Genomic DNA, 53,665 nt, shown 5'->3' with positions numbered 1-53,665 from the left:
AGGTCGCCAGCTCGCCCGTCTCCAGGATCACCTTCAGGTGCGCGGCGCCGCAGGCGGCCTTGACCGCGACGATCTCGTCGTGGACCTTCATGTAGTCGCCGGACAGGAACGCGCCGCGGTCGATCACCATGTCGATCTCGTCGGCGCCCGCGGCCACGGCCAGCGCCGTGTCGCTCACCTTGACCTCCAGCGAGGAGCGCCCGCTGGGGAAGGCGGTGGCGACCGAGGCCACCTTGACGCCCGACCCGGCCACCGCCCGGACGGCCACCTCCACCATGTCGGGATAGACGCAGACCGCCGCCACCTTGGGAGCGCCGCCGCCCGGGTGCACGGCCTTGGTGCACATGGCCCGCACCTTGCCCGCCGTGTCGGCGCCTTCGAGCGTCGTCAGGTCGACCATGGAGATGGCCAGGTCGATGGCCTGGGCCTTGGCCGTGGTCTTGATGGAACGGGTGCCGAGCATGGCCGCCCGCTGGTCGGCGCCCACCCGGTCGACTCCGGGAAGGCCGTGCAGGAAGGCGCGCAGCGTCGCGTGGGACGAGGCGACGTCCGCGAGCGAGGTAGTCACAGTTGACACCTTCACAGCATCGCCGACCAGGGCCACTACCTCCAAACCGGACGGACGGGAACGCCGCCTAAGGCGGGCCGGGCCCGGTCCTAGGTATGTCCGGCCCCGCCTGCGCCCGCAGATAGGTCATCCACCCGATGTGGCGGGCCGGGCCTTAGGCCGAACATTGAAGATGTCAGGAAAAAGCAGCAAATGTTCAGGAGAACACGTTGAACCCCGAACTCGAGTACGAGCTCATGAAGTCCTACGCCAGCGAGCTTCGGCGGGCCGCCGCCGAGCACCGTCGAGTACGCGAGGCCATGAAGGGAAACAAGGCCGAGCGGCGCTCGGTCTTCGGCAAGCTTCGTTCGTCATGACCGCCCCCAGAGAGCCCGGCCGCGTCATCAGTTGTGGCGGCCGGGCCTCTGCACCCCCCTGAAACCCCCTGAAACCCCGTCGAAACTGATTGATAGGGCATGGCATGCTGAACGACATGCTGGGACGTTCGGTGAGTCCCGTCTTCGTCGGGCGGGCGGAGGAGCTCGCCGCTCTCGCAGAGAGCTTCGACGAGGCACGTAAGGGCACGGTGACGGCCGTGCTCATGGGCGGGGAGGCTGGGGTCGGCAAGAGCCGGCTCGTGCAGCGCTTCGCCGAGTCCTGCATGGCCGACGGCGCGCAGGTGCTGGTCGGCGGCTGTGTCGAGCTGTCGGCCGAGGGCCTTGCCTACGCGCCCTTCACCGCCGCGCTCAGACAGCTCGTCAGGGAGCAGGGCCCCGCCGCGGTGGCCGCGCTGCTGCCCGAAGGCGCCCAGCGAGACCTGGCCAGGCTGCTGCCGGAGTTCGGCGAGCCCAGCGGCGACGGAGAGACGGAAACGGGCCGCGCCCGGCTCTTCGAGCAGTTCCTCACCCTTCTCGAACGCCTCGCGGACAGCCGCCCCACGGTCCTCGTCATCGAGGACATCCACTGGGCCGACCGCTCCAGCCGCGACCTGATCGCGTTCCTCAGCCGTAACCTGCACGCCCCGCAGGTGCTCATCGTCATGACCTACCGCTCCGACGACCTGCACCGGCAACATCCGCTCCGCCCCGTGCTGGCCGAGCTCGGCCGGGTGAACGGCGTCCACCGCCTCGACCTGCCCCGCCTGTCGCGCGACGAGGTGGCCGCGCAGATGGCCGGCATCCTCGGCTCCGCGCCCGAATATGTGAAGGTCCAGAAAGTCTACGAACGCAGCGAGGGCATTCCGCTGTTCGTGGAGGCGCTGCTCGACGGCGGCGAGGACTGCACGTTCCCCGAGTCCATGCAGGACCTCATCCTCAGCGCCGTCGAACGGCTGCCCGAGGACACCCAGCGCGTCCTGCGCATGGCCGCGGCGGGCGGCAACCGGGTCGGCCACGCGCTGCTGGCCGCCGTCAGCGGGCTGTCGGAGATCGAGCTGGAGGCGGCCCTGCGCCCGGCCATCGCCGGGAACGTGCTGCAGATCGCCGACAACCGCGCCTACGTCTTCCGGCACGCGCTGATCCAGGAGGCCGTGCACGAGGAGCTGCTGCCGGGTGAGCACCAGCGCCTGCACTCCCGGTACGCCGAGGAGATCTCCAAGGACCGCTCGCTCGTCCCGCCCGGCCGCGCCCCCGTCGAGCTGGCCCACCATTGGTACGGCGCCCGCAACGACCTCTGGGCCCTGGTGTCGGCCTGGGAGGCCGCGCAGAAGTCGTTCAAGGCGTACGCCTACACCGAGGCCGTGCCGTTGCTGGAACGCGTGCTCATGCTCTGGGACCGGGTCCCCGACGCCGCCCGGCGCATCGGCGTCGACCACACCGCCGTGCTCGAACGCGCCTCCGAGGCCGCGAACGCCGGCGGCGAGGTGGACAAGGGCGTGAAGTTCGTCAAGGCCGCCCTCGCCGAGCTGGACGAGACCAAGGAGCCGGGCCGGGTGGCCCAGCTCATCGTGCGGCAGGCGTCGTTCAAGGCGTCGAAGGGCCAGATGGGCGTCATCGAGCTGCTCCGGCACGCCCTGCGGCTGGCGCCCGAGCCGGGCCCGGTGCGCGCGGAGGTCGTCATGCCGCTGAGCAGGCAGCTCATGCTCCGCGGCCAGATCACCGAGGGCGAGGAGCTGATCCACGAGGGCCTCGACCTGGTCAGGCGGTCCGGCGACAAGTGCCTCGAAGGCGACCTGCTGATGAACCTGGCGCTCGGCCACTCGCTCAGAGGCGAGCTGGAGCGGGTCATCGCCGTCAACGAGCAGGCGATGGCAGTCGGCAAGACCGAGAGCTCGGGCCGCATCATCGTCAGGGCGATCGGCAACAACATCGACTCCCTCATCGACATGGGCCGCGCCGAGGAGGCCCTGCGCCTGTCGCAGGAGGGCTGGGAGTACGCCAAGAAGTACGGCAGGCTGCGCGGCAGCGGGCTGTTCATCCTCAACAACTGGGCCGAGGCGCTGGAGTCGCTCGGCCGCTGGGACGAGGCGCTCGACCTCGTGGACAGCGCGCTCAACTACGGGCCCGTCCTGCGCACCCAGTACGCGCTGCTGCGCGTCCGGGCCGACATCGGGCTGGCCAGGGGCGACCTGCAGCGCGTCGAGGGCATCCTGTCGGAGATCGGCGTGCTGAAGGACCGTCCCGAGGACTTCGTCCAGGACGTGATCAGCAACGCGCGGCTGCACATCGGCTGGCACCTGCTCAAGGGTGAGCCGTGGGCGGCGCTGGCCGTGGCCGAGCGGGCGCTGTCGCATCCGCGGCTGCCGAGCAAGGCCATGCTGGGCTGGCGGCTGCTCTCCCTGCTGCGCACGGTCTGCGACGCGGCGGAGGACCTCGAACCCGGCCGGACCGCCGCGGTACGGGCGCACGCCGCAGAAGTGGCGGCCGAGCTGACGATCAGCGGGCCGGTGGCGGAGGCGTACCGGCTGTCCTACAGCGGCGACTTCGACGCCTCGGCGGCGGCGTGGGAGCGGCTGATGCGTCCGCACAACCAGGCCAAGGCGCTGCTGCGGGCGGCCGGCGTCGCGGCCAGGAGCGGTGACAGGGAGGGCGCGGCGTCCAGGCTCCGGCAGGCGCGTCCGCTCGCCGCGGCGCTGCGCGCGACCCCGCTCGCCGAGGAGATCGAGGCGCTGTCGCGGCGCGTGGGCGGTGGCCCGCAGGCCCAGGAGACGCCGTCGGAGCTGCTGACGCCGCGTGAGCTGGAGGTGCTGCGCCTGGTGACCCAGGGACGCACCAACCGCGACATCGCCGCCGAACTGTTCATCTCGGCGAAAACCGTCAGTGTGCACGTCTCGAACATCCTGGCCAAGCTGGGTGTCACCACGCGCGGAGAGGCCGCCGCGGCGGCGCACCGCCTGTCACTCCTGTCCTAGGAGCTCCGGGCCCCTCTGAGCACTCGGACCGACCGTCTACGCTGGCAAGGTGATGTCCCTATACCTCACCCTGGCGTGACGGCGATGTTCGACTACGCACCCGCGCCAGAGTCGCGCGACATTGTCGATCTCAAGCCGTCGTACGGGTTGTTCATCAACGGTGAGTTCGTGGACGGCTCCGGCTCCCCCTTCAAGACGGTCAACCCGGCGACGGAGGAGAAGCTGGCGGAAGTCGCCTCGGCCTCCTCCGACGACGTCGACCGGGCCGTGCAGGCGGCGCGCAAGGCGTTCGGCGTGTGGAGCGCCCTGCCGGGCGCCGAGCGGGCCAAGTACCTGTTCCGCATCGCGCGCCTGATCCAGGAGCGGGCCCGCGAGCTGGCCGTCCTGGAGTCCCTCGACAACGGCAAGCCCATCCGCGAGTCGCGCGACGTCGACCTGCCGCTGGTCGCGGCCCACTTCTTCTACTACGCGGGCTGGGCCGACAAGCTGGCCTACGCCGGGTTCGGGAGCAAGCCGCTCGGGGTGGCCGGGCAGGTCATCCCGTGGAACTTCCCGCTGCTCATGCTGGCCTGGAAGATCGCGCCCGCGCTGGCCTGCGGCAACACGGTGGTGCTCAAGCCCGCCGAGACGACCCCGCTGACCGCGCTGCTGTTCGCGGAGATCTGTCAGCAGGCCGAGCTGCCGCCCGGCGTGGTCAACATCGTGACCGGCGCGGGCGACACCGGCGCCGCCCTGGTGGCCCACCCCGACGTCAACAAGGTGGCCTTCACCGGCTCGACCGAGGTTGGCCGGATCATCGCCCGCACGGTCGCGGGCACCGACAAGAAGCTCACGCTGGAGCTCGGCGGCAAGGCCGCGAACATCGTGTTCGAGGACGCCGCCGTCGACCAGGCGGTCGAGGGCATCGTCAACGGCATCTTCTTCAACCAGGGCCACGTCTGCTGCGCCGGCTCGCGGCTGCTGGTGCAGGAGTCGGTGCACGACGAGCTGCTGGAGTCGCTGAAGCGGCGGCTCGGCACGCTGCGGCTCGGCGACCCGCTGGACAAGAACACCGACATCGGCGCGATCAACTCGGCCGAGCAGCTGGCCAAGATCCGCGAGCTGTCCGAGGCCGGGGCCGACGAGGGCGCCGAGCGCTGGTCGCCCGCGTGCGAGCTGCCCGAGCGCGGCTACTGGTTCCCGCCCACCCTGTTCACCGGGGTCGCCCAGTCCCACCGGATCGCCCGGGAGGAGATCTTCGGGCCGGTGCTGTCCGTGCTGACCTTCCGCACCCCGGCCGAGGCCGTGGAGAAGGCCAACAACACCCCGTACGGGCTGTCGGCCGGGGTCTGGACCGAGAAGGGCTCGCGCATCCTGTGGATGGCCGACCGGCTGCGGGCCGGGGTCGTCTGGGCCAACACGTTCAACAAGTTCGACCCCACCTCGCCGTTCGGCGGCTACAAGGAGTCGGGGTACGGCCGTGAGGGCGGGCTCGCCGGGCTGGAGGCCTACCTTGACGTGTGATCATCGCCGTGCCGGGCGGTCCGGGCGGCGTGCCCAGGCCACCCGCGGGCACGCCTTCGCCCGCGCCGGCCGGCCCGTACGCGTCGGCTGGTACGCCCACCGCTGCGGCGTCAGCAGGTGCGGCCAGGTGTTCGCCCCGGTCCAGACGTCGCAGGAGTCCACGTGGAGAGGTCGGGGCGATGAGTAGGTTGTCCGTCAGAAAGACCTACAAGCTGTACATCGGCGGGGCCTTCCCGCGCTCGGAGAGTGGGAGGTCCTATCCCGTGACCTCGCCCAAGGGCGACTTCCTCGCCAACGCCTCGCGCGCCTCGCGCAAGGACGCGCGCGACGCCGTGGTGGCCGCGCGCAAGGCGTTCCCCGGCTGGTCCGGCGCGACCCCCTACAACCGGGGGCAGATCCTCTACCGTGTCGCCGAGATGCTGGAGGGGCGGCGCGGGCAGTTCGCCGAGGAGCTGGGCCTGGGCAAGAAGGCCGCCCTTGAGTCGGTGGACGCGGCGGTCGACCGGCTGGTCTGGTACGCGGGCTGGTCCGACAAGATCACGGCGGTGCGGGGGTCGGCGAACCCGGTGGCGGGGCCGTACCTCAACCTGTCCTCGCCGGAGCCGACCGGGGTCGTGGCCGTGGTCGCGCCCGCCGATCCGCTGCTCGGGCTGGTGTCCGTGGTCGCTCCGGTGATCGTCACCGGCAACACGTGCGTCGTGGTCGCCTCCGAGCCCTCGCCGCTCGCCTCGATCACGCTGGCCGAGGTGCTGGCCACGTCCGACCTGCCGGGCGGGGTGGTCAACATCCTGACGGGTCAGCAGGCCGAGCTGGCGCCCTGGCTGGCTGCGCACATGGACGTCAACGCGCTCGACCTCACCGGGGTCGAGGACGCCGACCTGGCGCTGCGCTGCGAGCAGGAGGCGGCCGAGAACCTCAAGCGCGTGCTGCGTCCCGTGCGCGAGGACTGGACGGCCGATCCGGGGCTCGGGCGGATGACGCGGTTCCTGGAGACCAAGACCGTCTGGCACCCAGCGGGCGTCTAAGAGAGACAGGCGGCTAGGAGAAGCCGGGCGGGCGCAGCGGCGGGTGGGCCGCCTGGAGCTGGGCGGCCAGGGCCAGCAGGTGCGGCTCGCCGCCCGGCGGCGCCACCAGCTGCACGCCGATCGGCAGCGCGCTGGAGTGCGTGGCGACCGGCACGGCCATCGCGGGCCAGCCGCACAGGTTCCACGCGCCCGTGGTGGGCGCGTACCTGACGTTGGCCAGCAGGTTGGGCAGGAGGCCGCGCCCGCCCCAGCGGTCGGCGCGCGGCGGCAGGGCGGCGAGCGCCGGCGTGATCATCACGTCGGCGTCGCCGAACCAGGTGTCGGCGCCGTAGCCGCTCCAGCGCTCGCGGCCGCGCCGGCCGTCCAGGCCGATCCTGGTGAGCACGCGGCCGGCGCGGGCCAGCGCGCGGGTACGGCGTTCCAGGCCGTGCGGATCGAGACCGTCCGCGGCGGCGGCGGCCCGGCCGAGCCAGGTGGCCACCGCGGCGGGGCCGAGCCAGGCGGGCAGGCGGTGCGGGTGCTCGACCACGGTGTGCCCGGCGTGCCGCAACGTCTCGGCCGCCGCGCGCACCGCCGCCTGGAACTCCCGGTCGACGGGCAGGCCCGGCGGCAGCGGCTGAGGGGCGTAGGCCACCCGCAGGTCGAACGGCTCCGGGCTGTCCTGCGGCGGTTGCGGCTCCCACACCTCGTCGTCGTCGGCCCAGACCGAGCGCAGCATGCGCGGCTTCGGCTCGACCCGGCGGCCGGTACGCCACGCCTCCGCCAGCGCCGGGTCGGCGGCCAGCACGGACAGCGCGAGCGACAGGTCGGCCGCGGTCGTGGCGAGGGGGCCGTTCTCGGTGAGCCCGTCCCAGTCGTCGGCGGGCGGCGGGACCAGGCCGGTTCCCGGTTTGACGGCCAGCACGCCGCAGCAGGCGCCCGGGATGCGCAGCGACCCCATGCCGTCGTTGCCGAGCGCGATGGGGACCATCCCGGCCGCCACCGCCGCCGCGCTGCCCGAGGACGAGCCGCCGGCGGTGCGGGCGAGGTTCCAGGGGTTGCGCACGACGCCGTACGGGCTGTCGCCGAAGCCGACCAGCCCCAGCTCCGGCAGGTTGGTCAGCCCGACGATCACCGCGCCCGCCGCGCGCAGACGGGCCACGGCCGGATGATCCTCCCGGGCGGGCGCGCCGGACGTGGCCGCCGAGCCGGCGCGGGTGGGCTCGCCGGCCACCTCCAGGTTGTCCTTGACCGCCACCGGGACCCCGGCGAGCGGCAGGTCGGCCAGGTCGCGGCGGTCGCCCACGGCCCGCGCCTCGTCCATCGCCTGCTTCCTGACCAGCCGGAAGGCGCCCACCCGGGAATCCCGCTCGGAGATGCGGTGAAGGTGCTGCTCCACGACGGTCGTGGCCGTGACGTCGCCGCGCCGGACGGCCGCCGCGATCTCGATGGCGGTCCTGCCTGCCCACAACATGTCTAGAGTGTGCAGGTTTTCACTCTTCCTTGCGAGAGCCCCTGCCGGGCTCCCGCCCGGCCTCCTTCAGCGCCAGCCGCAGCGCGAACTCGATCTGCGCGTTGATGCTGCGCAGGTCGTCGGCCGCCCACTTGGCGATGGCGTCGTAGACGGCCGGGTCGAGGCGGAGCAGGAGCTTCTTCCGCTCAGGCATACAGACTGCCGGCGTTCACCACCGGCTGGGTCGCCCGGTCGCCGCACAGGACGACCAGGAGGTTGGAGACCATCTGGGCCTTGCGCTCCTCGTCGAGCTCCACGACCCCCTCGGCGGCCAGCCGGTCGAGCGCGAGCTGGACCATGCCGACCGCGCCCTCGACGATCCTGGTGCGGGCGGCCACCACCTGGCTGGCCTGCTGGCGCACCAGCATGGCCTGGGCGATCTCCGGCGCGTAGGCCAGGTGGGTGATCCGGGCCTCCAGGATCTCGATGCCGGCCAGCTCGGTGCGCTCGCGCAGCTCGGCGGTCAGCTCGCCGGCGACCTCGGCGCCGTCGCGCAGGCTGGTGCGCTCGGGCTCGTGCGAGTCGTACGGGTGGGTGGTCGCGAGGTGGCGCACGGCGGCCTCGGACTGGATCGCGATGTACTGCTCGTAGTCGTCGACGGAGAAGGCGGCCTTGGCCGTGTCGGTGACCTTGTAGACCACCACCGCGGCGATCTCGACCGGGTTGCCGTCGGCGTCGTTGACCTTGAGCTTGGCGGTCTCGAAGTTGCGCACCCGGAGGCTGATGCGGCGCTTGGTGGTGAACGGCGCCACCCACTGAAGGCCCGCCACGTTGACCGTGCCGACGTAGCGGCCGAGGAACTGCACGACCTTGGCCTCGTTGGGGTTGACCACGGTGAAGCCGGAGGCCACGAGCGCGAAGAGCACGATCCAGGCTATGCCGAGCGTCTTGATCGAGACCAGCGCCGCGCCGCCCAGCAGGAGGAGGACAAGCAGGACGAGGAATCCGTTGACCCGGAAAGCACGACGTTCCATCGCGACTCCTTGCTATCGAAGTGATATCACCATGATAGCCATATAAACTCCATGCGCGTGAACGGATCTTCACTTGCCATCCGCCAGCGCTCGCTGGGTGACCCTTCGATCGAGTTCCCGCTGTCCCCGCCGCTGACGAGGGGCTGCCCGCGCACCAGCACCGCTGAGCTCGCCTATCCGGTCGAGGTCGTCTACGACTACGCGCGCCTCGACAAGGGGCTGTTCGACCAGGAGCCGGGGCCGGACATCGCGCGGTGGTCGCCGCTGCTGCCGTCCCTGGAGGCGCCGACGCTGGGCGAGGGCGGGACGCCGCTGCTGGAGTTCGACGGGATCCACGTCAAGGACGAGTCCCAGAACCCGACCTGGTCGCACAAGGACCGGCTGAACCGGGTGGCGGTCAGCGCGGCCCTGGCGGAGGGGGCGGCGGGGGTGGTGGTGGCCTCGTCCGGCAACCACGGCGCCTCGGCCGCCGCGTACGCCGCCCGCGCCGGGTTGCCCGCCATCGTGCTGGCCTCGGCGGACTCGCCGGCCGGCGTGCAGGAGTTCGTGCGGGCGTACGGGGCCAAGGTGTTCTCCGTGCCGGCGGAGGAGCGGTGGCCGCTGCTGCGGGAGGTCGTGGACCGGCTGGGCTACCACCCGGTCAGCAACCAGACCGTGACCCACACCGGCCACCCGTTCGGCCCGGAGGGCTACAAGACGATCGCGTACGAGCTGTTCCTCCAGCTCCGGCGGGTGCCCGCGGCGGTCTTCGCGCCCACCGGGTACGCCGAGCTGCTGTTCGGGATGTGGAAGGGCTTCACCGAGCTGCGGCTGCTCGGGCTGTCCGGGGACGCGCCGCGGATGTTCTCCTGCGAGCCGGCCGCGGGCGGCCCCAACGCGCGGGCCCTGGCCGAGGGCTCACCCGCGGCGGTCGTCGAGCTGGGAGCCAGCCGGGCGTACGGGATCGCGGGGTCGGTCGGCGGCCACCGGGGCGTGCTGGCGGTGCGCGACAGCGGCGGCGAGGCGGTGCTCGTGACGGACGACGAGATGCGCGCCGCCCAGCGGGACCTGGCGCGCCAGGGCATATGGCAGGAGCTGTCGGGGGCGGCGGGCCTGGCGGGCTACCGGAAGCTGCGCCGGGACTTCGACGGGCCGGTGGTGTGCGTGGGCACGTCGAGCGGGTTCAAGGACATGGGGGTGGGCGAGGTGACCCATCCGGTCCGCACCGGTTTGACGGTGGCCGACCTGACGGACTGACCGCGCCCGGCGGGTCAGGGCTTGAGCAGGATGCGCAGGGGCCCGAGGGTGGTGAAGCCGTGGGCGAGGGCGGCCGACGGGTCGCTCTCGTAGCCGACCAGCGGGCGGCCGGGGAACAGCTCGGCCGCCATCGCCACCGTGCCCTCCCAGGCGGCGGACTCGTCGCAGCCCGAGGCGAAGACGTTCGAGACGCCCGTCGCCGTGCCGCTCGCGTTGAGCGCCGCGCCGCAGACCGCGTCGCCCCCGATGCGGCCGAGCACCAGCCGCACCCGCGGCTCGTCGAGCAGCGCGGGCGGGAACAGGCCGGGCGCGCCGCCGGAGAAGCACGCCTGCGCCCACTCCGCCAGCGCCCTGGGGTCGGCGGCCACCTCCCACACGATCGGGTCGCCGGTGGCCGCCCTGAGGGGACGGCCGGGCGCGTCCGGAGCGGGCCGGGCGATCCACTGGGCGGTGAACAGCACGTCGAAGCCCGGCAGGTCGAGCGTGCCGAAGCTGTCCTTGACCGAGGCGCCCGAGCCCGCGTCGATGTGGCCGAGCACGTCGGCCGGCCCGGCGTCGGGGGAGAGCGTGACGGCGTCGGGGTAGAGGACGGGCGTCCTGGCCGGGTTGGTCCAGGCGAGCGGCCCGAAGACGCCGGGACGGCCGTGCGCCCGGCACATCGTGTCGCACCAGGCGGCGTTGTCGCGGACGGCTTCGTCGATCAAGGTCTGCTCCGGTTGACGCGGCGGGTCGGCGGCGCGGTGAGCGGATCCTCCGGCCATGGATGTTTAGGGTAGCGGCCCCTCATCTCGGCCCGTACGGACCGGTAGCCCTCGCGCCAGAACGAGGCCAGGTCGGCGGTCACCGCCACCGGACGGCCCGCCGGGGACAGCAGGTGGACCAGCAGGGGGACGCCGGCGATCCGCGGCGTCTCCTGCCAGCCGAACAGCTCCTGCGGCTTCACCGCCAGCACCGGCTGCTCGCCGGAGTAGTCGATCCTGATCTGCGAGCCGCTGGGCACCTCGACGCGTTCGGGGGCCACGTTCTCCAGGCGTTCGCTCCACGGGATCAGGCGGCGCAGGGCGGCGGCCACGTCGATGCGTTCGACGTCGGCGCGGCGGCGGGCCCTGGACAGCTCCGGCTCCAGCCACTGGTCGGCCAGGGCGATCAGGTCGTCGGTGGCAGGCCACGGCGGGCCGACCGCGCGGTGGGCGAAGGTCAGGCGGTCCTTGAGGTCCTTCGCCTGCCGCGTCCAGGTCAGGAGGTCTTCGGTGCGCAGGCCGTGCAGGATGGCGGGGCGCACGTCGGCGTCCTTGAGCGGCGTGGCGGACAGCTCGATCGCGCCCAGGCGTTCGACCACGCGGGCCGACACGTCGCCGCGCCGCTCGCCCGGCGGCACCCGCCAGGCGACCTCCTCCTCGACCGTGACGGGCAGGGCCAGCCTGGCGATCTCCTCGTCGATCACCACGGCCTGGCGCACGCGGGCCGAGGCCGAGCCCGTGGGCCGGTCGGCGACGGCGATCGCCAGCCACGGCGCGGTGGACAGCCTGGAGCCCTCGGCGAGCTGGGCCTGCGTGCCGGACGCCATGAGATAGCCGCCGCCGCGCCGTCGCGCCACCCGTTCCGGGAACGCCAGCGCCACCGCCATCCCGGCCAGCGCGTCGTCGCTCACCTGCCGTACGTCCGACCCCTGGCCGCAGGCGCGGGCGAGGCGTCTGGTCTCCTGGCGCCAGCGGGCCGCGAAGCCGGTGCCGCCGCTGCGGGCCGCACGCCAGACCTCCGCGAGGTCGTCGCCCGCGTCCCTGGGCAGTTGCTCCGACAGCAGCGCCACCACCTCGGCGGCCCGCGGGCCGAGGTCGAGCAGGGCCCTGGCCAGGCGGGGATGCACGCCGGCGAGCGCCATGCGCCGCCCGCGGCCGGTCACCCGGCCGGCCTCCAGCGCGCCCAGCGCCTCAAGGGTGCGGACGGCGGCCGCCATCGCGGCGGGCGGCGGCCGGTCGAGCAGGGCCAGGCCGGCCGCGTCCGCGTCGCCCCAGCAGGCCGCCTGGAGGGCGAACCCGGTCAGGTCGGCCAGCGCGATCTCCGGCCGCGCGTGGTCGGCCAGGCGTTCGTGCTCGGCCGAGGTCCAGCAGCGGTAAACGGCCCCGGGGGCCTCCCGCCCGGCGCGGCCGGCCCGCTGGTCGGCGGACGCCTTCGAGACCCTGACCGTGGTGAGCGAGCCGAGCCCCCTGGCGTGGTCGGTACGGGGTTCGCGGGCCAGCCCCGAGTCCACCACCACGCGGACGCCCGGCACCGTCAGGCTCGACTCGGCCACCGACGTGGCCAGCACGACCCGGCGGCCGGCCCCGGGCGACAGGACGGCGTCCTGGACGCGGGCCGGCGCCTGGCCGTGCACCTGGAGCACGTCGAGGTCGCCCAGCATCCCGGCGACCCGGGCGATCTCCCCCACGCCGGGCAGGAAGCACAGCACGTCGCCGTCGCGCTCGGCGTACGCCCGCCGGACGACCGAGGCCACGTGCGACAGCAGCGCCGGATCGACGCGCAGGCCGTGGGGCGGCGCGACCGGACGCTCCGGCGGCGCCCACACGGTCTCCACGGGATGGGCCGTCCCCGAGGCGGCCACCACGGGCCCGCCGATCAGCCGCGACCAGGGGGCCGCGTCGGCGGTCGCGGAGGTGGCCAGCAGCCGCAGGTCGGGACGGAGCGTCTCGCGCACGTCGAGCAGGAACGCGAGGGCGATGTCGGCGTCGAGATGGCGTTCGTGGCACTCGTCGAGCACGACCGCGTCGACCCCGGCGAGCTCCTGGTCGCGCTGGAGCCGCTGGAGCAGCACGCCGGTGGTGACGACCTCGACCATGGGGTTGGCCCCGGTGTGCCGCTCGCCGCGGATCGTGTAGCTGACGCCCATGCGCCGGGCCGCCGCGCGGACGGCCAGCCGCCGGGGCTCGGCGACCAGCACCCGCAGCCCGGTCCCGGCCAGTGCCAGGGGCACGACCGTGGTCTTGCCCGTGCCGGGCGGCGCGGTGAGCACCGCCGTGCCGTGGCGCTCCAGCGTGGCGAGCAGCTCGGGGAGCGCGTCGTGGATCGGCAGCCGGTCAGGCAGGGGCATGCGAGGCCGACAACACGGAGTCGAGCAGACCGGGGAAACGTTCGTCGAGGTCGCCGCGGCGCAGGCTGATGTACTTCAGCCGGCCCTCCTGCTTGGAGACGATCACGCCGGCCTCGCGCAGCGAGCGGTAGTGGTGGGACGCCGTCGACTTGTGGACGCCGAGATGGTCGCCCGCGGCGGTGCACGTCATCTCGCCGAGGGTGGCCAGGCGGACCACGATCTCCAGCCGGACGGGGTCGGCGAGCGCACGCAGGACCTCGGTGAGCTGGATGTCCTCCTTCGCGGGGTGCGGTAGCAGGCGCATGGTGGCACCCTACCTCGCTCTGATTGTTTGACAACTATCCAACTGTAATGACAGTTTGATGCCCGTCCAACTAATTGGCTGGAGGTTCCATGAGTTCCCGGCTCTATCCCCTTGCTGCCGGAAATTTCGCCATCGGTACTGGCATGTTCGTCACCGCCGGGCTGCTCACCCCCATCTCCGCGGACCTCGGGATCTCCACGTCCGCCGCCGGGCAGCTCATGACCGTGTTCGCCCTGGCGTACGCGCTGCTGTCCCCGTTGCTGGCCGCGCTCACCGCCCGCCTGTCGCGCAGGCGGCTGCTGCTGCTGGCGCTGGCCGTGTTCGTCGCGGGCAACGTGCTGACCGCGCTGGCTCCGACGTACCCGCTGGTCATGGCCACGCGGGTGGTGGCCGCGGCCGGGGCGGCGATGTTCACCCCGACCGCCTCGGGCGTGGCCAACGCGCTGACCTCGCCCGAGCGGCGCGGGCGGGCGCTGGCGCTGGTGATGGGCGGGCTGAGCGTCTCCTCGGCCGTCGGCGTGCCGCTGGGCACCTGGCTGGGCTCGGTCTCGGGCTGGCGGGCGACGATGTGGCTGGTCGTCGGGCTCGGCGTGATCGGCTTCGCCGGGGTGGCGGCGCTCGTGCCGGACGTCAGGGTCGCCGTGTCGGGACGGCTCGGCGAGCGGTTCGCGCCGCTGGCCGACCGGCGGGTGCTGGTGGTGCTGGTCACCCAGCTGCTGATGTTCGGCGCCGGGTTCACCGCCTACACCTACATCGGGTCGCTGTTCGACCTGCCGCTGCCGGCCGTGCTGTGGGCGTGGGGACTCGGCGGCATCGTGGGCAACCAGCTCGGCGGCCGCCTCACCGACGCCTACGGGCCGCGCAGGATGGTGCTGATCGGCCTGGCCGCCTCCACGGTCTTCATGGCCCTGATCCCCGTCGCCAACCTGGCCCTGCCGATCGCGCTGGTCTGGGCGTTCCTGTGGGGCGCGCTCGGCTGGCTGGTGGCGCCGGCCCAGCAGTTCAGGACGGTGGCCGCGGTGCCGGACAACGTGCCGATCGGGCTCGGCCTGCTGTCGTCCGCCCAGTACGTCGGCCTGTTCGCGGCCGGCATCGCGGGCGGCGTGGCCCTGGACGCCTACGGCCGGACCGGGGTGGTCGTGCTGGCCACCGGGCTCGGCGTGGCGGCGCTGCTGTTCACCCTGGCGACCTACCCCCGGGCGGCGGCGATCTCGTCGAACGAGAGCGTGCCCGTCAGGTAACGCTGGACGTTGGGCGCGGCCCCGCCGCCCCGCGCACGCCGGTGGCCGTCTGATCTTCTCCGTCCCGGAGGTGACCTGCGGTCGCCCCGCAGGCGGACGACGGGTGGCGGCGGCGGCACGTACCGTCGCCGCCATGTTCAGGAACCAGGTGACCTTCCGCCGCGTCGCGGCGGGCACGTTGCTCATCGCGGCCCCGCTCCTGCAGTTCGTGGCCGTCGTCATCGACCCCGGCACGTGGGGCGACACCCGCGAGGCGGTCAGCTACGGCGACAACCCCGCGCTGGCCCAGGCCGAGTCGGCGCTCTATCACTGGAGCTGGATGCTCATGGGCCTGGCGGCCGTCGCCCTGGTGCACCTCACCAGGCGCAAGGCCACCGTGCTCGGCCACATCGCCGGGGCGGCGACGGCCATCGGCTACATCTCGACGTCGGCCCTGTTGATGATGGACCCCGTCGAGTGGTGGCTGGGCCGGCACAATCCGCCGGAGCAGGCGCAGAAGATCCTCGACGAGATGCTGAACCTGCCCGGCGTGATCTTCGGCTTCCAGATGCCGTGGATGTTCTTCGCCGTGCTGGGCCTGCCGCTGCTGGTCGTCGCCGTGTGGCGGGCCGGGTTCGTCGGCTGGTGGGTGCCGCTGCTGGTCTTCGTCGGGTACGTCGTGTCCTTCCCCATCGAGTACGGCCCCGTGACCGTGCTGTTCTGGGCCCTGCCCGTCGCCGGCCTCGGCTGGACCGGTCTGAAGGTGCTGCGCATGGGCGACGAGGCGTGGGCGGCCTACTACCCCTCGCCCGCCCTCGACCGGACGGCCGTGTCGGCCTAGGCCTGGGCCGGGATCCAGCCCAGGGTGACCGCCAGGATGACGAGGAAGCCGAGCAGGATGCGGTAGATCACGAACGCGGTGAACCGGTGGGTGCTGATGTACTTCAGGAACCAGGCCACCGCCGCGTAGCCGACGGCGAACGAGATCAGCGTCGCCAGGATGGTGGGCCCCCACGCGGGGGCCTGCCCCTCGCCGATGTCCTTCAGCTCGAACGCGCCGGAGGCCAGCACGGCGGGGATGGCCAGCAGGAACGAGTATTTGGCGGCGTCCTCGCGGCGGTAGTCGAGCAGCAGGCCCGCCGTGATCGTGCCGCCCGAGCGGGAGACGCCCGGGATGAGGGCCAGCGCCTGCGCGAAGCCGTAGACGATGGCGTGGGTGAAGCTGAGGTGCTTCTCCAGCGTCAGCTTGTTGCGCGCGGTGCGGTCGGCGAACCACAGGATGCAGCCGAAGACGATCAGCGTCGTGCCCACCAGCCGCAGGTCGCGGAAGACGGTCTCGATCTGGTCCTTGAACACCAGGCCCAGCACGCCGATCGGGAGCGTGCCGACGATGACGTACCAGCCCATGCGGGCCGCCCAGTGGCCGCGCAGCTCCCGGTCGAACAGCGAGCGGACCCAGGTGGAGATGATCTCCCACAGTTCCTTGCGGAAGTAGATGAGCACCGCGGCCTCGGTGCCGAGCTGGATGACCGCCGTGAAGGCCGCCCCTGGGTCCTGCCAGCCGAAGAAGGCCGAGACCACACGGATGTGGGCGCTGGAGGAGATCGGCAGGAACTCCGTGAGCCCCTGGATGAGCCCCAGCACCACCGCTTCGAGCCAGCCGATCACGACTACACCTTCCGGTTACGGGAGTGACCAGGGTGAGGTTAGCGGAAACGGGGGCCGCGCAGTTGCCCGCCCAGCAGGTTGAGCGGGCCGGGGGAGAGCCGGCCCGTCCTCAGCGTCCGGCCCACGCCGCGGCGCCGGCCCTGGCGTAGTCGGCGAAGTCGCGGGCCGGACGGCCCAGCGCCTCCCGGACGCCGTCCGTCACGTGGGCGTTGCGGCCGTCGAGCACCTCGGTGAACAGCCCGGTCAGGCCCTCGGCCTCCTCCTTCGGCACGCCCGCCGCCACCGCCCCGGCCACGTACTCCTCCGGCGTGACCTCGATCGAGGTGATCGTGCGGCCCGTGGCCTTCGACAGCTCGGCCGCCGCGTCGGCGAACGTCAGCAGCCTCGGTCCGGTGAGCTCGTACAGGCGGCCCGCGTGGCCGTCCTGGGTGAGGGCGGCCACGGCCACGTCGGCGATGTCGTCGGCGTCCACGAACGGCTCGGGCACGTCGGCCACCGGGATCGCCAGCACGCCGTCGAGGACCTGGTCGAGCAGGAAGCCCTCGCTGAAGTTCTGCATGAACCAGCCGCAGCGCACGATCGTCCAGTCGAGGCCGGACTCCCGCACGGTCCGCTCGCTCGCCTCGGCCCCCGGCTCGCCCCGGCCCGACAGCAGCACCAGCCGCCGCACCCCGGCGTCCGCGGCGAGCCGGGTGAGCTCCCGGACGTCCTCGTACGCGCCGGGCAGCGCCAGGTCGGGGTAGTAGGCCACGTACACGGACTCGACGCCGTCGAGCGCGGCGGCCCAGGTGGAGCGGTCCGCCCAGTCGAAGGACGGCGTGGCCGAGCGGGAGCCGATCCGCACGGGGAGGCCGAGAGAGGTGAGCCGGTCAGCGACACGGCGGCCGGTCTTGCCGGTTCCGCCCAGAACCAAAATCGTCATGCATCCAGTAAGCCGTCATACCCATAAGACTCTCCATGGTTGAGAAGCGCATTGGCATATGCGATCGTCTAGCCCATGGATCAGCTCGCGGCATTGCTCGACGGACCGAGAGCGCGGAGCGCCTTCCTGCTCCGGTCCATCCTCGACCCGCCGTGGTCGATGCGCATCCAGGACGAGGCCCCGCTCACGCTGGTGGCCCTGGTGGCCGGTGAGGCGTGGGTGCTGCCGGACAAGGGCGAGCCGGCCCGCCTCGAACCCGGGCAGGTGGCCATCCTGCGGGGGCCGGAGCCGTACGTGGTGGCCGACGCCCCCGGCACCGCGCCGCAGATCGTCATCCACCCCGGCCAGCGCTGCACCACCGTCGACGGCGAGTCGCTGTACCAGTCGATGGACCTCGGCGTGCGCACCTGGGGCAACGACCCGGCGGGCGGCACCGTGCTGATCACCGGCACGTACACGCTGGAGGGCGAGGTCAGCAGGCGCCTGCTCGACGCGCTGCCCCAGCTCCTCGTGCAGCCCGGCGGGCCGGTCATCGCGCTGCTCGGCGCCGAGATCGTCAAGGACGACCCGGGCCAGTCCGCGGTGCTCGACCGGCTGCTCGACCTGCTGCTGATCGCCGTGCTGCGGTCGTGGTTCGCCACGCACGAGGCGCCCGCCTGGTACCGCGCGATGGGCGACCCGATCGTGGGCAGGGCGATGCGGATGTTGCACAACAACCCCGCCCACCCCTGGACGGTCGCCGCCCTCGCCGCCGAGGTGGGGGTCTCCAGGGCGGCGCTGGCCAGGCGGTTCACCGACCTGGTGGGGGAGCCGCCGATGTCCTTCCTCACCGACTGGCGGCTCGCCCTCGCCGCCGACCTGCTGCGCGAGCCCGACGCCACGATCGGCTCGGTGGCCAGGAAGGTCGGCTACGGCAGCCCGTTCGCGCTCAGCGCGGCCTTCAAGCGCGTACGCGGCGTCAGCCCCCAGGAGCACCGGGCCGGAGCGGCGAGGTGAAGCCCCTGCTGCTGCTCGACGTCGACGGCGTGCTCAACCCGATGGGCCGCCCCACGCCCGACTTCCGGCGCTACCGCTGCACGATCGGCACCGACGTCTACACCGTGCACCTCAACCCCCGCCACGGCCGCCGGCTGCTCGACCTGGCCCTGACCACGGGCGCCGAGCTGGTCTGGGCCACCACCTGGGAGCAGCACGCCAACGAGTGGATCTCGCCCAGGATCGGCCTGCCCACGCTCCCGGTCATCACCATGGGCCCCGGGCGGACCCGTACCGAGCACGGCGAGATGTTCAAGACGCCGCACGTCGCCGCGTACGCCGGGCGGCGGCCGTTCGTGTGGTTCGACGACCAGGTGTGGGCGCAGGACGAGCAGTACCTCAGGGTGCATCAGGGTCTGGAGAATTTCCTGTTGATCCACGTCGATCCCAGACATGGACTGACCAGGGAACATCTGGGCATGGCTCATGAGTGGCTGACCCTTACAGGGTTTTCTCAGGGTCCCTAGCGGGATATCGGCGGCACTGCTGTCCGTTTCACCGGTAGGTCATCACGACACGGAGGAACAGCATGTACCGCTCAAGGGAGCACAGGATTCTGGCCGGCGTCTGCGGCGGGCTCGCCGACAAGATGGGGCTGCCCCCGACCCTCGTCCGCATCCTCTGGCTGCTGCTGTCGCTCATTCCCGGCCCGCTCTGGGTGGTCTACGTCGCCATGTGGATCCTCATCCCGGAGGAGCCGAGGGGCTACTCCCACTGACGCGTCCGCCGGCTCGCCGAACCATCGCGTGAGCGCCGCCTCGGCGGGCTCCGCGCAGGGTTCGGCCCAGGCCACGTAACCGTCGGGCCGCACCAGCAGCCCGCGGTCGCCGGGCACCACGTCCACCCGATCGGCCCAGCGCGCCCCCGCGGCGAGCAGGGCCGGGCGGCCTCGGGGACGGTCATGAGCTGGGCGAACAGGTCGCGCAACCGGGTCGTCCCGGGTCCCGGCCCACGCCGCGCCGGCTGGCCGAGCTCCCGGCGCTCATCAGGCCGCTGACCGAGGCGGGATTCACCGGCGAGCAGGCGGTCAGGGCGCTGATCGCGGTCGGCAGGTTCGCCCTCGGCTGGCGATCGACGAGCGCGGCCCGGCCGTGCCGCTCGACGCGCGGCCCGTGGAGGACCCCGACGGCGACTTCGAGTTCGGGCTGCGTGCGCTGGTGTCCGGGATGCGTCTTATCCTCGAAGGATGAGGGCAAGGCCGCTGACACTTCTCCAGGACGATCTGGTCGACTACGACACGGCGATGGAGCGCATGACCGACCTCGTCGGCCAGCGCCAGCGGGACGAACGGCCGGACACGCTCTGGCTGCTCAGCCACCCGCCCGTCTACACCGTCGGCCGGCGCACCCCCGCCGAGCACCTGCCCGACCCCGCGCGCGGCATCCCCGTGCTGGAGACCGGGCGCGGCGGGCAGCTCACCTACCACGGCCCCGGCCAGCTCGTGGGCTACCTCATCGTCAAGCTCGGCGAGGACGAGGGCATCGTCGACTACGTGCGGGAGGTGGAGCTGCGCCTGGTCGAGGCGCTGGGCAAGCTCGGCCTGCCCGCCGAGCGGCGTGACACCCCGCCGGGCTCGGAGCTGCTGACCGGCGTCTGGACGTCCGCGACCGGCCGCAAGATCATCTCGATCGGCATGCGCCAGAGCAGGGGCGTCACCAGCCACGGGTTCGCGCTCAACGTCGACGGCGACCTCACCCCCTGGAACTGGGCGGTGGCCTGCGGCATGCCCGACGTGGACATGACCTCGCTCAAGCGCGAGCTGGGCGACATCACCATGCAGGACGTGCGGCCCGCCGTGGCCGCCGCCTTCGAGGCGTCCTGACCGCTCAGCGGGGAGTGGTCAGCCCGGCCACGACCATGCGCTTGAGCAGGTCGTAGCTGTCGTCGAGCAGCTCGGGCAGGCCGAACCCGCCCGACGCCTCCAGCACCGCGAACCCGTGCGCCGTCGCGCGCAGGCAGCGGGCCGCGTGGATCGCGTCGGAGCCCTCCAGCCCGTAGCCGCGCAGCGCCGCGAGCATGATGTCCATCAGGCGCTCGCCCGGGGCCCGCATGCCGGGGTGCGGCTGCTGGATGACCATCGCGTAGCGGTGCGGGTGGCGGGTGACGTAGGCGCGCCAGGCGTCCATGAGCGCGCCGACGGCCTCGTCGCGGGAACGGCCCAGCACCGCCTGGGCCAGTTCGTCGGTGATCTTGTCGGTGATCCGCACCGACAGCAGCTCGCGCAGCTCGGCCAGGTTGCGCACGTGCTTGTACAACGACGGCGTCGCGACCCCGGCGCGGGCCGCCAGCGCCGAGAGGGTCAGGGCCTCGGGCCCGTTCTCGTCCACCAGGCACACCGCCAGGTCTACGACCGCGTCCGGGGACAGCGCCGCCCTAGGCATGGACGCGCTCCTTGACGAACGCCAGCACCTCGGCGGCCACCTGGGCCGGGAACTGGGCGTGCGGGTAGTGGCCGGCGCCCTCGATCATGGCGATCCGGCCGCGCCCGGCGGGCATGGCGGCCACGACGCCCTCCGCCTCGGCGCGCGGGTCGGCCCAGTCGGGGTCGAGCGTGCCCATCACGACCAGCACGTCACGGGTCAGGTCGGGCAGCCGCGCGCCGGCGTCGGTGGGGGGGACCTGGCCCATCTTGGAGACCACGGCCATCCGGCCGGGCCGGCGCAGGTCGGCTTCGAGCGCCGCGATGTGCTCGGCGTGGTCGGCGGGCTTGACGCCGGGCATGGCGTGGTCGAGGTACTTCTTCCACAGCCCGATGCTGCGCAGGAGCGCCGCGCCGAGCAGCAGCATGGCCCCCTTGCGATGGCGGGCGTTGCGCAGCAGGCCGCCGCCGTCGATCTTCTGCACCCGGGTGAAAGGCCCGATCTCCACCACGGCGCTGACCAGCTCGGGCGCCTGCGCGGCGGCGATCGTGACGGCCCCGCCCGCGAACGAGTGGCCCACCAGGACCGCCGGGCCGCCCAGGTGGCGGACCAGCGCGAGCAGGTCGCCCGCGACGTCGGTGCGGGTGTAGGAGGGCCAGTCGCGGCTGGACTCGCCGTGGCCGCGCAGGTCGGGGGTCGCCACCCGGAAACCCGCCGCCACCAGCTCGGGCACCAGGAACCTGAACGACTGCCGCCCGACGCCCATGCCGTGCGCCAGCACCATCAGCGGCCCTTCGCCGGTCACGTCGTAGGCGAGCTGTCCACCCTCGACCGTCAGGAACTCCGTCATGTCCAACCCCTCTCGGCTAACTCTTATAGCCCTAAAGCTAAACCCTTTAGCCAATGGGTGTCAAGCAGCAAAAAGGCGGGCACGGCCGGATCGGCCGTGCCCGCCCACAGGGGTGGTCAGGAGATCGGCACCTCGTCGATCGTGCGGCGCGGGCCGGTGAACCAGTGCCTGGCCGACAGGCTCCACCACAACCAGATGCCGATCAGCACGACGCCGACCGCGATCGGCGCGTAGTTGACCGACGTCCAGGTGAAGTCCTTGTTGCCCGGGACGCCGGCCGGGGAGAACGGCATGACGAAGTAGATCGACACGATGACGATCTCGACGCAGGCGATCCAGCCCAGCACCCGGTACTTGCGGCCGAGCGTCCACGGGCCGGGACGGAAGGCGTCGCCCATGCGCAGGCGCAGCCAGATCGGGATGAGGAACGCCAGGTAGAGGCCGATGACCGCGATCGACACGACGGCGTAGAAGGCGACCGGGGTCGTCGAGCCGGCCGGGGCGTACAGGGCGGGCAGGGTGATCAGGGCGGCGATGAGGCAGCCGGCCAGGATGGCGTTGACCGGGGTGCGGTTGCGGTCCACCGTCGACCACAGCCGCCAGCCGGGCACCGCGCCGTCGCGCGAGAACGCGTACGTCATGCGCGACATCGAGGTCACGCAGCTCATTCCGCAGAAGAACTGGCCGATCGTGGAGATCGCGAAGATCGCGGTGGCCAGCGGGGAGGAGAGCGCGGTCTCGAAGATGGCGCCGACGAAGCCGGACTGCTTGTTGATCTCGTCCACGTTGGTCGCCGCGAACAGGAACGCCAGCAGCAGGATCCAGCCGCCGATCGCCGAGTAGAAGATCGACTGCCACAGGCCGCGGGCGGCCGTCCTGGCCGCGCCCTGCGTCTCCTCCGACACGTGGGCGCAGGCGTCGAACCCGGTGATCGTGTACTGGGTGAGCAGAAAGCCGAGCGGGAGCACGTACAGCCAGAAGGGCACGCCGCCGTCGCCGTCGCCGAAGCCGGAGTTGTTGATCGTGCCGCCGAACACGAAGCCGAGCGACTGGTGCTCGGACGGCGCGAACACCAGGATCGCCACGATGACGACCGCGCCCGCGACGTGCCACCACACGCTGATGTTCTGCAGCAGCGAGATGAGCCGGTGGCTGAAGATGTTGATGAGCGCGTGCAGGATGAGGATGATCACGAACAGCAGGAACGCCTGGGGGAGCGTCCCCTCCCACGCGCCGCCGGTCAGGCGGCTGATCGTGATGTTGAGGAACGTGGCGCAGCCGTAGTCGACCGACGCGGTGACCGCGATGAGGCCGATCAGGTTGAGCCAGCCGGTGAACCAGCCGTGGATCGGCTTGCCCATGGTGGCGGCCCACCAGTAGATGCCGCCCGCCGTCGGGAACGCCGAGACCAGCTCCGACATGCAGAAACCGATGATCAGGATGAACGCGGAGATCAGCGGCCAGCCCCACGAGATGGCGATGGGGCCGCCGTTGTTCCAGGCCTGCCCGAAGGTCGTGAAGCAGCCGGCGAGGATCGAGATGATGGAGAAGGAGATCGCGAAGTTGGAGAAGCCGCTCCAGGTCCGGGCCAGCTCCTGCTTGTAGCCGAGCTCGGCGAGTCGCCTGGAATCCTCTTCGAGTGACATGAGGTCTCCCTGGGGGGCGCGGAGGACGCTCTGTTTGGTCTAGGTCTAGACCATTTCTTCCCCAGGGACAAGGCGTGACAGACGAGTTTCGCCGTGGTCAGGAGAGACCGTGTCCCGCCGGGCCGATGTCGAGCACGACCTTGCCCGTGACCGTGCGGTCGAGCTGGGCCGCGGCGGCCTCGTCCAGGCGGTCCCACGGCACGCGGCGGCCGATCTCGACGGTCAGGTCGCCCGCGGCCACGAGGCCGAGCAGGAAGGCCAGGTCGGGGCCCGGGGGGCTGACGTCGCCGAAGGAGTTCATCGAGCGGGCGGGGCCGAGGGAGAAGGTCGAGCCGGGCGGGAAGACGGCCGGCTGCCCGGAGGCCCAGCCGATGCTCTGGAGGTTGCCGCCCGGCTTGAGCAGGCCCCAGGCGGCCACCAGGGTCGGGCCGCCGACCACCTCGATCACGACGTCCAAGGGGGCCACGCCGTCCAGGGCGGTCACGACGTCCACGTCCGGGCCGAAGGTCCGGGCGCGGTCGGGGGAGCTCACCGAGGCGACGACGTGGGCCCCGGCCAGCCTGGCGAGCTGCACGGCCAGCGTCCCGACCGAGCCGGACGCCCCCGTCACGAGCACGCGCGAGCCGAGGGCGACGCCGGCGGCGCGTAGTGAGCGCAGGGCGGACAGGCCGGACATCGGCAGGGCGGCGGCCACCGCCAGGTCCACCCCGTCGGGCACCACGGCGAGCGAGCCGGTGTCGAACGCCGCCCGCTCGGCCCATGCCCCCGCCCCGAACGCCGCCACCCGCGTTCCCTCGGCCGGGCCCGTGCCGTCGGCGGCGGGCCGCAGCACCACCCCGGCGGCGTCGTAGCCGAGCACGACGCCCTCCGGCAGGCGGTCCATGTGCCGCAGCTCGCTGAAGTTGACCGACGTCCGCCGCACCTCGACGAGTGCCTGCCCGGCCCCCGGAACGGGCTCGGGGACGTCGGCGAGCCGCCCCACGGCCCCGGGGCCCACCACCAGTGCGCGCATACGAAACCCTCCCGAAAACATGCGGACCGGCGGTCCGCTTCGTTGCCGGGATACTATGGGGACCGACAGTCCGCTTGCAAGGAGGAGCCTTGGTGCGATCAGACGCCACCCGCAACAGGGAGGCGATCCTGCGGGCCGCCGAAGAGCTCCTGGACGCCCACGGCGCCGAGCACATCTCGCTCGACCGGGTGGCCGCGGCGGCCGGGGTGGGCAAGGGCACGGTGTTCCGTCGCTTCGGCAGCAGGACCGGCCTGTTCCAGGAGCTGCTGGCCGAGCGCGCCGCCGCCCTGGCCGAGGCCATCGAGTCGCCCGGCTCGCCGCTCGGGCCGGGGGCGCCGCCGCGGGAGCGGCTGCTCGCGTTCCTGGACGAGCTGGCCGGGCTGGCCGAGCGCAACCTGGCGCTGTTCGCCGCGCACGAACGGGCCTGCGCGGCCGACAAATACCGCGACCCCACCTACCTGCGGTGGCACGCCCACGTGACGGCGCTGGTCGCGGCGGCGGCGCCGGGGCTCGACGCCGAGTTCGCCGCCCACACGTTGCTGGCCTCCTTCGACGCCGACCTCGCCCGGCACGTGATGGCCGAGGGCGGCGCCGACCGGCTCAGGGCCTCGGTGCGCGGCGTCGCCGAGGCCCTGCTGCGCGCCTGAGCCCACCGAGGACTCCCCGAGGGGCGGCCGCGGGCCGGACCGGGGCCGAGCTGACGCGACCGCGGGCCGGCCTCGGGCCGTTGTGCCGGGTTAGGCGGAGAAGGCGTCCGTGGTGGCCTGGCAGAAGGCCTTGAGGTCGTCCGGTTTGCGGCTGGTGACCAGGGTGTTCGGGCCGTCCGTGCAGACCACGACCTCCTGGTCCTTCCAGGTCGCGCCGGCGTTGCGCAGGTCGGTCCGCAGGCTCGGCCAGGACGTGAGCGTGCGCCCGCGCACGACGTCCGCCTCGACCAGCGTCCAGGGGGCGTGGCAGATGGCGGCCACCGGCTTGCCGGCGTCGAAGAAGGCGCGCGCGAACCGGACCGCCTGCGGCACCGTGCGCAGGAAGTCGGGGTTGGCGACGCCCCCGGGAAGCAGCAGGGCGTCGAAGTCGCCGGGGTCGGCGTCGTCCACCGTGGCGTCCACGGCGAAGGTGTCGGCCTTGTCCAGATGGTTGAACGCCTGGATCTTCCCGGAGGACGTCGAGACGAGCCGGGGCGTGCCGCCCGCCTGCTTGACCGCCTGCCACGGCTCGGTGAGCTCGACCTGCTCGACCCCTTCGGGAGCGACCAGGAACGCGATGGTCTTGCCGTTCAACATGACTGTCCCTTCGTTTTCCCCTCCCCTATCCGGACACCGGGGAAGTATGCGCTTGCTACCCCTGGGGGGTATATAGTGAGCCGCGAAGCCGGGAGAAGAGGAGTTCGAACATGGTGATCACCGCGTACCAGGTCGAGGGCATGACCTGTGGCCACTGCGTCAGCTCGGTGCGGGCCGAGGTCGGCAAGGTCGACGGGGTCCAGGCGGTCGAGGTCGACCTCGCGGCCAAGGAGATGGTCGTGACCAGCAGCGCGCCGATCGACCAGGCCGTCATCGAGTCGGCCGTCGTCGAGGCCGGCTACGAGCTGGGCGGCGGCCGCGACCTGCTGCCGCAGGCCGGGTCGTGCTGCGGCTCGGGCGGCTGCCACTGACCCCTCAGGGGGATCGGCGCCGGGCCCACAGGGTGTGCGCGGCGCACGCGGCGGCCGCGCCGACGGCGTACCAGAGCAGGTCGGGCGGGTTGAAGGTGCTGCCCAGCAGCGGCCGCAGGACTGCCGGGATCTCACCGAGCTGGGCGAACTCGATCGCCCAGCTCAGCCCGCCCGACCCCGCCGCGGCGACCCACGGCCGCACCCGCGGCAGCGCCAGCACGACGAGCGCGTAGATCAGTACGGTGTAGAGCGCGTCACCCGCGTATTTGGGCACGGGCCCGTCCCACAGCAGCCGGACGCCGAGCCCGGCCACCACGGTCGCGACGGCGGCGAGGAGAACGGGCAGGCGGGGCACCCGATCACGGTAGTGCCAAGCCTACTGAAAATTTACACCGCAAAAGGAAACGAGAATGAAACAATTTTCCGCGACTCGTTGACACGCGGTCTCCGTATGGTGTGCCTTCATCTACACAGGAATCCCCCGCCTGAAGGTGAGGCATCATGAGGAAATGGTTCGCACGCCTGGCTGTGCTGGGCGTAGCGCTGTTAGTGGCCGGCCAAGGCGCGACGGCGGCCCAAGCCCAGGAACCTGCGGCGGGGAAGAAGATCCTACGCGTCGGCGCCACCCAGGCGATGGACCACATGAACCCGTTCCTGGCGGTCCGGCTGGTCTCCACCGCGATCCAGCGCACGATGTACGGCTTCCTCACCGTCCCTGACTCCAAGACGCTCCAGCCCAGCCCCGATCTCGCCGAGTCGTGGACGACGTCCGACGACGGGCTCACCTGGACGTTCAAGATCCGTAACACCAAGTGGTCCGACGGCCAGCCGGTCACGGCCGAGGACGCCGCCTGGACGTTCAACAAGATGATGACGGACGAGGCGGCCAAGACGGCCAACGGCCCCGCCGTCGAGAACTTCGAGAGTGTCACCGCCAACGGCCAGGACTTGATCATCAAGACCAAGGCCCCGCAGGCGTCCATGTTGGAGAACCCGGTCCCGATCATGCCCAAGCATGTGTGGGAGAAGGTCACCGACATGGCCAACTACGAGGGGGACACGTACCCGACCGTGGGCAGCGGCCCGTTCATCGCGGTCGAGCACAAGAAGGACCAGTACGTCAAGCTGCAGGCCAACCCCAACTACTGGCGGGGCAAGCCGAAGATCGACGAACTCCAGTTCATCTTCTACGACAACCCGCAGGCCGCCATCGCCGGGCTCAAGAAGGGCGACATCGACCTGCTCGGCCGCATGACGCCGCCGGAGTTCCAGGCCATCGAGAACGACCCGAACATCGAGGCGTGGAACACCCAGGGCCGGCGGGCGTCGTACCTGCAGATCAACCACGGCGCCACGACCACCGACAACAAGCCCATCGGCGACGGCCACCCGGCGCTGAAGGACCCGAAGGTGCGTCAGGCGCTGCACTTCGCCATCGACAAGCAGAAGCTGGTCGACGAGGTGCAGGGCGGTCTGGCCAAGCCGGCCGACGGCTCGATCATCCCGCCCATGTACAAGGACTTCTTCTGGGAGGCCACGGGTGACGAGAAGGTCACCTACGACGTGGCCAAGGCGAACAAGATCCTCGACGACGCCGGCTACAAGAAGGGCGCCGACGGCGTCCGGACGATGCCCGACGGCAAGCGCAAGCTGGAGTTCCGCTTCAGCATCCACACCGACACGCCGATCGAGGACAAGCTCGCCGAGTACCTGACCGGCTTCTGGAAGGAGATCGGCATCACGCTGACCACCCAGAAGCTCGACTCCAGCAAGTTCACCGAGGAGACCGGCGTCACGGCGCTGTTCGACATCGCGATCAGCGGCTGGTCGGTCAACCCCGACCCCGAGGAGGTCCTGGCCACCCACCTGTGCAGCCGCAGGCCCGCGCCGGGCGGCGAGGGCGGCGGCACCGAGTCGTTCTACTGCGACCCGACCTTCGAGAAGCTCTACCAGGAGCAGCTCAAGGAGCTCGACCGGCCCAAGCGCGCCGAGCTCATCAAGCAGATGGAGCAGCGGCTCTACACCGACGCCCCCGTGATCGCGATCTACTACACCAACGACCTCGAGGGTTACCGCAAGGACCGGATCACCAGCATCACCCCGATCCCCGAGGACAAGGGTCTGCTGTACGGCGGCAGCGGCTACTGGCCGTTCTACACGGCCGACGTCAAGGCGACCGCGGCCGGCGGCTCGGCCTCCGACGGCGGCTCCGGCTCCAACACCGGTCTCATCGTCGGCGTGGTCGGCGGCGTGGTGGTCATCGGTCTCGTGGCCTTCTTCCTGACCAGGCGGCGCAAGAGCGTCGCGGACGAGCGCGAATGACCACACCGCTCGAAGCAGCAGAGCCCGCCGCCGTCCAGGCGGCGGGCCCTGGTGAGGACAGCCCCGCCCGCCGCGGCACGCTGAAATACGCGTTGTCGAAGGCCGGCGGGGCGCTGTTCAGCATCGCCGCGGTGATCGTCGGGACGTTCTTCGTCTTCCGCATGCTGCCCGGCGATCCGGTGCGGAACCTGGCTCAGGGCCGCAACATGACCCCGGCGCAGCTCGACATGGAACGTCACCGGCTCGGTCTCGACAAGCCGGTGCTCGACCAGTTCTTCGACTTCGTCGGCAAGACGCTCAGGCTCGACCTGGGCACGTCGTACGAGTACAAGCGGCCGGTGCTCGACCTCATCGGCGAGCGCATCGGCCCGACGCTGCTGCTGGCCGGGACCGGACTGGTCATCGCGGTCAGCCTGGGCATCTGGCAGGGCACCAGGGCCGGATGGCAGCGGGGGAGCCGGTTCGACCGCTTCTCCACCGGTCTGTCGCTGGTGTTGTGGTCGGTGCCGACGTTCTGGCTCGGCCTGCTGCTGATGATGGTGCTGGGCGTGGGCATCGGCCCGATCCCCGGCATCTTCCCCTTCCGCGGCATCGAGAGCGTCGACGCGCCCGACGGGTTCGCGTACCTGCTCGACGTGGCCTCGCACATGGTGCTGCCGTGCCTGACCCTGGTGGCGGTGATCTACGCCCAGTACCTGCTGGTCATGCGGTCGTCGCTGCTGGAGGAGGTCAGCCAGGACTACGTCACCGTGGCACGTGCCAAGGGCCTGCGCGACGACGAGGTACGCCGCCGCCACGCGGTGCCCAACGCCCTGCTGCCCACGGTGACGCTGGTCTTCATGCGCATCGGCTTCGTGGTCGGCGGCGCGGTCACCGTGGAGACGATCTACACCTGGCCGGGCCTCGGACAGCTGTTCTACCGAGCCGTCCGGGTCCCCGACTTCACGCTCATGCAGGGCACGTTCATGCTCATCACCGTGGCCGTGATCCTCATGAACACGCTGGCCGACGTGCTCTACCACGTTCTCGACCCGAGGGTGAGGTCGGCATGACGAGTGTCGCTGCCACGCGCAGGCGGCAGGCGCTGACCAACTTCTGGACCGACTTCCGCAGGCACCGCGCCGGGGTGGCCGGGATGGTCGTCCTGCTGGTGGCCGTGGTGCTCGCGCTGGTCGCGCCGCTGTTCATCGACGAGGGCGTGACGAGCGTCATCGACGCCCCCGGCGACGAGTTCGACGCGCCCAGCCTGGCCTTCCCGTTCGGCACCGACGAGTCGGGCCGGTCGATCCTGCTGATGATCTGGTGGGGCTCGCGCGCCTCGCTGCTCATCGGCTTCCTCGCCGCGCTGCTCAGCATCGTGATCGGCATGGTCATCGGCATCGCCGCCGGGCACTTCGGCGGCTGGCTCGGCGGCGCGCTGATGCGGGTCACCGACTGGTTCCTGGTGCTGCCCTCGCTGGTGACCGCGCTGGTGCTGGCGGCCATCCTGGGCGGCAGCACGTTCACCATCATCATGGCGATCGGGGTCACCACCTGGCCGTCCACGGCCCGGCTGATCCGGGCGCAGACCTTCGCCGTCGAGGCCCGGCCCTACATCGAACGCTCCAAGGCGCTCGGCGGCGGCCACTGGCACATCACCACCCGGCACGTGCTGCCCAACGTGGCGCCGCTGCTGCTGGCCAGCACGACGCTGGAGGTGGCCAGCGCGATCGTCACCGAGTCCACGCTCGCCTTCCTCGGCGCCAGCGCGAACAAGACGTCGTGGGGCACCATGCTGCGCGGCTCCTACGACTACGGCGCGGCCAACGAGGGCGCGTGGTGGTACATCATCCTCCCCGGTCTGGCCATCCTCGTGGTCGTCATGGCGTTCACCCTCGTCGGACGGGCGCTGGAGGCCGTGCTGAACCCAAGGCTCAGGAGGGCGGCATGAGTCTCCTCGAACTGGACGACCTGTCGGTGACCTACCGCATCGCGTCGGGCGAGGTGCCCGCGGTGCGCGGCGTGTCGCTGACCCTCGACTCCGGCGCGGCGCTCGGCGTCGCCGGTGAGTCGGGATCCGGCAAGTCGACGCTGGCCATGGCGCTGCTCAGGCTCCTGCCCAAGAGCACGCGCGTCGGCGGCCGGATCCTGCTCGACGGCGACGACGTCCTCACCATGAAGTGGGGACGCATGCGGGCCGTGCGCTGGGCCGAGGCCTCGATCGTGTTCCAGGGCGCGCAGCACGGACTCAACCCCGTGCGCCGGATCGGCGAGCAGATCGCCGAGCCGCTGCTCGTGCACGGCCTGGCCAAGCCGGACGGCGCCCGCAAGCGCGTCGGCGAGCTGCTGGAACAGGTCGGCCTGCCCGCCTGGCGGGCCCGCAGCTACCCGCACGAGCTGTCCGGCGGTCAGCGGCAGCGCGTGATGATCGCGATGGCGCTGGCCTGCTCGCCCCGCCTGATCATCGCCGACGAGCCGACCACCGCGCTCGACGTGATGGTCCAGGCGCAGGTCCTGACGCTGATCAAGGAGCTGATCGCCGAGCACGGCATCTCCCTGATCATGATCTCGCACGACCTGTCGGTCCTGGCCGACGTCTGCGACCAGCTCGCGGTCATGTACGCCGGCCGGGTGGTCGAGCACGGACCTTCCCGCGAGGTGTTCCACGACGCCCGCCACCCCTACAGCCGGGCGCTGGCGGCCGCGTTCCCCACCGTGGGCGACCCGGTCTCGCGGCTGGCCCCCAAGGGGCTCGGCGGCGACCCGCCGGACCCGATGCAGCTCCCGACCGGCTGCGCGTTCCACCCGCGCTGCCCGGTCGCGCTGGACGAATGCGCGGGCCTCGACGTCGAGCTGTGGCCCGCCGGTCCCCGCCACGCCGCGGCCTGCGTGCACGTACGCTCCAAGGAGGAGGTCGAGGCTTCATGACCGAGACGCAGACCGCGGCCGAGACCGTCTCGACGGGCAAGGGCGCGCTGCTGGAGGCCCGTGACCTGCACGTCGCGTTCTCCTCGCGGGGCCGCAAGGCCCGCGCCGTCGACGGCGTCAACCTGGCGATCGGCCAGGGCGAGATCGTGGCCCTGGTCGGCGAGTCGGGCTGCGGCAAGACCACGCTGGCCCGCACGCTGCTCGGCCTGGAACGGCCCACGTCCGGCGAGGTCCGCTACGACGGCAACGCGCTGAACTACGGCTCCAGGGCGCTCCGGTCCTACCGCCGCCAGGTCCAGCTCGTCCTGCAGGACCCGATGGGCTCGCTCAACCCCCGCCAGACCGTCTACGAGGCGGTCGCCGAGGGGCCGCGCATCCACGGCCTGCCCGACGAGGAGGAGATCGTGGCCTCGGCCCTGTCCAGGGCCGGGCTGCGACCGCCCGAGCGGTTCTTCCTGCGCTACCCGCACGAGCTGTCCGGCGGGCAGCGGCAGCGCGTGGTGATCGCCGGCGCGCTCGCCCTCGACCCGAAGGTGCTGATCGCCGACGAGCCCGTGGCCTCGCTCGACGCCTCCGTGCGCGGCGAGATCCTGGCGCTGATGCTCAAGCTCAAGACCGACCTCGGCCTGTCGGCCCTGGTCGTCACCCACGACCTCGGCCTGGCCTGGAACATCGCCGACCGGGTCGCGGTCATGTACCTGGGGCGGATCGTCGAGTCGGGGCCGGTGGAGCAGGTGCTGACGGCGCCGCGGCATCCGTACACGCAGGCGCTGATGTCGGTGTTGCCGGAGTCGCCCGAGCGGATCGTGCTGTCCGGCGAGCCGCCGGACCCGACCAGGGTGCCGGGTGGCTGCCGGTTCCACCCCCGCTGCCATGTGCTGGCCTCCGGCCGCGCGGCGGAGGCGGGCGTGGACGCGGCCTGCCGGTCGCAGGCGCTGAGCATCCTGCCCGCGGTCCCCGACGCCCAGGCCGCCTGCCACTACGCGGCGGTCACCGGGTAGCTCACCCGCGGAACGCGTCGGCGTGCTCGCGCGCCCACTCGGCGAAGTCACGCGCGTCCCGGCCGGTGATCTCCCGGACGGTCGGGACGACCGTGTAGCCGACCTCCGGCGTGTTGCCCAGCGCGCCGACCAGGAACTCGATGGTCTGCTCGCCCATGCCGTCGGCGCGCCACTTGGCCCGCGCCTCGTCCACGGTGAGCTCGACGAAGCCGACGTCCCGGCCGACGGCCTCGGCCAGGACGGCGACCTTCTCCCGCAGGGTGATCGCGCGGGGGCCGGTCAGCACGTACGTGCGGCCGCCGTGGCCGCCCTCGGTCAGGACCTTCGCGGCCACCGCGGCGATGTCCCGCTCGTGCACCAGGGCGCTCAGCCGGTCGCCGAACGGCTCCTTGATGACGCCTTCCGTCCTGATCGTGTGCGCCCACCACTGGAGCGTGTTGGCCATGAACTCGACCGGGTGGAGCAGCGTCCACTCCAGGTCGGTGGCGGCGAGCGCCTGCTCCAGCTCGCCGTCCTCGCGGCCGCCGAGCACGGTGACCCGGCGCACGCCCGCCTTGACGGCCAGCTCGGCGAGCCCGGCGCCGTCGGGCAGCGGGGCGTAGTCGTCGCCGGCGAAGTTGATGAAGTGCACCCCCGTGACGCCCTCGAAGGCGGCGGCCAGGGAGGCCGGCTCGGCGAGATCGCCGCCGACGACCTCGACGCCCTCGGGAAGGGCGGCCTTGGCGGGGTTCCTGGTCAGTGCGCGGACCTTCTGGCCGGCCTGGAGGAGCTCCTCGACGACGAGGCGGCCGACGGTCCCGGTGGCACCGGTGACGAGGATGGTCATGTGAACCCCACTTCTTTCGGAACGGAACGTTCTGCTCTTACTATAGCAGAACGGAACACTTCATTCCGAATAGTTCTTGAGCCGGATCGCCACGGCCGCCCGGTGGATCGCCCCGGCGATCCGCTCGACGACCTTCTCCTTGCCCGGCAGGTACGGCAGCAGCCTGAGCATCCTGAGCTGGAACCACAGCGCCAGCCGTGAGCCGATCACCATGCCCCTGACGTTCACCGGGCCGAGCTCCTGGTTGACCCGGACGAACTCCCGCATCTCCCGCTCGTAGCCCGCCGCGCCGCCGCCCCCGGCCAGCTCGCCCGCCAGCACGTACGCGCCCACGATCGCCAGGCTCGTGCCCTGTCCGGAGGCCGGCGAGGCGCAGTAGGCGGCGTCCCCGAGCAGCACGACCCGGCCCTTCGACCAGCTGTCCATGTGCACCTGGCTGACCGAGTCGAAGTAGAAGTCGTCGGCCTCGCGCACCGCGCCGAGCAGCGCCGGCACCTCCCACTCGACCCCCGCCATGGCCTCGGCCAGCAGGTCCTTCTGGCGGCCGGTGTCGCGGTGGTCGTAGGACAGCGGCTGGGAGGCCCACATGAACAGCGCCTTGGCGGCGTCGTCCTGGCGGGTGCTGTAGACGTTGGCGGTGCGGCCGGGGGCGGCGTGCACGGCCTCCTCGCGGTCCAGGCCCAGGGTGTTGGGGACGGTGGAGATCGAGACGTAGTAGCCCAGGTCGCGGACGAACCGGGCGTCCTCCCCGAACACGATCCTGCGGATGTTGGAGCGCATGCCGTCCGCGCCGACGATCAGGTCGAACCGGCGGGGCGCGGCGTGCTCGAAGGTGACCAGGCCGTCGTCGGAGACGGCGGTGACGGAGTCGCCGAAGAGGTATTCGGCGTCGTCGCGGGTGAGGTCGTACAGGAGCTCGTTGAGGTCGCCGCGCATGATCTCGACGTCGTCGCCGGCGCGCCCGCCGAACAGGTCGGCGTCCATGGTGGCCACCCGGCGGCCCTTGCGGTCGTAGTGGGTGGCGACGCGCATGCCGGTGCTGCGGGCGGTGACCGCGTCCAGCAGGCCCATGCGCCCGATCACGTCGAGGGCGGCGCCGCGGATGTCGACCTTGTAGCCGCCGGTGCGGACGGCCGGAGCGCGCTCGACGACGGTGACGGTGCAGCCGTGGCGGCGCAGCCAGTAGGCCAGCGAGGTGCCGGCGATGCTCGCGCCGGAGATCAGGACGTTCTTCATGCCGAGAACAGTACAGCTGTCTCAGACGCTTGTCTAGGACGATGTTTTCAGACGTTCGTGTTAACGTCTGGGCATGGGAAACAGGGAAGACCTGCTGGCCGGGGCGAAGCGTTGCCTGATCGAGAAGGGCTACTCGCGTACCACCGCGCGCGACATCGCGACCGCGTCGGGCGTGAGCCTCGCGGGCATCGGCTACCACTTCAAGTCCAAGGACGCGCTGATGAACGAGGCGCTGTTCGAGGTGATGCAGGAATGGGGCGACGACCTGGCGCGGACGCTCGTCGCCGACATCGAAGAGGGCGCCTCACCGCTGGCGCGGTTCGAGGCGGCGTGGGACCGGGTGGTGGAGTCGTTCGACCGGCTGCGGCCGCTCTGGATCACCCAGCTTGAGCTGCTCGGGCAGATCGATCACGTGCCGGAGCTGCGCGAGCAGCTCGTCCCCGCGCTCAAGGGCGCGCGGCTGGGGCTCGCCGAGCTGTTCCACGACGTGCGGGCGGAGACGGACCCCGAACGGGCCCGGCTGGTGGGCTCGTTGTACCAGGCCATGCTGACGGGGTTCCTGGCGCAGTGGCTGCTCGACCCGGACAGCGCGTTGTCCGGGCGCGAGGTGGCCGAGGCCCTGCGCCTGGTGGGCGGCTCCTGAAAGGGATCGGGGGCTAGAAGGCGCTTATCGTGGCGGGGGCGCGTTCGGCCCTGCTGAGGGTGCGGATGACGGCGGTCGCGCCGTGCCGGTGCACCGCCAGGCGGGCCAGCAGCTCCACGACCGGCTCGTTGATCGACGGCGGCAGCTCCGGCGTCTCGACGCCCACGCTGGCGGCCAGGTCGTCGGAGTGCACGACCAGCTCCATCACCCTGGTGAGCAGGAAGTCGTCGAGCCGCAGCGACCAGCCGGTCCACGGCAGCCGCACGACCCGGTCCGCCGGCTCGGCGGGCAGCTCGGCCAGCAGCCGGTCCAGCAGCGCCTGCGTGCGCTCGACGAGCGCGGCGTGCCCGTCCGCGGCGGCCGCCTGGCCGCCCACCCGGACGCTGACGTTGCTCTCGTGGTCGAGGCCGGCCTGCACCCACGGCGACCTCGTGTAGTGCTCGATGAGCGGGATCGGCGCCCCGGGCTCCTCGCCGGAGTCGAGCACGTCGACGGCCCTGACGATCTGGTGGGCCAGGTGCCCGGCCAGGCCCGCGACGCTGAACTCGGTCAGCGCGCTGGGCTTGTCCCACGCCGCCCGCACGGCCGGGTCACGCAGCAGCGACATCGCCGACGCCGCGGCCACCAGATAGGACTGCCTGATCTCCCCCATATGCCGCCCTTCCCCCGGTTCAGGTGGTAACTCGGGGCCAAGACTATCCCTCGGCGATCCGCGGAGGGCCGCCGTCCTGCCCACTGAGACGGGGCGGGCTCAGGTCTGGCCGGGGCCCTCCGCCAGCACCTTCCCGATGGCCGACCGGACGAAGGCGCGGGTCAGCCTGCCCCTTCTGAAGCGGCTCAGCACCGGGCGCGGCGTGCCGTACCGGCGGGCGTGCACGTCGGCCAGGACGGCCTCCGGCGCGCCCATCCCGGCCAGCACGTCCAGGGCCTCCCGCTTGGTGATCAACCGGCCCTCCCGCAGCGTGACCGAGGCCCTGGCGACGGTCAGCACGCCGAGGTCCACCCAGACGTCCCGCAGCCAGCGCCGCCGCCCCCTGGTCTTGTCCAGCCAGAACTCGCGCAGGTCCGTGCGGACGAAGTCGGCCAGCACGGCGTCGGAGACGGCCGGCAGGAGTTCGGCGGGCGGCGGCCCGTGCAGCACGAGCGGGGCCGTGTGCAGCTCGCGGCGGGTCACCGCGGTCACCGGACGGCGGAAGATCTGCTCGTGGGCCCACGTCACGTGCTCGACCCGCGGGTCGGCCAGCTCCTCCAGCGGCAGGTAGGAGCAGTGGAGGAGGTCGGCGAGCGGCAGGCCGAGCCCGCGGTGCAACCCCTTGATCCGGCGCCACTGCTCCATCGTGACCGGTGTCTCCACCACCGCGATCAGGTCGAGGTCGCTGCGCCCCGGCTGGTAGTCGCCGGCGCCCAGCGAGCCGTGCGCCCACAGCGACACCAGGGGCACGACCTCGCCCACACCGTCTCGGAACCGCCGGAGCAGGACGTCTGTGGCCGCATGCATGATGTCCACTATGATCCATTCCCGGCCGTCCCGGAAGATCACCGGGGCGGGCCGTCAGGACGTGCTGAACAGAGCGCTCACCGACTCGCCGTCGTGGATCCGGCGCATGGCCTCGGCCAGGGCCGGCGCGATCGACAACACGGTCAGCTTGTCACTCGGCTTGGGCGGCGGCACGGTGTTCGTGCAGACGATCTCCATGACCTCGGGGAACGCGCTCAGCCGCTCGATCGCCCCGCCCGCGAACAGCCCGTGCGTGCACGCCACCCGGACGGAGTTGACGCCCTGCTCGCGCAGCCGGCCCAGCAGCTCGATGACCGTGCTGCCCTTGGCGATCTCGTCGTCCAGGATGATCACGTCCTTGCCGGCGACCTCGCCGATGACCGAGCTGATCACCACGCGGTCGTCGGCGAAGCGCTGCTTGGCGCCCATCGCGACGCCCGTGCCGAGCAGCCGGGCGAAGTGCGCGGCCTCCTTGGCGTTGCCCAGGTCGGGGGAGACGACGACGGTGTTCGACAGGTCGTGGCGGCGGAAGTGCGCGGCCAGCTCGCGCAGCGCGTGCAGGTGGTCGACGGGCACGCTGAAGAAGCCGTGCACCTGCGGCGAGTGCAGCGTCATGGCCAGCACCCGGTTCGCGCCCGCGGCCACCATCAGGTCGGCGACCAGGCGGGCGCCGATGGAGATGCGCGGCGCGTCCTTCTTGTCCGATCTGGCGTAGGCGTAATGCGGCAGGACCACGGTCGTCCTGGCCGCGGACGCGCCGCGCGCCGCATCGATCATGAGCAGCAGCTCGACCAGGTTCTCCTGCGTCGGCGGCACCAGGGGCTGGATGAGGAACACGTCGCGCTCGCGGCAGTTGGCCTGGAGCTGCACCTCAAGCGCGTCGTTGGCGAAGCGGGCGACCTTGACGGGGTGGAGCGGGGTGCCGAGGTGGGAGCAGATCTCCTCGGCCAGCTCGGGGTGGGCGCTGCCACTGAAAACCGTGATGTCTCGCACGATTCCCAAAGGATAGCTTCACGGGCTCACGTAGTGGTGGAGCAGGGCGGGTTCGCCGGCGGCGTTGAGCCAGCGCGCACGGGTGCTGCCGACGCGGCGCCAGCCCAGCCGCTCGTAGAGCGCGACGGCCGCCCGGCCCTCGTCGGAGACCTCCAGGAGGACGGGCGTGCCGGCGGCCTTCCGCACGGTGTCCAGCAGCAGGGGAGCCAGCCCGCGGCCCCGGGCGGCGGGCACCACGAAGAGCCGGGTGACCTGCGGGCCCTCGCCGGTGCCTGCCAGGCCGACGTGGCCGAGCACCCGGCCCTCCTCGACCGCCACCCAGGCGCGCAGGAGGTCGCCCGGAGTCAGCCAGCCCTGCGGGTCGGCCGGCCAGTCGACGGGGTAGCGGTCGGCGGCGTGCACCAGGGCCAGGGCGTCGGTGCAGGCGCTCAGGTCGGACGGCGTCCGGGGGCGGACGGCCATGTCGCCGGTCGTCACGTCAGCGCCTCGACGGTGAGCGCGTCGAGGTCGGGCAGGACCTGCCAGGCGAGAGCGAGGGCGTCGTCGTCGGGCGGGTAGCCGGGATGCGGCACGGCGATCACCCGCATGCCGGCCGCGTGCGCCGAACGCAGCCCGTTGCTGGAGTCCTCGACCGCCACGCAGTCCTTCGGGTAGATCTCCAGCCGCCGGGCGGCCTCCAGGTAGCCGTCGGGGGCGGGCTTGCCGCGCGCGACCTCCGCCGTGGAGACCGTGGTGACGAAGTACTCGCGCAACTCGGCCGCGTCGAGCACCACGTCGATCAACCGCCGCGGCGACGAGCTGGCCAGGCCGAGGGTGAAGTGCCCGGCCAGCCGGCGCACGGCCTCGCGGGCGCCCGGCAGCAGCGGCACGCCGTCCTGGTAGCGCTCGGCCATCTGGTCGACCACGCCCTCGGCGATCTCGTCGGGCGTCAGGCGCACCCCCAGCTCGTGCAGGTAGGTCGCCCACTCGCCGGTGCTCATGCCCATCAGCCTGGACTGCGTGTCGGGCCGCCAGGTGCCGCCGTGGTCGGCGACGAAGGCGCGCCGCACCTGCTCCCAGACGGGTTCGGAGTCGACGAGCACGCCGTCGAGGTCGAACACGCACGCTTCCATGACCACCCCCAATGAGATCAGCCTGGAACCACCCAATCACACCGTCCGAGCCGCTACGCCGCCGCTCCCTGTCCTTATTGCCCGAGTTTCATGCTATTGGGGCTGGTTGTTGAGCTACGAGCGTCCATTCAGGGGCATGCGAGCAGACATGGCAGACCTTCCATTTCATGACACGGGTGACTTCGAGGACGCCGATCGCGGCTTCATCGCGAAGCTGACCCCCGCCGTGGTCAAGTCGAGAAGCGGCGAGGTCGTCTGGGACAACGACTCCTACGCCTTCCTCAACGCCGAATGCCCCGAAACCGCTCATCCCAGCCTGTGGCGGCAGAGCCAGCTCTGCGCCAAACAGGGCCTGTACGAGGTCGCCGACGGCATCTACCAGGTACGCGGCCTGGACCTGTCGAACATGACCCTGGTCGAGGGCGACGTCGGCGTCATCGTCATCGACCCGCTGGTCTCCACCGAGTGCGCCGCCGCCGCGCTCGCGCTCTACCGCCGGCACCGCGGCGACCGTCCGGTCACCGGCGTCGTCTACACCCACAGCCACGTCGACCACTTCGGCGGCGTGCGCGGCGTCACCGACGGCAACGTGCCGATCCTGGCCCCCGCCGGCTTCATGGACCACGCGGTCTCCGAGAACGTCTACGCCGGCCCCGCCATGAACCGCCGCGCCGGCTACATGTTCGGCCTCGCCCTGCCGCACGCCCCGGACGGCCAGATCGGCTGCGGCCTCGGCATGACGTCCTCGACCGGCACCACGTCCCTCATCCCGCCCACCGTGGACGTCAGCCGCACCGGCCAGGAGGAGATCGTGGACGGCGTGCGGATCGTCTTCCAGCTCACCCCCGGCACCGAGGCCCCCGCCGAGATGAACTTCCTCTTCCCCGACCGCGACGCCCTGTGCCTGGCCGAGAACGCCACCCACAACCTGCACAACATCCTCACGCTGCGCGGCGCCCAGGTGCGCGACGCCCGCGTCTGGGCCCGCTACCTGTCGGAGACCCTCACGCTGCTCGCCGACCGGGCCGAGGTCGCCTTCGCCTCCCACCACTGGCCGACCTGGGGAAAGAGCAACATCGTCCGGTTCCTCCAGGAACAGCGAGACCTGTACGCCTACCTGCACGACCAGACCCTGCGCCTGCTCAACAAGGGCCTGACCGGCGCCGAGATCGCCGAGCAGATGCGGGTGCCGCCCGCGCTGGAACAGGTCTGGCACACCCACGGCTACTACGGCTCGGTCAGCCACAACGTCAAGGCCGTCTACCAGCGCTACCTCGGCTGGTACGACGGCAACCCCGCTCACCTGTGGGAGCACCCGCCCAGGGAGAGCGCGATCCGGTACGTCGAGTGCATGGGCGGCGGCGCGGCCGTCGTGGCCTTCGCCCGCCGCTACATCGAGGAGAACGACCTGCGCTTCGCCGTCCAGCTGCTGAACCACGCCGTCTTCGCCGACGAGGGCAACAAGGCGGCCAGGGACCTGCTGGCCGAGGTCTACACCCGGCTCGGCCAGGGCGCCGAGAACGGGACGTGGCGCAACTCGTACCTGACGGGGGCCATGGAGCTGACCGACGGCATCGCCCCCACCCGCGTCACCACCACCTCGCCCGACCTGCTCGCGGCCCTGACCGTGGAGCAGATCTTCGACTCCCTCGCCATCCGCGTGGACGGCCCCAAGGCCTGGCACGAGAGCCTGTCGATCGACTGGCACCTGACGGACCTGGGGGAGCTGTACCGCACCACGCTGTCCAACGGCGTGCTCGTCCAGCGGCTGAACCCGCCGGAGGAGCCCGTGGACCTGACGCTCCGCCTCACCAGGGCCCAGCTGCTCGGCCTGCTGGCCGGGAAGGGCGTGGAGGGGGTGGAGCGGGAGGGCGACATCACGGCGCTGCAGCGGCTGGTCGCCGTGCTCGACTCACCGGCCCGCGACTTCGCCATCGTCACGCCCTGAGCCACCGACTCCTTGGGCTTCTGACCACATGAGCCATTGACCCACGGGCCTCTGTCCCCGTGAGTCACTGAACCCCGGCGCCCTCAGCCGGGCGCGCCGCGCGTCGGTCCCGCCCATGCGGCCCTCGGGGCACACGGGCGTAGCGGACCGGCTCTCAGAGTTTGTACAACTTGTTGAACGGCGTCGTGATCCGTTCCTGCCGGGATCCGAAGTCGACCAGTACGGCGACGTCGTCCTCCACACCGATGACGACACCGAGGCCGAATCGGTCGTGGCTCACCCGGTCGTGCATGTCGAACTGCTCCGCGGGTGGCGCCGGAGGCGGCGGTTTGAAGGGACTTGTGGGCAGGTGACGACGAGAATCGCCGCTGGCTCGCTTCATCTCCTCCAGTATGCGCCCACCGGGTGAATACTTTGTGGCGTTCACACCTGTATGGACTCGGCGCGCGAGCGCGGGACCGTCGTCGTGGGCAGTCGTACGAACCGCAGGAAGGCCGGAAGCAGCCACGGACGCCGCCCCCAGACCGCCACCTTGCCCGTGAGCGCGGCCCGCGCCCTGGACATCCGGCCGAACAACAAAAGGTTCAGCGCCGCCGGGTCGAACCGCACGTGCGCGTCCACCTGCGGCCCCAGCTCGGCCACCGACACCCGCCCGTGGTCGAGCGCCAGCGCCGCCGGCGCGGTGTGCGCGGAGTGGAACCCGACGGTGATCCGGCGGGGCGGGGCGGGCGTCCCGGTGTCCATCAGATGTCCGTAGTCGTTCCTGATCATCCCGATGAGGAACAGGTCGAAGAACAGCCCGGCGTCCCGCGCGGGCACCGACCAGGGGGTACGGGTCGCGCGCGCGATGTCCCAGCCGTGCAGCAGCAGCTCGTTCAGCAGGTGGGCCAGCACGCCCGCGACGGGCACCCGCGCGTCGCCCAGCCACGGGACCGGCGTCGCCGGATCGACCTCCGCGCCGGCGCGCAGGATCTCCCAGACGTCGCCGCGCAGCCGCTCGGCCAGGACGACCGGGTCCCGCTCGGGGAAGTGCTCGAACGCCAGCTCGTTCAGGGCGCTCACCGTGTCGACGTTCGTGCCGAGTATCGGCTCGGCCAGCGCCGGGAAGGGCGTGGTCACGTCGCCGCGCACCACGCAGGTGTAGAGCGAGGCGATCGCGGTGACGTGGGCCGCGGTCTCGGCGACGGTCCACTCCCTGGTCGCCATGGCGTGGGGATCGACGATGGAGACCAGCTTCGCGAACCGGTCGGTGGCCGCCTTGAGCGAGCCGCGCACCGACGCCCATTTGCCGTACGTGATGAGCTCGTCCATGTTCTCTCCAGAGGTCCACGATCACGCTAACCCGGGTGACCTGGGCGGTCTTCTCCGGAAATGCTCCTCTGGGGCCGTCGTGGGCCCGTCCCGGGCGAAAAACGGTGGCGTCGCAGGACGGCGCGGCAGTTCACTTTGAGCACCCATCCAGATCAGAGGGAGCTCCATGATCGTTATCTCGGCGGCGTCGGGCGTGCTCGGCCGTCTCGTCATCGACCGGCTGCGCACCAGGGCGGACGTCGTCGCCGCCGTCCGCGATCCCGCCCGCGCGCCCGAGGGCGTGCCGGTGCGGCGGGGCGACTACGACGATCCGGCGAGCCTGCGCACGGCGTTCGAGGGCGCCGCCCGCCTGCTGCTGATCTCGTCGCCGGAGCTCGACCCCGGCCGCCGGATCGGCCACCACCTGGCCGCCCTGGCCGCCGCCGCGGACGTGGGCGTCGGCGCCGTCGTCTACACCAGCTTCCTGGACGCCGACACCGTCGCCACCGGCATGACCGAGGCCCACCACGCCACCGAGCAGGCCCTCCTGCGCAGCGGCCTGCCGTACACGATCCTGCGCCACCCGTTCTACAGCGACGCGTTCGTCCCCCTGGTCTCGGACGGTGAGCTGACCGGGAGCGGCGGAGGGCGCGGCCTGAACACCGCGTTCCGGTCCGACCTGGCCGAGGCGGCGGCCAACGTACTGACCGGCGAAGGCCACGAGGGCCGCGCCTACGACCTCACCGGGCCGCTGTGGACCCACCCGGAGGTGGCGCAGGCGCTGGGCGTGCCCTACCGCGAGGTCCCCGAGGCCGCCCCCGGCCCGATGGCCTGGCTGAACGCCCGGATCCGCGCCGGCGCCCTGGAGAGACAGACCCCCGACCTGGAGAACGTCCTCGGCCGCCCCGCCCGCACGATGCTCTCCCACCTCCACGCCACCCTCTGACCGCCCTACCTGCGGCTGCGCGACATCACGATGGCGATCCAGACGATGGTGGGCAGCAGAATCAGGAACACCATGATTCCGACACCGATGGCCATGCCCGCGTCGGAAAAATGCTGAGACGGCAGATCATCCTCCACCGGGCGATGCTATCGATCATCCCCGGCTCCCGGCCGCTGCCTCCGGTACGCCGGGGCTGCAGGAACGCGATGGCCGATACTGAGCTGTGCACCTTGAAGAGCAAGCCCGCGAGCTGGCGAGCCGCGTCTACGTGGCTCTGCGGGACGGCGGCCTCGACTCCGGCCCCGTCCTCGAACTGGCCTCCCTGCTGGAGGAATGGGGCCTGAGCACTGCGACCACGCGGGAGCTCCTGGAGTCCTCAGCCGCCCGGCTGGGCGCCGCCGACCTGGCCCGTCTGGGGGACGGCCTTCTCGACGACATCGACTTCCGGCCGGGCTTCGCCGTTGACCCCCAGTCGTGGGCGACGCTGGAGCAGGCGCTGGAGATCGTGGAACGCGACGTCCGGGCCAGTGGGATCACCGGCCGGCTGCGCCTGATCACCGACCCCCTGCGCGGCCGTCACGACGCGCAGGTGGAGTTCGAGGGTTCCTACCACGGCAACGGGATCCCGCCGGAGGCGGGCGGGGACGCACAGGGGGCGCTGTTGTCCCTCGCCGAGGCCGTCCAGGAGACCGTCATGGAGCTCACCTGGACGGTGTGGCCCGTCTGTCCCGCGCACGACCGTGGGCTGCACGTCGGAGTGTCGGACCGCGGGCCGGTCTGGCGGTGCGCCGGCGAGGGAGGGCATGTCGTCGCCCTGATCGGCGAGCTGCCCTGAGCACGACGGGCCGGGGACGCCGTCCTGCTCGCCGGTGAGCTGGGGCGGCTCGTGTGTAGGGTCCTGGGCCATGAGTGGTGACTGGCTGGGCGAGGCGGTCGAGCGGGCCTGCGGCGCGCTGGACCCGGCGTTCCGGCGGGTGAACCTGGAGATCCTCGGCAACACCGACCCGTTCCTGCACGCTCACGTCTGGCCGCGGTACGAGTGGGAGCCGGACCACCTGGTCGGCCGGCCGGTGTGGCTGTATCCGCCCGACAGCTGGACCGACCGGCGATTCGCGCTCGGCCCGCGGCACGACCCGGTGCGTGCGGAGATCGACCGGCGGCTCGGCGTCCTGTACGCGGCCCACGGAGCTCAGGGCCGAGCCGGCGGCTGAAGCGGGCCCCGGGACCGGCCAGATCTATTCCGAAGCGTGCAGAAGGGCGGCGGTGAGGAGCTTCAGGAACTCGGGGGCGAGGGCGGGGCTCGTCGCGATGGTCGCCCGGGAGGCCATGTCGTGGGGACTGCCGTCGAGGTCGACCACCAGGGCCCCGGCCTCGCGGGCGATGACGACGCCCGCCGCGGTGTCCCACGGGTTGTTGCTGAGCATGACGCTCGCGTCGACCTTGCCGTCGGCCACCCACACGAGGTCGATCGCGGCTGAACCGAGCATCCTGACGCGCTGGACGCGCGCGGCCAGTTCCTGGGTCAGGGCGAAGCGGGGACGGTTGCGTTCCGCCGCGTCCGCGCCCACCGCGTAGTCGCCCAGGGCGACGACGGCGTCCTGGAGTTCCGCGGCGCCGCTGACCTGGACGGGCGCTCCGTTGGCCGTCGCGCCGGCGCCTCGGGCGGCCGAGTAGCGGACGCCGAGGAACGGCAGGCCGACGACGCCGAGCAGCGGCACGTCCCCGTCGACCAGGCCCAGGGAGACCCCGCACAGCGGGATGCCGTGCAGGAAGTTGGCCGTGCCGTCCACGGGGTCGAGCACCCACGTCAGGCCCTGGCCCGCCCGGCTCGCGCCCTCCTCCTCGCCGAGGAAGCCCAGCTCGGGCGTCTCCTTCGAGAGGAACTCGCGGACGGCGTGCTCGACGGCGTAATCGACCTCGGTGGCCATGTCGCGGTCGCCCTTGGCGGTGACGACGCCGGGCGCCCGGGTCGTGATGATCTCGCCGGCGATCTACGCGGCCCGCTCGGCGACGGGCAGCAGCGTCCGGACGTCGATGGTCATGCGGGCCGTCCTAGGGCAGTTCGGGACGCGTCAGGGCCTTGGCGAACGGCTCTCCGGTGGCCCGCGCGTGCGCCATCCGCGCGCGAGCCGCGCCGAGCGTGCGCGGCCGGTAGCCGGGCCCGCCACAACAACTCTTGTGGAAGCCGACACCCGCGTGCAGCAGCAGCGAGAGCACCCGCCAGGCCGCGGTGTCGCGCCGCCGGGGAGCCGCGAAGGCGGAGCCCACGTGGATCAGCGGCCCGCCGCGCCGCGGGCAGGACCGCCCCCGGTCGCCGGGCAGCGGGTAGGGCTGCTTGTACGAGGCCCGGCAAGGCAGGCAGACGAACGACGTCTTCGCATGACCCATGCGCCCAGGGTAGCCGCGTGACCGCCCGGATAACGGGCGGCCCCGCTGCGCGCACCTCACGCTGATCTCCCACACTACGTAACGGATTAGTCACTCAAACGACTATGGTCACGATAAGTGATCGCTCGACAGCATTGGGTCTCCCCGAGGAGTGGAGGCAGATGTGGCCAGTGAGTTCCAGCGCAAGAAGGTCGGCGGAGTCTTCCGGGCGATGGACGTCGACGGCGACGGCCGGCTGACCCAGGCCGACTTCCAGGCGCTCGCCCACCGCTGGTCGGCCGTCGCGGGTCCGGCCGGCCCGGAGCGGCTGACCTCCGTCATGACCGGCTGGTGGCCGGTGCTCAGGGCCGCCTCGGGCGGCGACGCCGGCGTCTCCCTCGACCAGGTGCTCAGCGTGGTCGACGTGCTCGGCGACATGACCGACGCGGTCACCGGCACCGCCGACGCGATGTTCGAGGCCATCGACCTCAACGGCGACGGCCTCATCTCCCGTTCGGAGTACGGCGCGCTGATCGAGACGTGGAACGGCGCCCCCTCGGCGACCGACGACATCTTCCCCCGCCTCGACCTGGACGGCGACGGCCACCTCTCGCGCGAGGAGTTCCGCCTCCACTGGACCGAGTTCTGGGCCGGCGACGACCCGGACGCCCCCGGCTCGTACGTGTTCGGCGCGCCGCCCGAATGACCTCAAGGCCGGAAAGGCGGCCCCGCCGGCCGGAGCAGCGCCGGGGGCAGCACGTCGCCGTCGGCGAACGGCCGGCGGCCGACGAGCTCCTCGGCGGTCCCGCCGGGCACGCCGGCCCCGCGGAGCACCTCGACGGCGTGCCCGGCCGGCAGCAGGTCGAGCCAGCGCAGCACGGCCGCCCGATGGGCGTCGGCGTCCAGCTCGCCGTGCACCCTGAGCCGGGCCAGGCCGCCGTCGGGGAAGACGTCCAGGCGGACGTGCGTCACGGGCGTGGACGACACCGGGCGCAGGAAGTGCCGGGTGTCCGGCTGCAACCGGGTCTTCGGGATCAGCTCGAACCACTCGGCGCCCGCGTCCGGAGAGTCCGCGCCCGGAAGGTCCACGCGAAGGTCCGCGTCCGGATGGCCCGCGTCGGTTCCGCTCAGCGAGGCCCAGCCGGGCGCGTTGCCGACGAAGTACGACGTGTCGATCTCCACCCGGCGCACCCGCCCGCGGCCCGCCAGCCTGACCGTCACGTGGTCGTTGCCGCCGTCGCGGCGGCGGGCGTTCTCCCAGCCGTCGCCCATGATCCGGGCCCGGCCGGGCAGCAGCAGCTGCACCGGCGCGGAGTAGAACGTGTTCGAGCAGGACACCACATTGCCGCCGTGCTCCAGCGCGGCCAGGTCGATCGTGCCGTCCAGCAGGCGCGGGTCGGGCACCGGCTCGCCGTGCACCCGGAACCGGGCCACCCCGCCGTCGGGGTAGATGCTCAGCCGCACGTGCGTCCAGCGCCGCCGGTCCGCGACCTCGAACGCGTTCTCGGCGTCGCCCCTGATCGCGCTCTTCCCGACGATCGTCTCCCAGTTCGCCCGCTCCAGCTCGGCCGGTGACGGCGTGCCCTCGACGCCGGTCGCCTCCACCGAGGCGTACGGCGGGTAGTTGCCCTTGAACCAGGCGGTGTCGATCACCACCCCGCGCACCACGCCGGGCACGCCCAGCCGGACGATCGCGTAGTCGTTCCCGGGCTCGCGCCGGCGACGGGTCTCCCAGCCGTCGTACACCTTGCCCTTGTGGCCGAAGTCCTCCGTCGAGAACGCGGCGGGGCCGGGCTTGATCAGGTTCTCCCGTTCGGCGAACAGCTCGTCGTTGGCGTACACGACGCTGCCGGCCAGCGCGCGCGAGGCCAGGTCAGGGAAGTGGGTGAAGGTCATGCTTCTCCTCGGTCGAGCAGCCGGCCCCGCGGCGGGCCGTCGATGTCGATGCGTTCGCCGCGCAGCCAGCTTCCGCGGACCACGCCGGCGAGCGTGCGGCCGTGGTAGGGCGTCACGGGGTTGCGGTGGTGCAGCCGGTCCTTGTCGGCCACGAACGTCTCGTCGGGCGCGAACACGCAGAAGTCGGCCTGGTGGCCCGGCGCGATCCGGCCCTTGCCGGACAGTCCGGCCACCTGCGCGGGGCGTGCGGCCATCCAGCGCGCCACGTCGGTCAGGGGGTGGCCGCGGCGTCTGGCCTCGGTCCACACCGCGGGCAGGGCGAGCTGCAGCGACGCGATGCCGCCCCAGGCGAGGCCGAAGTCGCCGGTGTCGAGCCGTTTGAGCTCCGGCGTGCACGGCGAGTGGTCGGAGACGACACAGTCGATCGTGCCGTCGGCGAGCCCTTGCCAGAGCGACTCGCGGTTGGCCGCCTCGCGGATCGGCGGGCAGCACTTGAACGGGGTGGCCCCCTCGGCGATCTCCTCGGCGCCGAACGTCAGGTAGTGCGGGCAGGTCTCCACGGTGATCCGCACGCCGTCGTCCCGGGCCGAACGGATCATCGGCAGCGCGTCCGAGCTGGACAGGTGCAGAACGTGCACCCGGCAGCCGGTCCGGCGGGCCAGCTCGATGACGTTCGCGACCGCGAGGTTCTCCGCGCCGCGCGGGCGGGAGCGCAGGAAGTCACGGTAGCTCGCGCCGCGCGCGGGCGGCGCGTGCTCGATCACCTGCGGGTCCTCGGCGTGCACGATCATCAGCGCGTCGAACGTCGCCAGCTCTCGGAGCGCGTCCGCCAGCTCGGCCGGCTCCAGGGGAGGGAACTCCGCCACGCCCGAGTGCAGTAGGAAGCTCTTGAACCCGAACACGCCCGCGTCGTGCAGCCCGCGCAGCTCGGGCAGGTTGCCCGGCACCGCGCCGCCCCAGAAGCCGACGTCCACGTGCGCCTGCCCGCGGGCGGTCGCCCGCTTCACCCGCAGCGCCGCCGCGTCGGTGGTGGGCGGGACGCTGTTCAACGGCATGTCGACGATCGTCGTGACGCCGCCGGCCGCGGCCGCCCGGGTGGCGGTCGCGAACCCCTCCCATTCGGTCCGTCCGGGGTCGTTCACGTGCACGTGGCTGTCCACCAGGCCGGGCAGCAGCACCTCGTCGTCGCCGAGCCGGACGACCTCGGCGGCCGTCAGGTCGGCGTCCAGCGGCTCGACCGCGACGATCGTCCCGTCCCGTACGCCGATGCTGCGGGCCACCTCTCCGTCGTCGGTGACCACGCGACGGGCCCTGACCAGCAGGTCCAGCCGGGCCATCAGGCGGCACCTCCATGGTTGCGCCGTCCCGCGCGGACCGGCCGGGCGACGGTCGCGGCCCCGCCGGTAATCGGCCACCCGGTCACGGTCTTGGGGCGCGGCGTCCCGTACGTGCGCACCTTGCTCGTGGTGAGGCCGAGCCGGACGAGCCCCTCGGCGAGGGCGACCGCCGCGGCCACGCCGTCGACGACGGGCACCCCGGTGGCCGCGGTGATCTTCCGGTCGAGTCCCGCCATGCCACCGCATCCCAGGCAGATCACCTCGGCCCGGTCGCCGGTGACGGCCTCCCGGGCCTGGGCGACGATCGCCTCGACGGCCCGGCCGGGATCCTCCTCCAGCTCCAGGACCGACAGCCCGCTGGCCCTGATCGACGCGCACCGGCCGGCCAGCCCGGCCAGCCGCAGCCGGTCCTCGATCTGCGGCACGGCGCGGTCCAGCGTGGTGACCACCGAGTACGTACGCCCGATCAGCATCGCGACCTGCGCGGCCGCCTCGGTGATGTCCACCACGGGGACGTCGAGCAGCTCCTGCAGCCCCTCGCGGCCGTGCTCGCCGTACCCCGCCTGGATCACCGCGTCGTACGGCTCGTCGTAGCGGACGACCCGGTCCATCACGGCGACCGCCGCCAGGTAGCTCTCGAAGTTCCCCTCCACCGACTCCGGCCCGAACGACGGGGTGAGCGCGACGATCTCGACGTCCGGCGAGGCGTGCGCCGCCGCCTGGGCGTGGATCGTGTCGGTCATCGACCGGGTGGTGTTCACGTTCACGATCAGGATGCGCACGTCAGCCCCCCGTCCCGGCGCGCACGGCACGCAGCTCGGACGGCGTGACCCCGGCCAGGGCGCCCAGCTCGGCCGCGCCGATCGCGCCGCAGTCGAGGCCGCGGGCGAGGAACCCGGCCATCGCGCGGGCGGTCGCCGGCTCGTCCAGGAAGCCGGACGGCTCGCGTTCGCGATAGCCGCGCAGCCGGGCCGCGGCGGCCGGCAGCCCCTCCCTGAAGAAGGAGTGGACGGCGGCGTACCGGCTCGGGAGCTGCCAGGGATGCAGGTCCCAGCCCTGGTAGAGGCCACCTTCCAGGGCACGCAGGACCAGACGCGCGTGCAGCCGCCAGGCGGCGCGGACGGCGTCGCCGTCGCCCACCGGCAGCACGTTGCTCGACCCGTCGCAGACGCGTACGCCGGTGCCGGCGGCGGCGACCTGCATCACCGCCTTGGCGTGGTCGGCGACCGGATGGTCCGCGCTCTGGTACGCCGCCGACACCCCGAGCGCGGCCGAGTAGTCGTAGGTGCCGTAGTGCAGGCCCGTGCAGCGCCCGGCCGCGGCGCGGATCATCGACGGCAGCGGCGAGAGGCCGTCCGCGCCGAGGATCGCCTGCGGCGTCTCCACCTGGAGCTCGAACCGCAGGCTCCCGCTCGCCAGCCCGTACGCCGCCTCCAGCCGTCCGGCGGCCAACGCCATCGCCTCCACCTGCTCGACCGAGGTCACCTTCGGCAGCGTGACGACGAAGCCGCCGGGCGGCGGTCCGAGGGCCTCCAGGAAGATCGCCAGGGTGCGCAGGCCGCGCCGCCGGGTCGGCGCCTCGAAGCTCTTGAACCGGATCCCGCAGAACGGCGAGCCGGTGCCCGCGGCGGTGGCCTCGGCCAGGGCCTTCGCGGCGGTACGGGCGGCGGCGTCCTCGTCGGCGTCCGGGCGGTGGCCGTAGCCGTCCTCGAAGTCGATCCTGAGGTCTTCGACCGGTTCGCGGGCCAGCTTGGCCCGGACCTGGTCGTACACCTCAGCCGCCGTCCGCGGCGGCAGGCCGAGCGCGCCGGCGAACTCCGTGGCGGTCCGGCCGTGCTCGGCCAGCGCCGCCAGCGCCCGCCGGCCCCACGCCGGTACGGTGTCCGCCGTGTAGCGGTCGGCCGGGACGTACACGGTGTGCACCGGCTGCCGGGTGGCCGGGTCGCCGGGGTAGGCCGTGCGCAGCCGCTCGTCCGCGGCGGCGAGCCGGACGTCGAGCTCGGCGGTGAGCCCGGAGAGGAAGGCCGCGTCGCTCATGAGCCGTCCTCGACGACCCGGAAGGACGACGGGAACAGCAGCGCCGGGTCGCGGCGCAGGTGGTCGCGCTCGGAGTAGGCGGCCTTCATCGTCTCGAAGCAGGTCTGCGCGCGCAGCCGCATCGACTCCTCGTCCACGCCGGGAATCGTCCGGTCGCGCATCACCGGCCGGCCGTCGATCACCACGGTGGCCACGTCGGCGCCCGTGCAGTTCATCAGCATCGTCCTGATCGGGTCGTCGACCGGGCCGGTGCGCGGGCCGGAGAGGTCCACGACGACCAGGTCGGCCTTGGCGCCGGGGGCGAGCCTGCCCAGGTCGTCCCGGCCCAGCGCGCGGGCGCCGCCCAGCGTGGCGGCCCGGTAGTAGTCGGCGGCCGAGCCCGCGTCCAGCCGTCCGGTGACCAGTTTGGCCAGGTTGTTGCCGTAGTCCATGTTGCGGATCATGTCGGGCGGGAAGGAGTCGGTGCCCAGCGCCACGGTCACGCCGGCCGCCCGGTAACGGTCGAAGTCGCGCAGCGCGTCGCCGTACCTGACGAAGGTGAGGGGGCAGTGCACGATCCCCGCCAGCGCCGCGAGCCGGTCCGGTGATCCCTCGAACGGCGTGCCGGGATCGCCGAGGTACAGGGCGTGCGGCACCAGCAGCCGCGGGCCGAGCAGGCCCACCTCGGCCAGCACGTCCAGGGGGTGCCGGTCGTACCATTCGCGCAGCAGCCGCAGCTCCGTCAGCCCCTGCATGCAGTGCAGGCGCACCAGGCAGTCGAGCTCCTCCGCGGCCTGGGCGGTGGCGCGCAGCAGGTCGAGGGTGACGGTCTCGATGCGGCACGGCAGCAGCGCCCCCCGGATCCGGCCGTCGTGGGCGCCGTCGACGTCCCGGACGAAGCGGACGGCGTCGGCGAGCCCCCGCTCGCCGAGTCCGGGCTCCCAGTGCACGTCCCGGCTGCCGTCGGCGCGCAGCACCGGCACGCCCGAACGGTAGGACGGCCCCAGGTACATGCGCAGGCCGAGCCGCCCGGCGATCTCCACGACGCCGGCCAGCTCCTCGTACGACTCCGCCCAGGCGCTGTGCGTCTCGGCGGCGATCGGCATCGCCGTGGTGATGCCGTTGCGGATGAGCTGGGTGAGCGCGTACTCCCGCATGAAGAGCGTGTCCTCCGGCGGGAAGACGGCCCGGCGCCGGTTGACGGCGTAGTCGTGCGACCAGTTCAGCCCGCTGGAGTCGGCGTGCCAGGTGTCGAGGACGGCGTGGTCGATGTCGGCCAGCGCGTCCAGGTCGATGAAGCCGGGCCCGACGATCGCCTCACCGGCGTCGATCACCTCCTCGACCGGCCCTTCGTAGGAACGGCCGACGTGCACGATCCGGTCGCCGTCGTAGACGACGCACGCGTCGCGGTGGATGACGTGGTCCTCGCCGTCGAAGCCGATGACGAACGACGCCCTGATCAGCGTGCTCACTGTGTGTTCCTCCGGGTCGGCTTCCATCCGGGCCTGGGCACGGCGGCCAGCAGGGCGCGGGTGTACTCCTCCTGCGGCTCGCGCAGCAGGGTGCGGGTGGCTCCGCGTTCCACGACGCGGCCGTGCCGCATCACGACGGCCGTGTCGCTGATCTGGTTGACCACGGCCAGATCGTGGGAGATGAAGACGTAGCTGATCGAGCGCCGCTCGCGGATGTCGGCGAGCAGGTTGAGTATCTGCGCCTGGATCGACACGTCGAGCGCGGCGACCGCCTCGTCCAGCACCAGCACCCGTGGCTCCACCGCCAGGGCGCGGGCGATGGCCACGCGCTGGCGCTGCCCGCCGGACAGCTGCCTGGGCAGCATCGCCGCGTGCCGTTCGGCCAGGCCCACCGATTCGAGCAGGTCCAGCGCCTTCTTCCGGCGCTCGGCGGAGGTCAGCGGGAAGTGCAGGGCAAGGCTCGTCTCGACGACGTCGCCGACCCGCTGCAGCTTGTCCAGCGACGAATAGGGGTCCTGGAAGACGATCTGGATCTCCCGTGCCCGCCTGCGCCGCTCCGCCGCCGAGACCCGGCCCGCCGTCCGCGGCCGCCCGCAGACGCTGATCGTGCCGCTGGTGGGCGTCTCCAGGCCGAGCAGCATGCGGGCGACGGTGGTCTTCCCCGACCCGGACTCGCCCACGATGGCCAGCGACTCGCCCTCGGCCACGGTGAAGGAGACCTCGTCCACCGCCGTGGCCGGGCCGTACACCTTCCGCAGCCGCTGCGCCTCGATCACGCTCATGCCGCCTCCTCCGCCCTCATGCCGTCTCCTCAGCTCTCATGCCGTCTCCTCGGCTCTCAGGCAGGCGACCCCGCGGACGGACGGCGGCCGGCTCTCCCGGCAGCGCGGCTCGGCCAGCTCGCAGCGCGGCGCGAACGCGCAGCCGTCCTCGGCCTCGAAGGCCGCCACGGGCCGTCCGGGGATCACCGGCAGCCGGTGCGCGGTCTCCTCAAGGCTCGGCCGCGACCTCATGAGGCCGCGCGTGTAGGGGTGGCGCGGCTCGCCGTCGAGGTCCTCCACGATGCGGCCCGCGTACATCACCGCCAGCCGGTCGCAGGTCGCGGCGGCCAGCTCCAGGTCGTGGGTGATCAGCAGCATGGCCATGCCGCGCTCGCGGCGCAGCTCGTCCAGGATGGCCATGACCTCGGACTGGGTGGTCACGTCGAGCGCGGTGGTCGGCTCGTCGGCCAGCACCAGGTCGGGCTCGACGGCCAGCACGGAGGCGATCATCACCCGTTGCAGCAGGCCGCCGGACAGCTCGTGCGGGTGCTGGCGCAGGCGCCGCTCCCCGTCGGCGATGCCGACCTCCTTGAGGAGCTGAACGGCCCGCGCCGACGCCTGCCGCACCGGCATCCGCAGGTTGTGGACCATGGCCTCGGTGAGGAAGTCGCCGACGCTGCGGACGGGGTTGATGTGCGCCCGCGGATCCTGGAAGACCATCGCGATCCGCCTGGCCCGCAGCAGCCGCAGCGCCCGGCCCGAGGGCACGTCGGCGCCGTCGAAGACGATCCTGCCGGTCACGCGGGCGCCCGGCGGGGTCAGGCCGATGACCGCGCGGGCGGTCATCGACTTGCCCGAACCGGACTCGCCGACCAGCCCGACGGCCTCTCCCGCGCCGATGGTCAGGTCCACGTGCTCGACCAGCGTCCGCCAGCCGCGTTCGTACGGCACGGCCAGGCCGAAGCCCGCCAGCGACAACAGGCTCACGACTGCCTCCCCAGGCGATCGCCCAACAGGTTCACCGCGGCCACCACCAGCGCGATCAGCAGGCCGGCGCTCAGCGCCTCCAGCGGCTGGCCGCGCATGGCGCTGTCCAGGCCGCTCTTGACCATCAGCCCCCAGTCGGCGGTGGGCGGCTGCACGCCCAGCCCGAGGAAGGAGACGGCCGCGACGTCGATCACCGCGAAGCCGAGCGCCGACACCGACTGG

Annotated in this window: 59 protein-coding genes and 1 pseudogene (2 of these 60 only partly in view); 24 read left to right on the top strand and 36 right to left on the bottom strand. The window is 72.3% G+C overall.

What is annotated here, in order from left to right; genetic code table 11:
* Window positions 1-568: the 5' portion of a deoxyribose-phosphate aldolase gene (deoC, locus tag ABT158_RS21225; RefSeq protein WP_352355741.1), read on the bottom strand. The gene continues 362 nt to the left of window position 1, outside the view; only the first 568 of its 930 coding nucleotides appear in the window; its start codon is at window positions 566-568; its stop codon lies off the left edge, out of view.
* Between the two features lie 209 nt (window positions 569-777).
* On the opposite strand from deoC, the gene ABT158_RS21220 reads away from it, so the two are divergent.
* From ABT158_RS21220 to ABT158_RS21205, 4 genes are all read left to right on the top strand, one after another.
* On the top strand, window positions 778-924 hold the full coding sequence (locus ABT158_RS21220; RefSeq protein WP_352355739.1) for a hypothetical protein: 147 nt from the start codon (window positions 778-780) through the stop codon (window positions 922-924).
* Window positions 925-1,040: 116 nt separating this feature from the next.
* Window positions 1,041-3,896 (top strand): helix-turn-helix transcriptional regulator, encoded by a 2,856-nt coding sequence (locus ABT158_RS21215; RefSeq protein ID WP_352355737.1) that lies wholly within the window; start codon window positions 1,041-1,043, stop codon window positions 3,894-3,896.
* An 84-nt stretch (window positions 3,897-3,980) separates the two neighbouring features.
* Window positions 3,981-5,399, top strand: coding sequence for an aldehyde dehydrogenase family protein (locus tag ABT158_RS21210; RefSeq protein WP_352355735.1), 1,419 nt, complete (start codon window positions 3,981-3,983; stop codon window positions 5,397-5,399).
* 179 nt (window positions 5,400-5,578) lie between these two features.
* Complete coding sequence (locus ABT158_RS21205) at window positions 5,579-6,424, top strand: aldehyde dehydrogenase family protein (protein WP_352355733.1); 846 nt, start codon at window positions 5,579-5,581, stop codon at window positions 6,422-6,424.
* Between the two features lie 13 nt (window positions 6,425-6,437).
* On the opposite strand, the gene ABT158_RS21200 is transcribed toward ABT158_RS21205, so the two are convergent.
* From ABT158_RS21200 to ABT158_RS21190, 3 genes are read right to left on the bottom strand one after another with little or no spacing between them, the layout of a single operon-like run.
* Window positions 6,438-7,877 carry an amidase gene (locus ABT158_RS21200; protein WP_352355731.1) on the bottom strand — a complete coding sequence of 480 codons (1,440 nt, stop codon included), beginning with the start codon at window positions 7,875-7,877 and terminating at the stop codon, window positions 6,438-6,440.
* Window positions 7,878-7,896: 19 nt separating this feature from the next.
* Window positions 7,897-8,070, bottom strand: a complete 174-nt coding sequence (locus ABT158_RS21195) for a type II toxin-antitoxin system antitoxin (RefSeq protein WP_352321015.1) — start codon at window positions 8,068-8,070, stop codon at window positions 7,897-7,899.
* On the bottom strand, window positions 8,063-8,890 hold the full coding sequence (locus tag ABT158_RS21190; RefSeq protein ID WP_352355729.1) for an SPFH domain-containing protein: 828 nt from the start codon (window positions 8,888-8,890) through the stop codon (window positions 8,063-8,065). Before ABT158_RS21190 ends, ABT158_RS21195 begins: the two co-directional genes overlap by 8 nt.
* 57 nt (window positions 8,891-8,947) lie before the next feature.
* Between ABT158_RS21190 and ABT158_RS21185 the strand changes: the two genes are divergently transcribed.
* The gene (locus tag ABT158_RS21185; RefSeq protein WP_352355727.1) at window positions 8,948-10,126 is read left to right on the top strand and encodes a threonine synthase; all 1,179 of its coding nucleotides are present in this window, start codon (window positions 8,948-8,950) and stop codon (window positions 10,124-10,126) included.
* A gap of 14 nt (window positions 10,127-10,140) precedes the next feature.
* On the opposite strand, the gene ABT158_RS21180 is transcribed toward ABT158_RS21185, so the two are convergent.
* From ABT158_RS21180 to ABT158_RS21170, 3 genes are read right to left on the bottom strand one after another with little or no spacing between them, the layout of a single operon-like run.
* Entirely contained in the window at window positions 10,141-10,830 is a 690-nt protein-coding gene (locus tag ABT158_RS21180; RefSeq protein WP_352355725.1) for a hypothetical protein, read from the bottom strand.
* Entirely contained in the window at window positions 10,827-13,214 is a 2,388-nt protein-coding gene (gene hrpB, locus ABT158_RS21175) for an ATP-dependent helicase HrpB (RefSeq protein WP_352355723.1), read from the bottom strand. The genes ABT158_RS21180 and hrpB overlap by 4 nt, the downstream gene beginning before the upstream one ends.
* Window positions 13,201-13,518 carry an ArsR/SmtB family transcription factor gene (locus ABT158_RS21170; protein WP_352321025.1) on the bottom strand — a complete coding sequence of 106 codons (318 nt, stop codon included), beginning with the start codon at window positions 13,516-13,518 and terminating at the stop codon, window positions 13,201-13,203. The genes hrpB and ABT158_RS21170 overlap by 14 nt, the downstream gene beginning before the upstream one ends.
* A gap of 89 nt (window positions 13,519-13,607) precedes the next feature.
* Between ABT158_RS21170 and ABT158_RS21165 the strand changes: the two genes are divergently transcribed.
* Together ABT158_RS21165 and ABT158_RS21160 are read left to right on the top strand one after the other, a co-directional pair.
* Complete coding sequence (locus ABT158_RS21165) at window positions 13,608-14,759, top strand: MFS transporter (protein ID WP_352355720.1); 1,152 nt, start codon at window positions 13,608-13,610, stop codon at window positions 14,757-14,759.
* A gap of 133 nt (window positions 14,760-14,892) precedes the next feature.
* Window positions 14,893-15,579, top strand: coding sequence for a hypothetical protein (locus ABT158_RS21160; RefSeq protein ID WP_352355718.1), 687 nt, complete (start codon window positions 14,893-14,895; stop codon window positions 15,577-15,579).
* On the opposite strand, the gene ABT158_RS21155 is transcribed toward ABT158_RS21160, so the two are convergent.
* A complete protein-coding gene (locus ABT158_RS21155) occupies window positions 15,576-16,406 on the bottom strand; it encodes an undecaprenyl-diphosphate phosphatase (RefSeq protein ID WP_352355717.1) in 831 nt (276 codons plus the stop codon). The genes ABT158_RS21160 and ABT158_RS21155 overlap by 4 nt on opposite strands.
* 109 nt (window positions 16,407-16,515) lie before the next feature.
* Window positions 16,516-17,328 (bottom strand): NAD(P)H-binding protein, encoded by an 813-nt coding sequence (locus ABT158_RS21150; protein ID WP_352355715.1) that lies wholly within the window; start codon window positions 17,326-17,328, stop codon window positions 16,516-16,518.
* A gap of 75 nt (window positions 17,329-17,403) precedes the next feature.
* Here ABT158_RS21150 and ABT158_RS21145 point away from each other — a divergent pair, with 75 nt between their 5' ends.
* From ABT158_RS21145 to ABT158_RS21135, 3 genes are all read left to right on the top strand, one after another.
* Entirely contained in the window at window positions 17,404-18,324 is a 921-nt protein-coding gene (locus tag ABT158_RS21145) for an AraC family transcriptional regulator (protein ID WP_352355713.1), read from the top strand.
* Entirely contained in the window at window positions 18,321-18,830 is a 510-nt protein-coding gene (locus ABT158_RS21140) for an HAD domain-containing protein (RefSeq protein WP_352355711.1), read from the top strand. Before ABT158_RS21145 ends, ABT158_RS21140 begins: the two co-directional genes overlap by 4 nt.
* A gap of 62 nt (window positions 18,831-18,892) precedes the next feature.
* Window positions 18,893-19,081, top strand: a complete 189-nt coding sequence (locus ABT158_RS21135; RefSeq protein ID WP_352355709.1) for a PspC domain-containing protein — start codon at window positions 18,893-18,895, stop codon at window positions 19,079-19,081.
* A gap of 21 nt (window positions 19,082-19,102) precedes the next feature.
* On the opposite strand, the pseudogene ABT158_RS21130 reads toward ABT158_RS21135, so the two are convergent.
* A pseudogene (locus tag ABT158_RS21130) lies at window positions 19,103-19,240 on the bottom strand (aromatic-ring hydroxylase C-terminal domain-containing protein); the annotation flags it as partial.
* 309 nt (window positions 19,241-19,549) lie between these two features.
* On the opposite strand from ABT158_RS21130, the gene lipB reads away from it, so the two are divergent.
* On the top strand, window positions 19,550-20,185 hold the full coding sequence (lipB, locus tag ABT158_RS21125; RefSeq protein ID WP_352355707.1) for a lipoyl(octanoyl) transferase LipB: 636 nt from the start codon (window positions 19,550-19,552) through the stop codon (window positions 20,183-20,185).
* Between the two features lie 4 nt (window positions 20,186-20,189).
* Here the strand turns inward: lipB and ABT158_RS21120 are convergent, their stop codons facing one another.
* From ABT158_RS21120 to ABT158_RS21105, 4 genes are all read right to left on the bottom strand, one after another.
* Complete coding sequence (locus ABT158_RS21120; RefSeq protein ID WP_352355705.1) at window positions 20,190-20,744, bottom strand: TetR/AcrR family transcriptional regulator; 555 nt, start codon at window positions 20,742-20,744, stop codon at window positions 20,190-20,192.
* Window positions 20,737-21,573: an alpha/beta fold hydrolase gene (locus tag ABT158_RS21115; protein ID WP_352355703.1), complete on the bottom strand. Its 837-nt coding sequence runs from the start codon at window positions 21,571-21,573 to the stop codon at window positions 20,737-20,739. Before ABT158_RS21115 ends, ABT158_RS21120 begins: the two co-directional genes overlap by 8 nt.
* Before the next feature lie 116 nt (window positions 21,574-21,689).
* Window positions 21,690-23,219 (bottom strand): amino acid permease, encoded by a 1,530-nt coding sequence (locus ABT158_RS21110; RefSeq protein ID WP_352355701.1) that lies wholly within the window; start codon window positions 23,217-23,219, stop codon window positions 21,690-21,692.
* 97 nt (window positions 23,220-23,316) lie between these two features.
* Window positions 23,317-24,231: a zinc-binding dehydrogenase gene (locus tag ABT158_RS21105; protein ID WP_352355699.1), complete on the bottom strand. Its 915-nt coding sequence runs from the start codon at window positions 24,229-24,231 to the stop codon at window positions 23,317-23,319.
* 92 nt (window positions 24,232-24,323) lie between these two features.
* On the opposite strand from ABT158_RS21105, the gene ABT158_RS21100 reads away from it, so the two are divergent.
* Window positions 24,324-24,878 carry a TetR/AcrR family transcriptional regulator gene (locus ABT158_RS21100; protein ID WP_352355866.1) on the top strand — a complete coding sequence of 185 codons (555 nt, stop codon included), beginning with the start codon at window positions 24,324-24,326 and terminating at the stop codon, window positions 24,876-24,878.
* A 90-nt stretch (window positions 24,879-24,968) separates the two neighbouring features.
* Here ABT158_RS21100 and ABT158_RS21095 read toward each other — a convergent pair whose 3' ends face one another.
* Entirely contained in the window at window positions 24,969-25,514 is a 546-nt protein-coding gene (locus ABT158_RS21095) for a type 1 glutamine amidotransferase domain-containing protein (protein WP_352355697.1), read from the bottom strand.
* A 110-nt stretch (window positions 25,515-25,624) separates the two neighbouring features.
* Between ABT158_RS21095 and ABT158_RS21090 the strand changes: the two genes are divergently transcribed.
* Window positions 25,625-25,885: a heavy-metal-associated domain-containing protein gene (locus tag ABT158_RS21090; protein WP_352355695.1), complete on the top strand. Its 261-nt coding sequence runs from the start codon at window positions 25,625-25,627 to the stop codon at window positions 25,883-25,885.
* Between the two features lie 4 nt (window positions 25,886-25,889).
* Here the strand turns inward: ABT158_RS21090 and ABT158_RS21085 are convergent, their stop codons facing one another.
* Window positions 25,890-26,240 (bottom strand): ribosomal maturation YjgA family protein, encoded by a 351-nt coding sequence (locus ABT158_RS21085; protein ID WP_352355693.1) that lies wholly within the window; start codon window positions 26,238-26,240, stop codon window positions 25,890-25,892.
* A gap of 146 nt (window positions 26,241-26,386) precedes the next feature.
* On the opposite strand from ABT158_RS21085, the gene ABT158_RS21080 reads away from it, so the two are divergent.
* From ABT158_RS21080 to ABT158_RS21060, 5 genes are read left to right on the top strand one after another with little or no spacing between them, the layout of a single operon-like run.
* Window positions 26,387-28,207, top strand: coding sequence for an ABC transporter substrate-binding protein (locus tag ABT158_RS21080; protein WP_352355691.1), 1,821 nt, complete (start codon window positions 26,387-26,389; stop codon window positions 28,205-28,207).
* On the top strand, window positions 28,204-29,259 hold the full coding sequence (locus tag ABT158_RS21075; RefSeq protein ID WP_352355689.1) for an ABC transporter permease: 1,056 nt from the start codon (window positions 28,204-28,206) through the stop codon (window positions 29,257-29,259). The genes ABT158_RS21080 and ABT158_RS21075 overlap by 4 nt, the downstream gene beginning before the upstream one ends.
* The gene (locus tag ABT158_RS21070) at window positions 29,256-30,137 is read left to right on the top strand and encodes an ABC transporter permease (protein ID WP_352355687.1); all 882 of its coding nucleotides are present in this window, start codon (window positions 29,256-29,258) and stop codon (window positions 30,135-30,137) included. The genes ABT158_RS21075 and ABT158_RS21070 overlap by 4 nt, the downstream gene beginning before the upstream one ends.
* Window positions 30,134-31,114: an ABC transporter ATP-binding protein gene (locus ABT158_RS21065; protein WP_352355685.1), complete on the top strand. Its 981-nt coding sequence runs from the start codon at window positions 30,134-30,136 to the stop codon at window positions 31,112-31,114. The genes ABT158_RS21070 and ABT158_RS21065 overlap by 4 nt, the downstream gene beginning before the upstream one ends.
* The gene (locus ABT158_RS21060; protein WP_352355683.1) at window positions 31,111-32,115 is read left to right on the top strand and encodes an ABC transporter ATP-binding protein; all 1,005 of its coding nucleotides are present in this window, start codon (window positions 31,111-31,113) and stop codon (window positions 32,113-32,115) included. The genes ABT158_RS21065 and ABT158_RS21060 overlap by 4 nt, the downstream gene beginning before the upstream one ends.
* A 1-nt stretch (window position 32,116) precedes the next feature.
* Here ABT158_RS21060 and ABT158_RS21055 read toward each other — a convergent pair whose 3' ends face one another.
* Window positions 32,117-32,941 carry an NmrA family NAD(P)-binding protein gene (locus tag ABT158_RS21055; RefSeq protein ID WP_352355681.1) on the bottom strand — a complete coding sequence of 275 codons (825 nt, stop codon included), beginning with the start codon at window positions 32,939-32,941 and terminating at the stop codon, window positions 32,117-32,119.
* A gap of 60 nt (window positions 32,942-33,001) precedes the next feature.
* Window positions 33,002-34,177, bottom strand: coding sequence for an FAD-dependent monooxygenase (locus tag ABT158_RS21050; RefSeq protein WP_352355679.1), 1,176 nt, complete (start codon window positions 34,175-34,177; stop codon window positions 33,002-33,004).
* Between the two features lie 73 nt (window positions 34,178-34,250).
* On the opposite strand from ABT158_RS21050, the gene ABT158_RS21045 reads away from it, so the two are divergent.
* Entirely contained in the window at window positions 34,251-34,820 is a 570-nt protein-coding gene (locus ABT158_RS21045; RefSeq protein WP_352355677.1) for a TetR/AcrR family transcriptional regulator, read from the top strand.
* Window positions 34,821-34,833: 13 nt separating this feature from the next.
* Here ABT158_RS21045 and ABT158_RS21040 read toward each other — a convergent pair whose 3' ends face one another.
* The 5 genes from ABT158_RS21040 to ABT158_RS21020 form a co-directional block, all read right to left on the bottom strand.
* Window positions 34,834-35,472, bottom strand: coding sequence for a maleylpyruvate isomerase N-terminal domain-containing protein (locus ABT158_RS21040; protein WP_352355675.1), 639 nt, complete (start codon window positions 35,470-35,472; stop codon window positions 34,834-34,836).
* A 99-nt stretch (window positions 35,473-35,571) separates the two neighbouring features.
* A complete protein-coding gene (locus tag ABT158_RS21035) occupies window positions 35,572-36,318 on the bottom strand; it encodes a nucleotidyltransferase domain-containing protein (RefSeq protein ID WP_352355673.1) in 747 nt (248 codons plus the stop codon).
* Window positions 36,319-36,372: 54 nt separating this feature from the next.
* Complete coding sequence (locus ABT158_RS21030; RefSeq protein ID WP_352355671.1) at window positions 36,373-37,311, bottom strand: ribose-phosphate diphosphokinase; 939 nt, start codon at window positions 37,309-37,311, stop codon at window positions 36,373-36,375.
* An 18-nt stretch (window positions 37,312-37,329) separates the two neighbouring features.
* Entirely contained in the window at window positions 37,330-37,788 is a 459-nt protein-coding gene (locus ABT158_RS21025; RefSeq protein WP_352355669.1) for a GNAT family N-acetyltransferase, read from the bottom strand.
* Entirely contained in the window at window positions 37,785-38,423 is a 639-nt protein-coding gene (locus ABT158_RS21020) for an HAD family hydrolase (protein WP_352355667.1), read from the bottom strand. Before ABT158_RS21020 ends, ABT158_RS21025 begins: the two co-directional genes overlap by 4 nt.
* Before the next feature lie 148 nt (window positions 38,424-38,571).
* Here ABT158_RS21020 and ABT158_RS21015 point away from each other — a divergent pair, with 148 nt between their 5' ends.
* On the top strand, window positions 38,572-40,371 hold the full coding sequence (locus ABT158_RS21015) for an alkyl/aryl-sulfatase (protein ID WP_352355665.1): 1,800 nt from the start codon (window positions 38,572-38,574) through the stop codon (window positions 40,369-40,371).
* Window positions 40,372-40,525: 154 nt separating this feature from the next.
* On the opposite strand, the gene ABT158_RS21010 is transcribed toward ABT158_RS21015, so the two are convergent.
* Together ABT158_RS21010 and ABT158_RS21005 are read right to left on the bottom strand one after the other, a co-directional pair.
* Window positions 40,526-40,753, bottom strand: a complete 228-nt coding sequence (locus tag ABT158_RS21010) for a hypothetical protein (RefSeq protein ID WP_352327393.1) — start codon at window positions 40,751-40,753, stop codon at window positions 40,526-40,528.
* A 41-nt stretch (window positions 40,754-40,794) separates the two neighbouring features.
* On the bottom strand, window positions 40,795-41,682 hold the full coding sequence (locus ABT158_RS21005; RefSeq protein ID WP_352355663.1) for a maleylpyruvate isomerase N-terminal domain-containing protein: 888 nt from the start codon (window positions 41,680-41,682) through the stop codon (window positions 40,795-40,797).
* A 166-nt stretch (window positions 41,683-41,848) separates the two neighbouring features.
* Here ABT158_RS21005 and ABT158_RS21000 point away from each other — a divergent pair, with 166 nt between their 5' ends.
* The gene (locus tag ABT158_RS21000) at window positions 41,849-42,607 is read left to right on the top strand and encodes an NAD(P)H-binding protein (protein ID WP_352355661.1); all 759 of its coding nucleotides are present in this window, start codon (window positions 41,849-41,851) and stop codon (window positions 42,605-42,607) included.
* A 5-nt stretch (window positions 42,608-42,612) separates the two neighbouring features.
* Here the strand turns inward: ABT158_RS21000 and ABT158_RS20995 are convergent, their stop codons facing one another.
* On the bottom strand, window positions 42,613-42,744 hold the full coding sequence (locus ABT158_RS20995) for a hypothetical protein (RefSeq protein WP_352355659.1): 132 nt from the start codon (window positions 42,742-42,744) through the stop codon (window positions 42,613-42,615).
* 86 nt (window positions 42,745-42,830) lie between these two features.
* On the opposite strand from ABT158_RS20995, the gene ABT158_RS20990 reads away from it, so the two are divergent.
* Window positions 42,831-43,442: a hypothetical protein gene (locus ABT158_RS20990; protein WP_352355657.1), complete on the top strand. Its 612-nt coding sequence runs from the start codon at window positions 42,831-42,833 to the stop codon at window positions 43,440-43,442.
* 70 nt (window positions 43,443-43,512) lie between these two features.
* Window positions 43,513-43,818: an HIT family protein gene (locus ABT158_RS20985; protein WP_352355655.1), complete on the top strand. Its 306-nt coding sequence runs from the start codon at window positions 43,513-43,515 to the stop codon at window positions 43,816-43,818.
* Between the two features lie 24 nt (window positions 43,819-43,842).
* Here the strand turns inward: ABT158_RS20985 and ABT158_RS20980 are convergent, their stop codons facing one another.
* Together ABT158_RS20980 and ABT158_RS20975 are read right to left on the bottom strand one after the other, a co-directional pair.
* Window positions 43,843-44,598: an inositol monophosphatase family protein gene (locus tag ABT158_RS20980; protein ID WP_502911558.1), complete on the bottom strand. Its 756-nt coding sequence runs from the start codon at window positions 44,596-44,598 to the stop codon at window positions 43,843-43,845.
* Between the two features lie 61 nt (window positions 44,599-44,659).
* Window positions 44,660-44,995: a hypothetical protein gene (locus ABT158_RS20975; protein WP_352355653.1), complete on the bottom strand. Its 336-nt coding sequence runs from the start codon at window positions 44,993-44,995 to the stop codon at window positions 44,660-44,662.
* A 163-nt stretch (window positions 44,996-45,158) separates the two neighbouring features.
* On the opposite strand from ABT158_RS20975, the gene ABT158_RS20970 reads away from it, so the two are divergent.
* A complete protein-coding gene (locus ABT158_RS20970; RefSeq protein ID WP_352355651.1) occupies window positions 45,159-45,680 on the top strand; it encodes an EF-hand domain-containing protein in 522 nt (173 codons plus the stop codon).
* A gap of 2 nt (window positions 45,681-45,682) precedes the next feature.
* Here ABT158_RS20970 and alc read toward each other — a convergent pair whose 3' ends face one another.
* The 8 genes in view from alc to ABT158_RS20930 are tightly spaced (at most 36 nt apart) and all read right to left on the bottom strand, a layout consistent with a single transcriptional unit that may run on beyond the window.
* Window positions 45,683-46,870, bottom strand: a complete 1,188-nt coding sequence (gene alc, locus ABT158_RS20965) for an allantoicase (RefSeq protein ID WP_352355649.1) — start codon at window positions 46,868-46,870, stop codon at window positions 45,683-45,685.
* On the bottom strand, window positions 46,867-48,207 hold the full coding sequence (gene allB / locus ABT158_RS20960) for an allantoinase AllB (RefSeq protein ID WP_352355647.1): 1,341 nt from the start codon (window positions 48,205-48,207) through the stop codon (window positions 46,867-46,869). Before allB ends, alc begins: the two co-directional genes overlap by 4 nt.
* A complete protein-coding gene (locus tag ABT158_RS20955; RefSeq protein ID WP_352355645.1) occupies window positions 48,207-48,989 on the bottom strand; it encodes an aspartate/glutamate racemase family protein in 783 nt (260 codons plus the stop codon). The genes allB and ABT158_RS20955 overlap by 1 nt, the downstream gene beginning before the upstream one ends.
* Window position 48,990: 1 nt before the next feature.
* A complete protein-coding gene (locus ABT158_RS20950) occupies window positions 48,991-50,244 on the bottom strand; it encodes a DUF6986 family protein (RefSeq protein WP_352355643.1) in 1,254 nt (417 codons plus the stop codon).
* On the bottom strand, window positions 50,241-51,695 hold the full coding sequence (locus ABT158_RS20945; RefSeq protein WP_352355641.1) for an amidohydrolase family protein: 1,455 nt from the start codon (window positions 51,693-51,695) through the stop codon (window positions 50,241-50,243). Before ABT158_RS20945 ends, ABT158_RS20950 begins: the two co-directional genes overlap by 4 nt.
* Window positions 51,692-52,477: an ABC transporter ATP-binding protein gene (locus tag ABT158_RS20940; protein WP_352355639.1), complete on the bottom strand. Its 786-nt coding sequence runs from the start codon at window positions 52,475-52,477 to the stop codon at window positions 51,692-51,694. The genes ABT158_RS20945 and ABT158_RS20940 overlap by 4 nt, the downstream gene beginning before the upstream one ends.
* Before the next feature lie 36 nt (window positions 52,478-52,513).
* A complete protein-coding gene (locus tag ABT158_RS20935; RefSeq protein ID WP_352355637.1) occupies window positions 52,514-53,443 on the bottom strand; it encodes an ABC transporter ATP-binding protein in 930 nt (309 codons plus the stop codon).
* Window positions 53,440-53,665: the 3' end of an ABC transporter permease gene (locus ABT158_RS20930; protein ID WP_352355635.1), read on the bottom strand. It continues 575 nt past the right edge of the window; the window shows 226 of its 801 coding nt (coding positions 576-801); its start codon lies off the right edge, out of view; it ends in the stop codon at window positions 53,440-53,442. The genes ABT158_RS20935 and ABT158_RS20930 overlap by 4 nt, the downstream gene beginning before the upstream one ends.

Origin of the sequence: Nonomuraea sp. NPDC001636, from assembly GCF_040298265.1 — a bacterium.
GTDB lineage: Bacteria > Actinomycetota > Actinomycetes > Streptosporangiales > Streptosporangiaceae > Nonomuraea.
Note: the sequence above shows the minus strand (reverse complement) of the source record. Positions and strands in the feature narration are given on the sequence as shown.

Bases quoted from the DNA above. Each gene is read 5' to 3' on its own strand.
- ABT158_RS21215 (WP_352355737.1), top strand. From the start codon at position 1,041: ATGCTGGGACGTTCGGTGAGTCCCGTCTTCGTCGGGCGGGCGGAGGAG.
- ABT158_RS21210 (WP_352355735.1), top strand. From the start codon at position 3,981: ATGTTCGACTACGCACCCGCGCCAGAGTCGCGCGACATTGTCGATCTC.
- ABT158_RS21205 (WP_352355733.1), top strand. From the start codon at position 5,579: ATGAGTAGGTTGTCCGTCAGAAAGACCTACAAGCTGTACATCGGCGGG.
- ABT158_RS21200 (WP_352355731.1), bottom strand. From the start codon at position 7,877: ATGTTGTGGGCAGGCAGGACCGCCATCGAGATCGCGGCGGCCGTCCGG.
- ABT158_RS21195 (WP_352321015.1), bottom strand. From the start codon at position 8,070: ATGCCTGAGCGGAAGAAGCTCCTGCTCCGCCTCGACCCGGCCGTCTAC.
- ABT158_RS21190 (WP_352355729.1), bottom strand. From the start codon at position 8,890: ATGGAACGTCGTGCTTTCCGGGTCAACGGATTCCTCGTCCTGCTTGTC.
- hrpB (WP_352355723.1), bottom strand. From the start codon at position 13,214: ATGCCCCTGCCTGACCGGCTGCCGATCCACGACGCGCTCCCCGAGCTG.
- ABT158_RS21170 (WP_352321025.1), bottom strand. From the start codon at position 13,518: ATGCGCCTGCTACCGCACCCCGCGAAGGAGGACATCCAGCTCACCGAG.
- ABT158_RS21165 (WP_352355720.1), top strand. From the start codon at position 13,608: ATGAGTTCCCGGCTCTATCCCCTTGCTGCCGGAAATTTCGCCATCGGT.
- ABT158_RS21160 (WP_352355718.1), top strand. From the start codon at position 14,893: ATGTTCAGGAACCAGGTGACCTTCCGCCGCGTCGCGGCGGGCACGTTG.
- ABT158_RS21150 (WP_352355715.1), bottom strand. From the start codon at position 17,328: ATGACGATTTTGGTTCTGGGCGGAACCGGCAAGACCGGCCGCCGTGTC.
- ABT158_RS21145 (WP_352355713.1), top strand. From the start codon at position 17,404: ATGGATCAGCTCGCGGCATTGCTCGACGGACCGAGAGCGCGGAGCGCC.
- ABT158_RS21135 (WP_352355709.1), top strand. From the start codon at position 18,893: ATGTACCGCTCAAGGGAGCACAGGATTCTGGCCGGCGTCTGCGGCGGG.
- lipB (WP_352355707.1), top strand. From the start codon at position 19,550: ATGAGGGCAAGGCCGCTGACACTTCTCCAGGACGATCTGGTCGACTAC.
- ABT158_RS21120 (WP_352355705.1), bottom strand. From the start codon at position 20,744: ATGCCTAGGGCGGCGCTGTCCCCGGACGCGGTCGTAGACCTGGCGGTG.
- ABT158_RS21115 (WP_352355703.1), bottom strand. From the start codon at position 21,573: ATGACGGAGTTCCTGACGGTCGAGGGTGGACAGCTCGCCTACGACGTG.
- ABT158_RS21110 (WP_352355701.1), bottom strand. From the start codon at position 23,219: ATGTCACTCGAAGAGGATTCCAGGCGACTCGCCGAGCTCGGCTACAAG.
- ABT158_RS21105 (WP_352355699.1), bottom strand. From the start codon at position 24,231: ATGCGCGCACTGGTGGTGGGCCCCGGGGCCGTGGGGCGGCTCGCCGAC.
- ABT158_RS21095 (WP_352355697.1), bottom strand. From the start codon at position 25,514: ATGTTGAACGGCAAGACCATCGCGTTCCTGGTCGCTCCCGAAGGGGTC.
- ABT158_RS21090 (WP_352355695.1), top strand. From the start codon at position 25,625: ATGGTGATCACCGCGTACCAGGTCGAGGGCATGACCTGTGGCCACTGC.
- ABT158_RS21080 (WP_352355691.1), top strand. From the start codon at position 26,387: ATGAGGAAATGGTTCGCACGCCTGGCTGTGCTGGGCGTAGCGCTGTTA.
- ABT158_RS21075 (WP_352355689.1), top strand. From the start codon at position 28,204: ATGACCACACCGCTCGAAGCAGCAGAGCCCGCCGCCGTCCAGGCGGCG.
- ABT158_RS21070 (WP_352355687.1), top strand. From the start codon at position 29,256: ATGACGAGTGTCGCTGCCACGCGCAGGCGGCAGGCGCTGACCAACTTC.
- ABT158_RS21065 (WP_352355685.1), top strand. From the start codon at position 30,134: ATGAGTCTCCTCGAACTGGACGACCTGTCGGTGACCTACCGCATCGCG.
- ABT158_RS21060 (WP_352355683.1), top strand. From the start codon at position 31,111: ATGACCGAGACGCAGACCGCGGCCGAGACCGTCTCGACGGGCAAGGGC.
- ABT158_RS21055 (WP_352355681.1), bottom strand. From the start codon at position 32,941: ATGACCATCCTCGTCACCGGTGCCACCGGGACCGTCGGCCGCCTCGTC.
- ABT158_RS21050 (WP_352355679.1), bottom strand. From the start codon at position 34,177: ATGAAGAACGTCCTGATCTCCGGCGCGAGCATCGCCGGCACCTCGCTG.
- ABT158_RS21045 (WP_352355677.1), top strand. From the start codon at position 34,251: ATGGGAAACAGGGAAGACCTGCTGGCCGGGGCGAAGCGTTGCCTGATC.
- ABT158_RS21040 (WP_352355675.1), bottom strand. From the start codon at position 35,472: ATGGGGGAGATCAGGCAGTCCTATCTGGTGGCCGCGGCGTCGGCGATG.
- ABT158_RS21035 (WP_352355673.1), bottom strand. From the start codon at position 36,318: ATGCATGCGGCCACAGACGTCCTGCTCCGGCGGTTCCGAGACGGTGTG.
- ABT158_RS21020 (WP_352355667.1), bottom strand. From the start codon at position 38,423: ATGGAAGCGTGCGTGTTCGACCTCGACGGCGTGCTCGTCGACTCCGAA.
- ABT158_RS21015 (WP_352355665.1), top strand. From the start codon at position 38,572: ATGGCAGACCTTCCATTTCATGACACGGGTGACTTCGAGGACGCCGAT.
- ABT158_RS21010 (WP_352327393.1), bottom strand. From the start codon at position 40,753: ATGAAGCGAGCCAGCGGCGATTCTCGTCGTCACCTGCCCACAAGTCCC.
- ABT158_RS21005 (WP_352355663.1), bottom strand. From the start codon at position 41,682: ATGGACGAGCTCATCACGTACGGCAAATGGGCGTCGGTGCGCGGCTCG.
- ABT158_RS21000 (WP_352355661.1), top strand. From the start codon at position 41,849: ATGATCGTTATCTCGGCGGCGTCGGGCGTGCTCGGCCGTCTCGTCATC.
- ABT158_RS20985 (WP_352355655.1), top strand. From the start codon at position 43,513: ATGAGTGGTGACTGGCTGGGCGAGGCGGTCGAGCGGGCCTGCGGCGCG.
- ABT158_RS20975 (WP_352355653.1), bottom strand. From the start codon at position 44,995: ATGGGTCATGCGAAGACGTCGTTCGTCTGCCTGCCTTGCCGGGCCTCG.
- alc (WP_352355649.1), bottom strand. From the start codon at position 46,870: ATGACCTTCACCCACTTCCCTGACCTGGCCTCGCGCGCGCTGGCCGGC.
- allB (WP_352355647.1), bottom strand. From the start codon at position 48,207: ATGGCCCGGCTGGACCTGCTGGTCAGGGCCCGTCGCGTGGTCACCGAC.
- ABT158_RS20950 (WP_352355643.1), bottom strand. From the start codon at position 50,244: ATGAGCGACGCGGCCTTCCTCTCCGGGCTCACCGCCGAGCTCGACGTC.
- ABT158_RS20940 (WP_352355639.1), bottom strand. From the start codon at position 52,477: ATGAGCGTGATCGAGGCGCAGCGGCTGCGGAAGGTGTACGGCCCGGCC.